General features: G+C 34.7%; 57 protein-coding genes and 1 riboswitch (1 of these 58 running past the window's edge). Of the genes, 31 read left to right on the forward strand and 26 right to left on the reverse strand.

The features are described 5' to 3' along the window. Positions 1-245 precede the first annotated feature (245 nt). The 6 genes from rnc (at position 246) to ffh (ending at position 8,389) form a co-directional block, all read left to right on the forward strand. Entirely contained in the window at positions 246-944 is a 699-nt protein-coding gene (rnc, locus tag BM212_RS00005) for a ribonuclease III (RefSeq protein WP_091895126.1), read from the forward strand. Positions 945-1,007: 63 nt separating this feature from the next. Continuing rightward, the gene (gene smc / locus BM212_RS00010) at positions 1,008-4,568 is read left to right on the forward strand and encodes a chromosome segregation protein SMC (protein ID WP_091895129.1); all 3,561 of its coding nucleotides are present in this window, start codon (positions 1,008-1,010) and stop codon (positions 4,566-4,568) included. A gap of 104 nt (positions 4,569-4,672) precedes the next feature. After that, positions 4,673-5,485, forward strand: coding sequence for a Cof-type HAD-IIB family hydrolase (locus tag BM212_RS00015; protein ID WP_245750906.1), 813 nt, complete (start codon positions 4,673-4,675; stop codon positions 5,483-5,485). 64 nt (positions 5,486-5,549) lie between these two features. Continuing rightward, on the forward strand, positions 5,550-6,596 hold the full coding sequence (gene ftsY / locus BM212_RS00020) for a signal recognition particle-docking protein FtsY (RefSeq protein ID WP_072694913.1): 1,047 nt from the start codon (positions 5,550-5,552) through the stop codon (positions 6,594-6,596). A gap of 12 nt (positions 6,597-6,608) precedes the next feature. Continuing rightward, positions 6,609-6,959 carry a putative DNA-binding protein gene (locus tag BM212_RS00025; RefSeq protein ID WP_072694912.1) on the forward strand — a complete coding sequence of 117 codons (351 nt, stop codon included), beginning with the start codon at positions 6,609-6,611 and terminating at the stop codon, positions 6,957-6,959. A gap of 5 nt (positions 6,960-6,964) precedes the next feature. Then, positions 6,965-8,389, forward strand: coding sequence for a signal recognition particle protein (ffh, locus tag BM212_RS00030; protein ID WP_072694911.1), 1,425 nt, complete (start codon positions 6,965-6,967; stop codon positions 8,387-8,389). A gap of 70 nt (positions 8,390-8,459) precedes the next feature. Here ffh and BM212_RS00035 read toward each other — a convergent pair whose 3' ends face one another. Then, positions 8,460-8,795 carry a helix-turn-helix domain-containing protein gene (locus BM212_RS00035; RefSeq protein WP_072694910.1) on the reverse strand — a complete coding sequence of 112 codons (336 nt, stop codon included), beginning with the start codon at positions 8,793-8,795 and terminating at the stop codon, positions 8,460-8,462. A 183-nt stretch (positions 8,796-8,978) separates the two neighbouring features. Here BM212_RS00035 and rpsP point away from each other — a divergent pair, with 183 nt between their 5' ends. The 7 genes from rpsP (at position 8,979) to BM212_RS00070 (ending at position 12,507) form a co-directional block, all read left to right on the forward strand. Next, the gene (gene rpsP, locus BM212_RS00040; RefSeq protein ID WP_072694909.1) at positions 8,979-9,251 is read left to right on the forward strand and encodes a 30S ribosomal protein S16; all 273 of its coding nucleotides are present in this window, start codon (positions 8,979-8,981) and stop codon (positions 9,249-9,251) included. A 66-nt stretch (positions 9,252-9,317) separates the two neighbouring features. Beyond that, complete coding sequence (locus tag BM212_RS00045; RefSeq protein WP_072694908.1) at positions 9,318-9,563, forward strand: KH domain-containing protein; 246 nt, start codon at positions 9,318-9,320, stop codon at positions 9,561-9,563. Positions 9,564-9,874: 311 nt separating this feature from the next. Next, positions 9,875-10,390 (forward strand): ribosome maturation factor RimM, encoded by a 516-nt coding sequence (rimM, locus tag BM212_RS00050; RefSeq protein WP_072694907.1) that lies wholly within the window; start codon positions 9,875-9,877, stop codon positions 10,388-10,390. Then, positions 10,387-11,121 (forward strand): tRNA (guanosine(37)-N1)-methyltransferase TrmD, encoded by a 735-nt coding sequence (trmD, locus tag BM212_RS00055; protein ID WP_072694906.1) that lies wholly within the window; start codon positions 10,387-10,389, stop codon positions 11,119-11,121. Before rimM ends, trmD begins: the two co-directional genes overlap by 4 nt. Before the next feature lie 140 nt (positions 11,122-11,261). Then, entirely contained in the window at positions 11,262-11,612 is a 351-nt protein-coding gene (gene rplS / locus BM212_RS00060) for a 50S ribosomal protein L19 (protein ID WP_072694905.1), read from the forward strand. Between the two features lie 109 nt (positions 11,613-11,721). Then, the gene (locus tag BM212_RS00065; RefSeq protein ID WP_072694904.1) at positions 11,722-12,177 is read left to right on the forward strand and encodes an alpha/beta fold hydrolase; all 456 of its coding nucleotides are present in this window, start codon (positions 11,722-11,724) and stop codon (positions 12,175-12,177) included. A gap of 51 nt (positions 12,178-12,228) precedes the next feature. Beyond that, on the forward strand, positions 12,229-12,507 hold the full coding sequence (locus BM212_RS00070) for an alpha/beta fold hydrolase (RefSeq protein ID WP_072694903.1): 279 nt from the start codon (positions 12,229-12,231) through the stop codon (positions 12,505-12,507). Between the two features lie 104 nt (positions 12,508-12,611). Here BM212_RS00070 and BM212_RS00075 read toward each other — a convergent pair whose 3' ends face one another. Then, on the reverse strand, positions 12,612-12,962 hold the full coding sequence (locus BM212_RS00075; RefSeq protein ID WP_091895132.1) for a YjgN family protein: 351 nt from the start codon (positions 12,960-12,962) through the stop codon (positions 12,612-12,614). 205 nt (positions 12,963-13,167) lie between these two features. Between BM212_RS00075 and BM212_RS00080 the strand changes: the two genes are divergently transcribed. The 4 genes from BM212_RS00080 to BM212_RS00095 all read left to right on the forward strand — a co-directional run bounded on the left by BM212_RS00080 (position 13,168) and on the right by BM212_RS00095 (position 15,870). Further along, positions 13,168-13,653, forward strand: coding sequence for a hypothetical protein (locus BM212_RS00080; protein ID WP_091895134.1), 486 nt, complete (start codon positions 13,168-13,170; stop codon positions 13,651-13,653). 8 nt (positions 13,654-13,661) lie between these two features. Further along, positions 13,662-14,081, forward strand: coding sequence for an OsmC family protein (locus BM212_RS00085; protein WP_245750907.1), 420 nt, complete (start codon positions 13,662-13,664; stop codon positions 14,079-14,081). A 104-nt stretch (positions 14,082-14,185) separates the two neighbouring features. Further along, positions 14,186-14,899 carry a SatD family protein gene (locus tag BM212_RS00090; protein WP_072694899.1) on the forward strand — a complete coding sequence of 238 codons (714 nt, stop codon included), beginning with the start codon at positions 14,186-14,188 and terminating at the stop codon, positions 14,897-14,899. Then, entirely contained in the window at positions 14,896-15,870 is a 975-nt protein-coding gene (locus BM212_RS00095) for a hypothetical protein (RefSeq protein ID WP_072694898.1), read from the forward strand. The genes BM212_RS00090 and BM212_RS00095 overlap by 4 nt, the downstream gene beginning before the upstream one ends. A gap of 139 nt (positions 15,871-16,009) precedes the next feature. Here the strand turns inward: BM212_RS00095 and BM212_RS00100 are convergent, their stop codons facing one another. Then, on the reverse strand, positions 16,010-16,918 hold the full coding sequence (locus tag BM212_RS00100; protein WP_091895136.1) for a helix-turn-helix domain-containing protein: 909 nt from the start codon (positions 16,916-16,918) through the stop codon (positions 16,010-16,012). Positions 16,919-17,066: 148 nt separating this feature from the next. On the opposite strand from BM212_RS00100, the gene BM212_RS00105 reads away from it, so the two are divergent. Then, a complete protein-coding gene (locus BM212_RS00105; RefSeq protein WP_091895138.1) occupies positions 17,067-17,357 on the forward strand; it encodes a hypothetical protein in 291 nt (96 codons plus the stop codon). A 425-nt stretch (positions 17,358-17,782) separates the two neighbouring features. On the opposite strand, the gene BM212_RS00110 is transcribed toward BM212_RS00105, so the two are convergent. After that, positions 17,783-17,875 (reverse strand): putative holin-like toxin, encoded by a 93-nt coding sequence (locus tag BM212_RS00110; RefSeq protein WP_091760211.1) that lies wholly within the window; start codon positions 17,873-17,875, stop codon positions 17,783-17,785. Between the two features lie 334 nt (positions 17,876-18,209). Between BM212_RS00110 and BM212_RS00115 the strand changes: the two genes are divergently transcribed. The 3 genes from BM212_RS00115 to BM212_RS00125 all read left to right on the forward strand — a co-directional run bounded on the left by BM212_RS00115 (position 18,210) and on the right by BM212_RS00125 (position 20,048). Beyond that, a complete protein-coding gene (locus BM212_RS00115; RefSeq protein WP_177206255.1) occupies positions 18,210-18,689 on the forward strand; it encodes an AI-2E family transporter in 480 nt (159 codons plus the stop codon). A gap of 628 nt (positions 18,690-19,317) precedes the next feature. Further along, positions 19,318-19,641, forward strand: coding sequence for an AbrB/MazE/SpoVT family DNA-binding domain-containing protein (locus tag BM212_RS00120; RefSeq protein WP_091895144.1), 324 nt, complete (start codon positions 19,318-19,320; stop codon positions 19,639-19,641). Further along, positions 19,641-20,048, forward strand: a complete 408-nt coding sequence (locus BM212_RS00125; protein WP_072694893.1) for a type II toxin-antitoxin system death-on-curing family toxin — start codon at positions 19,641-19,643, stop codon at positions 20,046-20,048. Before BM212_RS00120 ends, BM212_RS00125 begins: the two co-directional genes overlap by 1 nt. Positions 20,049-20,981: 933 nt before the next feature. Here the strand turns inward: BM212_RS00125 and BM212_RS00130 are convergent. Further along, positions 20,982-21,839, reverse strand: coding sequence for an aldo/keto reductase (locus tag BM212_RS00130; protein ID WP_091895150.1), 858 nt, complete (start codon positions 21,837-21,839; stop codon positions 20,982-20,984). A 213-nt stretch (positions 21,840-22,052) separates the two neighbouring features. After that, a riboswitch (Lysine riboswitch) is annotated at positions 22,053-22,263 on the forward strand. A gap of 105 nt (positions 22,264-22,368) precedes the next feature. Here BM212_RS00130 and BM212_RS00135 point away from each other — a divergent pair. From BM212_RS00135 to BM212_RS00165, 7 genes are all read left to right on the forward strand, one after another. Further along, positions 22,369-23,571 (forward strand): aspartate kinase, encoded by a 1,203-nt coding sequence (locus BM212_RS00135; protein WP_091895153.1) that lies wholly within the window; start codon positions 22,369-22,371, stop codon positions 23,569-23,571. Between the two features lie 36 nt (positions 23,572-23,607). Beyond that, entirely contained in the window at positions 23,608-24,597 is a 990-nt protein-coding gene (locus BM212_RS00140) for an aspartate-semialdehyde dehydrogenase (RefSeq protein ID WP_091895164.1), read from the forward strand. Then, on the forward strand, positions 24,598-25,482 hold the full coding sequence (gene dapA / locus BM212_RS00145; protein WP_091895165.1) for a 4-hydroxy-tetrahydrodipicolinate synthase: 885 nt from the start codon (positions 24,598-24,600) through the stop codon (positions 25,480-25,482). Continuing rightward, a complete protein-coding gene (gene dapB, locus BM212_RS00150) occupies positions 25,483-26,217 on the forward strand; it encodes a 4-hydroxy-tetrahydrodipicolinate reductase (protein ID WP_091895167.1) in 735 nt (244 codons plus the stop codon). A 4-nt stretch (positions 26,218-26,221) separates the two neighbouring features. Further along, a complete protein-coding gene (dapD, locus tag BM212_RS00155; protein WP_072694887.1) occupies positions 26,222-26,935 on the forward strand; it encodes a 2,3,4,5-tetrahydropyridine-2,6-dicarboxylate N-acetyltransferase in 714 nt (237 codons plus the stop codon). Positions 26,936-27,034: 99 nt separating this feature from the next. After that, the gene (locus tag BM212_RS00160) at positions 27,035-28,183 is read left to right on the forward strand and encodes a M20 metallopeptidase family protein (protein ID WP_072694886.1); all 1,149 of its coding nucleotides are present in this window, start codon (positions 27,035-27,037) and stop codon (positions 28,181-28,183) included. Position 28,184: 1 nt separating this feature from the next. After that, positions 28,185-29,243 carry an alanine racemase gene (locus BM212_RS00165; RefSeq protein ID WP_091895176.1) on the forward strand — a complete coding sequence of 353 codons (1,059 nt, stop codon included), beginning with the start codon at positions 28,185-28,187 and terminating at the stop codon, positions 29,241-29,243. 186 nt (positions 29,244-29,429) lie between these two features. Here the strand turns inward: BM212_RS00165 and BM212_RS00170 are convergent, their stop codons facing one another. The 3 genes from BM212_RS00170 to pflB form a co-directional block, all read right to left on the reverse strand. Further along, positions 29,430-30,359: a manganese-dependent inorganic pyrophosphatase gene (locus BM212_RS00170; RefSeq protein WP_087060197.1), complete on the reverse strand. Its 930-nt coding sequence runs from the start codon at positions 30,357-30,359 to the stop codon at positions 29,430-29,432. 113 nt (positions 30,360-30,472) lie between these two features. After that, a complete protein-coding gene (gene pflA / locus BM212_RS00175; protein ID WP_072694883.1) occupies positions 30,473-31,216 on the reverse strand; it encodes a pyruvate formate-lyase-activating protein in 744 nt (247 codons plus the stop codon). A gap of 47 nt (positions 31,217-31,263) precedes the next feature. Further along, a complete protein-coding gene (gene pflB / locus BM212_RS00180; RefSeq protein WP_091895177.1) occupies positions 31,264-33,522 on the reverse strand; it encodes a formate C-acetyltransferase in 2,259 nt (752 codons plus the stop codon). A gap of 317 nt (positions 33,523-33,839) precedes the next feature. Between pflB and adhE the strand changes: the two genes are divergently transcribed. After that, the gene (adhE, locus tag BM212_RS00185) at positions 33,840-36,455 is read left to right on the forward strand and encodes a bifunctional acetaldehyde-CoA/alcohol dehydrogenase (protein ID WP_091895178.1); all 2,616 of its coding nucleotides are present in this window, start codon (positions 33,840-33,842) and stop codon (positions 36,453-36,455) included. A 76-nt stretch (positions 36,456-36,531) separates the two neighbouring features. On the opposite strand, the gene parC is transcribed toward adhE, so the two are convergent. After that, positions 36,532-38,997, reverse strand: coding sequence for a DNA topoisomerase IV subunit A (parC, locus tag BM212_RS00190; protein ID WP_091895179.1), 2,466 nt, complete (start codon positions 38,995-38,997; stop codon positions 36,532-36,534). Between the two features lie 19 nt (positions 38,998-39,016). Then, positions 39,017-40,990 carry a DNA topoisomerase IV subunit B gene (parE, locus tag BM212_RS00195; RefSeq protein ID WP_072694879.1) on the reverse strand — a complete coding sequence of 658 codons (1,974 nt, stop codon included), beginning with the start codon at positions 40,988-40,990 and terminating at the stop codon, positions 39,017-39,019. Positions 40,991-41,341: 351 nt separating this feature from the next. Between parE and plsY the strand changes: the two genes are divergently transcribed. Next, positions 41,342-41,938: a glycerol-3-phosphate 1-O-acyltransferase PlsY gene (gene plsY / locus BM212_RS00200; protein WP_072694878.1), complete on the forward strand. Its 597-nt coding sequence runs from the start codon at positions 41,342-41,344 to the stop codon at positions 41,936-41,938. 70 nt (positions 41,939-42,008) lie between these two features. Here plsY and BM212_RS00205 read toward each other — a convergent pair whose 3' ends face one another. The 16 genes from BM212_RS00205 to BM212_RS00280 all read right to left on the reverse strand — a co-directional run bounded on the left by BM212_RS00205 (position 42,009) and on the right by BM212_RS00280 (position 57,044). Then, positions 42,009-42,836, reverse strand: coding sequence for a hypothetical protein (locus tag BM212_RS00205; protein WP_072694877.1), 828 nt, complete (start codon positions 42,834-42,836; stop codon positions 42,009-42,011). A gap of 54 nt (positions 42,837-42,890) precedes the next feature. After that, positions 42,891-44,312 (reverse strand): ATP-dependent protease ATPase subunit HslU, encoded by a 1,422-nt coding sequence (hslU, locus tag BM212_RS00210; protein WP_091895180.1) that lies wholly within the window; start codon positions 44,310-44,312, stop codon positions 42,891-42,893. Between the two features lie 10 nt (positions 44,313-44,322). Further along, complete coding sequence (gene hslV / locus BM212_RS00215) at positions 44,323-44,862, reverse strand: ATP-dependent protease subunit HslV (RefSeq protein ID WP_072694875.1); 540 nt, start codon at positions 44,860-44,862, stop codon at positions 44,323-44,325. A 46-nt stretch (positions 44,863-44,908) separates the two neighbouring features. Further along, the gene (xerC, locus tag BM212_RS00220; RefSeq protein WP_091895182.1) at positions 44,909-45,805 is read right to left on the reverse strand and encodes a tyrosine recombinase XerC; all 897 of its coding nucleotides are present in this window, start codon (positions 45,803-45,805) and stop codon (positions 44,909-44,911) included. Positions 45,806-45,981: 176 nt separating this feature from the next. Further along, complete coding sequence (gene topA / locus BM212_RS00225; RefSeq protein WP_072694873.1) at positions 45,982-48,051, reverse strand: type I DNA topoisomerase; 2,070 nt, start codon at positions 48,049-48,051, stop codon at positions 45,982-45,984. Between the two features lie 201 nt (positions 48,052-48,252). Beyond that, complete coding sequence (gene dprA, locus BM212_RS00230; RefSeq protein ID WP_232226875.1) at positions 48,253-49,152, reverse strand: DNA-processing protein DprA; 900 nt, start codon at positions 49,150-49,152, stop codon at positions 48,253-48,255. Between the two features lie 74 nt (positions 49,153-49,226). Continuing rightward, on the reverse strand, positions 49,227-50,018 hold the full coding sequence (locus BM212_RS00235) for a ribonuclease HII (RefSeq protein WP_425434153.1): 792 nt from the start codon (positions 50,016-50,018) through the stop codon (positions 49,227-49,229). Then, positions 49,993-50,862, reverse strand: a complete 870-nt coding sequence (ylqF, locus tag BM212_RS00240) for a ribosome biogenesis GTPase YlqF (protein ID WP_072694872.1) — start codon at positions 50,860-50,862, stop codon at positions 49,993-49,995. The genes BM212_RS00235 and ylqF overlap by 26 nt, the downstream gene beginning before the upstream one ends. Positions 50,863-50,971: 109 nt before the next feature. After that, positions 50,972-51,625, reverse strand: coding sequence for a signal peptidase I (gene lepB / locus BM212_RS00245; protein WP_091895199.1), 654 nt, complete (start codon positions 51,623-51,625; stop codon positions 50,972-50,974). An 88-nt stretch (positions 51,626-51,713) separates the two neighbouring features. Beyond that, positions 51,714-52,253 (reverse strand): signal peptidase I, encoded by a 540-nt coding sequence (lepB, locus tag BM212_RS00250; RefSeq protein ID WP_177206257.1) that lies wholly within the window; start codon positions 52,251-52,253, stop codon positions 51,714-51,716. A gap of 156 nt (positions 52,254-52,409) precedes the next feature. Then, positions 52,410-53,894, reverse strand: a complete 1,485-nt coding sequence (locus BM212_RS00255) for a S41 family peptidase (RefSeq protein ID WP_072694869.1) — start codon at positions 53,892-53,894, stop codon at positions 52,410-52,412. A 54-nt stretch (positions 53,895-53,948) separates the two neighbouring features. Then, complete coding sequence (gene deoD / locus BM212_RS00260; protein ID WP_072694868.1) at positions 53,949-54,659, reverse strand: purine-nucleoside phosphorylase; 711 nt, start codon at positions 54,657-54,659, stop codon at positions 53,949-53,951. Positions 54,660-54,680: 21 nt separating this feature from the next. Continuing rightward, positions 54,681-54,905, reverse strand: coding sequence for a YozE family protein (locus BM212_RS00265; RefSeq protein WP_072694867.1), 225 nt, complete (start codon positions 54,903-54,905; stop codon positions 54,681-54,683). Then, positions 54,902-55,426, reverse strand: a complete 525-nt coding sequence (gene msrA, locus BM212_RS00270; protein ID WP_072694866.1) for a peptide-methionine (S)-S-oxide reductase MsrA — start codon at positions 55,424-55,426, stop codon at positions 54,902-54,904. Before msrA ends, BM212_RS00265 begins: the two co-directional genes overlap by 4 nt. A gap of 76 nt (positions 55,427-55,502) precedes the next feature. Further along, the gene (locus BM212_RS00275) at positions 55,503-56,132 is read right to left on the reverse strand and encodes a YpmS family protein (protein ID WP_072694865.1); all 630 of its coding nucleotides are present in this window, start codon (positions 56,130-56,132) and stop codon (positions 55,503-55,505) included. Between the two features lie 36 nt (positions 56,133-56,168). Continuing rightward, a complete protein-coding gene (locus BM212_RS00280; RefSeq protein WP_072694864.1) occupies positions 56,169-57,044 on the reverse strand; it encodes a GDSL-type esterase/lipase family protein in 876 nt (291 codons plus the stop codon). A gap of 219 nt (positions 57,045-57,263) precedes the next feature. Between BM212_RS00280 and trhA the strand changes: the two genes are divergently transcribed. Continuing rightward, positions 57,264-57,671, forward strand: partial view of a PAQR family membrane homeostasis protein TrhA gene (gene trhA / locus BM212_RS00285; RefSeq protein ID WP_072694863.1) — the 5' portion only. It continues 249 nt past the right edge of the window; 408 of the gene's 657 nt are visible here — the first part of the coding sequence; the start codon lies at positions 57,264-57,266; the stop codon falls past the right edge of the window.

Consider the following 57,671-nt stretch of genomic DNA (forward strand, 5'->3'; position numbering starts at 1 on the left):
TTTGTTTTGGTCTTGGATAAGTCATCCAACCCCATTATAAAGGACTTTTTTATGTGTTGAAACAGTTAAATTATTTAATGCAACACTAGTGATATGATATAAAGATACTTTTAGCGAAGTATCTTTTTTATTTGTATTGTACAGAGTCTGCATTAGATTAGCTCAACGAATGGATTGTATATTTATTTTTAACTTTTTTTCAAGTATAATATAGTTATATAATTGATTGAAAGGAGTGTAAAAGTTTGACTGAACAACTTTTTGAGCATGTAAAGAATAATTTTGGAATCACATTTCATGATAATGAGTTATTGATTGAAGCCTTTACTCATTCATCCTATGCGAATGATCACCGAGACTTAACATTAAAAAATTTAGAACGTTTAGAATTTTTAGGCGACGCTGTGTTAGAATTAACAGTTTCTGAATATCTGTACAAAAAATTTCCCGAATTACCAGAAGGTCAATTAACTCGTATGCGTGCTTCTATCGTCAGAGCAGAAAGTCTGGCAAAATTAGCAAAGGAATGTGAATTAGCTCAGTTTCTTTGTCTGGGAAAAGGTGAAGAGCTAATGAACGGACGCAAGAGACCATCACTATTGTGTGATGTTTTTGAAGCCTTCGTTGGTGCCATATTTTTAGATCAGGGAATGGAAACTGTAATGGATTTTCTAAGACGAGTTTTATTTCCTAAAATTGATTCCGGTGCTTTCTCTCATGGGATGGATCATAAAACAGCTTTACAGGAGTTATTGCAGAAAAACGGTGTCGTAACAATAGCGTATCAGGTCATAAAAGAAATTGGACCTGATCATGATCGGCAATTCGTTGTAGAAGTGTTTGTAGAAGGAGATTCATTAGGTACTGGTAAAGGTCGTTCTAAAAAGGGAGCAGAACAAGAAGCTGCTAGAGTTGCCTTACAGACATTAGAAAAAAATAGTTAAATGAAACGAAAAAGAGTATTTTTCTTTTATCGCTTTATACGTTAGCAAGGAGAGAAAACGTCTGTGCAATTAAAGAGGCTAGAACTAAAAGGGTTTAAGTCGTTTGCCGACAAAACGACACTGGAATTTAACGATGGTGTTACAGCTGTGGTTGGACCAAACGGTAGTGGAAAAAGTAATATAATCGAAGCCATTCGCTGGGTAATGGGAGAACAATCTGCCAAGAATCTTCGCGGGGGGCGGATGCATGATATTATATTTTCTGGTACTGACTCAAGAAAATCAGTAAACATTGCAGAAGTCACCTTGATTTTAGATAATCAAGATGGCTTTCTTCCTGTCGACTTTGAAGAAGTAAGTGTAACTCGCCGAATCAATCGAAATGGTGAGAGTGATTATTTTATGAATAAACAGACTTGTCGTTTAAAAGATATTGTAGATTTATTCATGGATTCTGGATTAGGAAAGGAATCTTTCTCTATTATCTCTCAAGGTCAAGTCGAGGCAATCTTTAATAGTAAAGCAGAGGACCGTCGTTCCATTTTTGAAGAAGCTGCAGGTGTTTTTAAATACAAGATGCGAAAACAGAGTGCAGAAAGAAAACTGGAAGATACACAAGATAACCTTGACCGGGTACAGGATATTCTTTATGAATTAGATGCACAAGTAGAACCATTGAGGATTCAAAGTGATTTAGCAAAATCATATATTGAACAAAAAGAAGAATTAACCGGAATTGATATTGGATATACAGTAATGAAGATCCAACAGTTACAACAAACGGTAGAGAACAATCAGGAAAAGCTCTCTGTAGTTACTGGAGACCTTACTGAACTGACGCAGTCAATTGATGATGATAATCGAGATTTTCAAAAATATAAACTTGATCATCTCAAACTGGAACAACAGCGAGAAGAGTTGCAAAATAAGTTATTACAGATTGTCCAATCAATCGAACGTACGGAATCAGCCTTAACACTTTATGCAGAAAAAGAGAAACATAAAGAAGCATTTGTAACTGAAAAAAAAGCAGCAATTAAAAGATTAGACGAACAGAAGTCAGCCATCACAACACAGCTTGATAGCGTGACTGTCAAATCAAAGAGGCTATCTGAAAAAGAAACAGCTTTAAAAAACGAGATTAACGAAAAGCAGGCACAAAAGGAACGTTTAGAAGGCAATAGAGAAGAAGCTATAGAAAATCTACGTGCCGCTTATATTGATCTAATGCAAGAACAAACCACTTTAAAAAATGAACAAACTTATCTGGAGCGTCAACTACAACAACAAGCTGTTTCTAAAGAAAAAGTTTCAAGAAATTCAGTAAAAACAACTCAAGAACTGAATGAACTTGAAAAAGAAGTTGCTGCTAAATCAGAACTTCATTCTCAGCTTGAAAAAGAAGTAAATACTTTATTGAATTCTTTTCAGTCGACAAAAGAGCAATTGAATGCATTGACTAGTTCGATTGAAAATAAAGAATTGCGTCTAAATCAATCTCAAAGTAAATTGCAGCAAGCCATTGCAAAGAGAACAAGCTTGCTTGAAATGCAGGAGAATTATGCAGGCTATTTTGCTGGTGTAAAAGCGGTGATGAAACAAAAATCACAATTAACTGGGATTGTGGGTACTGTTGCTGATCTAATCGAAGTACCCAAATCATACGTTGAAGCAATCGATACAGTATTATCCTCAACCAGTCAATTCATCGTGGTAGAAGATGAATTGGCTGGTCGTGAGGCGATTCAATATCTAAAAGCGACACGAGCCGGCAGAGCGACTTTCCTGCCACTCACTACGATCCAGTCCCGCCTGATAAGACCAGAAATCAAAAACTCTGCCAAACAAATTCCAGGTTTTATCGGAATAGCAAGTGAGTTAATTCATTATAATGACCGAGTATCAAACATATTGGAAAATTTATTAGGAAATACCATCGTAGCAGAATCATTAGAAGCTGCGAATACAATAGCTCGAACAGTCAATTATCGTTACCGAGTCGTTAGTCTTCAAGGAGACATGATGAATGCCGGAGGGTCAATGACTGGCGGAGGCGGAAAACGGTCTTCTAATTCTCATCTTTTTTCTCAAAAAAAGGAATTAAAAGATTTAAATATTTTTATAGATGAAGCAGAAAAAACAGTCCAGCTACGCAAAAAAGAACTCTCCAATGACAAAGATACTCTGGCAACAGTAAACAATAAACTGGAAGAGATTCGATCAAACGGAGAAGAGAAACGAGTAGAAGAAAAACAACTTCAGAATGAACTCAATTCTGTCGAAGAAAAACGTACTCGTCTCAGCAGAGAGCAGCAAGCGTTATCCTATGAATCTAGCCAAGTAGAAAAAGAATTCTTTAACAGCCAAAAACGATTAGAAGAAATTAGTACTGAAAGAGAACTGATTGAAGATAAAATGGAGAAGCAGAAAAAGGAAATGAACGAATTATCTGCTGAAAAAGAAGATATAGAAGCTCAAAAGCTTCTAATCCAGAATGAGCTGGAAACACTGATAACAAATTTACAGTCTGTCAATGAACAGCAAGCAGCTGTAAAAGCAGAAGTCGCTCATTTTAAAAATCAGAAAAATCAAATTGATGAAAATATTGATTTATTGCACGCTGACCTTAAGGCTTATGAAGCTGGGGAAAATTTCGGATCCAAGGAAGAACTACAACAACAATTACTAAATTACAAGCAAAACAACAAACAGCTTCGAGAAAGAGAAGCTTCTATGAAATCTGAAATACAAAATACTGAAGCTATACAGACCCAAATCGAAGATCGCTTAGTTGCTAAACAAGCCGATAAACAAAGACTTAGTGATTTGAAATCCAAAATTGAAATTGAATCTTCCCGTGCAGATGTTTCATTAGATCATCTATTAACTTATTTATCAGAAGAGTATGGAATGAGTTTTGAAGAAGCCAGACTGGATCCAATTGAATTATCAGAAGAAGAAGCTCAGAAAAAAGTTAAATTATTAAAAAAAGGAATTGAAGAATTAGGCCCCGTAAATATTGGGGCGATTCAGGAATATGAAAAAGTATTTGATCGATTCACCTTTTTAAGTGAGCAACAACGGGACTTGCTTGAAGCCAAAGCAAAACTTTACGATACGATGGATCAGATGGATTCGGAAGTTGCTAAACGCTTCAAAGAAACTTTTGATCTGATAAAAGAACAGTTCACTCTCGTTTTTCCCCGTATGTTTGGGGGAGGAAAAGCTGAATTACGATTAACTGATCCAGAAAACCTTTTAACTTCTGGAGTTGAAATTGTTGCTCAACCTCCTGGAAAAAATTTACAGTCTTTAAGTCTCTTATCCGGTGGCGAAAGAGCATTGACGGCTATTTCTTTACTATTTGCCATTATAGAAGTGCGTCCTATTCCATTTTGTATATTAGATGAAGCAGAAGCAGCATTGGATGAAGCTAACGTTTCAAGATTTGGAAAGTATTTGCAGAACTTTTCAATGAATACCCAATTCATTGTTATCACTCACAGAAAAGGAACCATGGAAGAAGCTGATAGCTTATATGGAGTTACAATGCGGGAAAAAGGTGTTTCAAAATTAGTATCTGTAAGGTTGAAGGATGTTGAACAAATAGAAGGTGTCTCTTGACCCATAGAGATCATTCACTATTTCAAAATGCTCATTTATTTTTCTAATTAGGTAAAAATTTTTTCAATATAACAAATCAATTATTTTATTTAGGAGCGTGCAGAGTGGGAATTAAATTAATAGCATTAGATTTAGATGGAACCTTGTTGAATAAAGAAAAAGAAGTTTCAGAAGAAAATAGACAAGCAATCCAGCGGGCAAAAGATGCTGGTGTTAAGGTTGTTTTGTGTACTGGAAGACCCTTAAAAGCGATTCTTCATATTCTTGAAGCTTGTAACTTACTCGAAGATGGTGATTTGGGAATCACTTATAACGGTGGCCTGATTCAGTGGACGCGAACAGGAGAAAGCTTAAGTCAAATAACTATGAGTAAAGAAGAAGTTTTAGAAATCTATGAACTAAGTAAAACACTAGACGTTCCTTGTAATTTCATTGATTTGAATACTGTTTATGAACCAGGTTATCCAAATGGTAAAAATTCATTATATCCAACTATAATGAATTTGCTTCCTTTTAAGCCTATTAATACTGCTTCCCTTCCAGATTCTACCGCTATGAATAAGCTGATATTCTGCTGGCATGAGTTCGAATTGGATGAAGCAATCAGAAAAATACCTGCTGAGTATTATGATAGATATACAATAATGAAGTCACGTCCAAATTTGCTTGAAATCCTGCCTAAAGCTGTAGATAAAGGAAAAGGATTAGCATTGCTGGCAAAGGAATTGGCACTAGATGTGAGTGAAATCATGGCAATTGGGGATCAGGAAAATGATCTGGCAATGATCCAGTATGCGGGTATTGGAGTTGCTATGGAAAATGCTACTGATGAAGTGAAAAAACATGCAGATCTTATTACAAAGTCGAATGTCGACCATGGTGTTGCTTATGCTATTGATCAATATGTGTTAAACTGATTTAAATAGCATTTGACTGTTATTCTAAATAATCTACTACATTTAAATAGAAAGTTGGGAAAACATGGGATTATTCGATAAAATCAAATCCGCCTTTACGAATACAGATAAAGAAATTAAATTGCCAGAAGAAACTGAACAAAAACAACTTGAACAAGTAAAAAAAGAACAAGAAAAAGCGAATTCATATGAAAAAGGTTTGCAGAAGTCCCGTCGCTCATTCACACGTCGCTTAAATGAACTTTTTGCTAATTTCCGTTATGAAGATGAGGAATTCTTTGAAGAATTGGAAGATTTGCTGATCGAATCAGATGTTGGTTTCGAAGCAACGATGTATATTTCTGAAACATTAAGACAGGAATCTAAAGTGCAGAATGTTAAAAGTATGGCAGATGCAGAACGAGTTATCGTTCAAACAATGGTCGATTTATATGGGGAAACTAATCCGGATCATCATATATTTAATGATAACCCAAACGGTTTAACAGTCATTTTGTTCGTGGGCGTTAATGGTGTGGGGAAAACAACTACAATAGCTAAAATGGCTCATCAATATATTGACCAAGGAAAAAAAGTAGTTATGGCAGCCGGTGATACATTTAGAGCAGGTGCTATTGAACAATTACATGTTTGGGGAGACCGGGTAGGCGCACAAGTCGTGTCAACTAAACAAGGTGGAGACCCCGCTGCAGTTGTTTATGACGGAATCGTTCAAGCAAGAGAACATCAGGCTGATGTTTTACTTATTGACACCGCTGGTCGTCTTCAAAATAAAAAGAATTTAATGAATGAACTAGAGAAAATGAAACGCGTCATCAGCAGAGAAATTCCTGATGCTCCTCATGAAACTTTGTTGGTGCTGGATGCAACAACTGGTCAGAATGCATTAAATCAAGCAAAAATCTTTAAAGAGACAACAGACGTTACAGGAATCGTATTGACTAAAATGGATGGTACTGCCAAAGGTGGAATCGTGCTTGCAATTGGTAAAGAATTGAACATCCCTGTGAAATTCGTTGGACTTGGTGAGACTATGAATGATCTTCATCCTTTTGATACAGAAAAATTTGCTTATGGATTATTCAAAGAACTAATCCAGCAGACAGCCTAGAGGAGCATATAAATGGAACTAGAGAAAACACTTCAAATGAATACTCTTTTCAGTTTCTATGGACCACTTCTAACGAATAAACAACAAGAATATATGAGATTATATTATGGAGATGATTATTCACTAGGTGAAATCGCCGAGGCTTTTGGTATCAGCAGGCAAGCTGTCTATGATAATATAAGACGATCAGAAACAATTTTAAATGATTATGAAGAAAAACTGCATTTAGTTGAAGACTTTGATCGAAAACAAGATGCACTAAATGAGATTCGTTCATACGCAGAAAAAAATTATGCCAATGATAAGACATTATTGCATTTACTTCATAAAGTAAGCTATGAACCTAAACGAGAGGGGAAATAACCTGAATGGCCTTTGAAGGATTAACTGGACGTTTGCAAGATGCATTTTCTGGTCTTCGCAAAAAAGGAAAGATTACAGAAGCTGATGTTAAAGATGCAATGCGTGAAGTACGTTTGGCTTTACTTGAAGCCGATGTCAACTATAAAGTTGTTAGAGAATTTGTTAAAACTGTAAGAGAAAAAGCAATTGGGGAAGAAGTCCTTGAAAGTATTAATGGAGGACAACAAGTCGTTAAGATTGTTAATGATGAGTTGACTCATTTAATGGGAGGAACACAAGAAAAGATCATCTTCGCTGATCGTGGACCAACTGTTTATATGATGACTGGTCTACAAGGTGCTGGTAAAACAACAACTGCTGGTAAACTAGCGAATTATTTACGTAAACATGAAAACAAAAAACCTATGATGGTTGCTGCAGATATTTATCGTCCAGCTGCGATTGATCAATTACAGACCGTTGGAAACGACTTGAATATTCCTGTATTTAGTATGGGGGATCAAGTGAGTCCAGTAGAGATTGCAGAAAAAGGAATACAAGAAGCGAAAGATACGAACCGAGACGTTGTTATTATTGATACCGCTGGTCGTCTGCATATCGATGAGACCCTCATGGATGAATTGGAAAATGTAAAAACAGCGGTAAATCCACATGAAATTTTCTTGGTCGTAGATGCCATGACTGGTCAAGATGCCGTTAATGTAGCAAATACATTTAATGATCGTTTGGACATTACTAGTGTTATTTTAACAAAACTAGATGGTGACACTCGTGGTGGGGCAGCTCTTTCCATCCGTTCGGTAACACAAAAACCAATCAAATTCACTGGTACCGGAGAACGCCTTGATGCTTTAGAACCATTCCATCCAGACCGTATGGCAAATCGAATTCTTGGAATGGGCGATATTCTTACATTAGTAGAGCGTGCCCAACAGGAAGTAGATGAGAAAAAAGCAGAAGAAATGGCTGTAAAAATGCGTGAAAATACGTATGATTTCAACGATTTCATTGAACAGATGGACCAAATGCAGAACATGGGACCCATGGAAGACTTATTAAAAATGATTCCAGGTGTCAACCAGATACCTGGAATGGATCAATTCGAAATGGATCCTAAAGAAATGGCTCATATGAAAGCAATTGTTATGTCCATGACTCCTGAAGAAAGAACTAATCCGGACCTATTATCTCAAAAACGCAGACGCAGAATTGCAAAAGGTTCTGCTAGAAATATTGCAGAAGTAAACCGGATGATCAAGCAGTTCAAACAATCAAAAGAAATGATGAGTAAAATGTCCAATGGCAACATGAGTGGTATGGAGAGCTTATTCGGCGGTGGAGTAAAAGGAAAACTAGGGAAAATGGCATTTAATAAAGCCTCCAAAAACTTTAATAAAAAGAAAAAGAAAAAGATTAGACGTAAAAAATAATACTATCGAAATAATACCCTGACAAATTATTGAATAAGTTTGTCAGGGTATTATTTTTTTAATTTCTGTTCTAGAGCCAGGCCTGCTTATCTTCTACATATTCTATAATTTTTGATAATTCTACCTCTTCGGCTATTTCCTCATTATTCAATAAAACAGCTAATCTTTCTGAATCAAATCCTAATTCCTGGCTCATTTCTTCTAATGTTAAACTTCTTGCTGTCTGTATTTCCTCTATTCTTGCCATATAGACGATTGTTTCAATTTCTCTGTCTGTCATTTCATCTTCAATAGAATATTCGGATTTAAGAATTTCTTTGATAGAAAAAATATCTAAAAATTTACCTATCCCTTTAGCAAATAGTTGAATTTGTCTCATAATATAGTCCTGATCTTCTAAGCTCATTTTAGGAACTCCTTTTATTTTTACTATAGCATAAATCAACTTAAAATAATTTTTTGTTCTGTAAAGAAAAAACACTTTACAACATAGTTCCCTCATGTTATGATAAGCTTCGTGAGATTGAGAGAAGGCATTAGTTGAAGTATTCAAGTAGTGCTGGACACTAACAGGAGGTGCAAGTTAAACATGGCAGTAAAAATTCGTATGAAACGTATGGGTTCTAAAAGAAAACCTTTTTACCGTTTAGTTGTTGCGGATTCTCGTGCTCCACGTGATGGTCGTATTATTGAAGCGGTTGGAACATATAACCCAGTATCAACACCGGCTGAAGTTAAAGTGGACGAAGAACTCGTTTTAAAATGGCTAAGAGAAGGCGCTAAACCGTCTGATACAGTTAAAAATCTTCTTTCTAAAGAAGGAATTATTAAAAAATTCCACGACGAAAAAAGAAGAAAATAATGAACTTAAAGATCTTACTTGATTGCTTTCAGTCAAGTAAGTGATCCTACATAAAAGGATGGTATTATGACTGATAAAGAAATGAGAGAATTGATTCTTACAATTGTCAATCCGTTAGTCAGTCATCCCGATGAAGTCAAACTTGACTTGCAAGACACCGATGAATTCCATGAATATCTATTATCGGTTCATCCTGATGATGTCGGTCGTGTGATTGGAAAGAAAGGACGAATTGCTAAAGCCATTCGTGCTATTGTCTATAGTATCCAATTTGACGGACCAAAACGTGTACGTTTAACAATTGTAGATTAATAGAGTAGTCTAGATTTTACTGATTCAAGTAAAATAAAAACTATAGTTCAATCCATGTTAGATAATTTGATGGTTAATAGGGAATGGGGATGCCTCTGAGGAGAACATCTCCATTTTCTTATATTATAGAATAATAAAAGGCAATGACCATTAGCAGTAAAACATTTTGCAAGCGTGTCTTTAGAAGCAGCGTATAGGAAGAGTAGTTTTTTCGATATTGTAAATAGACTATCTCATGGGAAGCTAGGCAGATTCGGCAATACGCTAGATGGAGTACTATCTTATAGAATAAATATATTTTTAGGAGAAGGATAATGGAATATTTTGATGTAGGAAAAGTCGTCAATACACATGGTCTAAAAGGAGAAGTTCGAGTCATTTCAATTACAAACACACCGGAAGAGCGTTATTTTCCTGGAGCCGCGCTGATCTGGTTTGGTAAGGATAATGAACAGATTAAGTTAACTGTCCGTACACATAGAATCCATAAAAATTTTGACTTAGTTGCTTTTGATGGATATCCAACAATTAATGATGTAGAAAAATTCGTGGGTGGATTACTAAAAGTCAGTGAAGATGATCTACTTGAACTAAATGATGATGAATTCTATCTACATGAGATTATTGGTTGCACAGTTATAGACGAAGAAGGTACTGAATTGGGGAAAGTGAAAGAAGTTCTTTCACCTGGTGCCAATGATGTCTGGGTTGTTCAACGTGAAGGAAAACGTGACTTACTGCTTCCTTATATTGATCCTGTTATTTTGGATGTAGATATAAGGAACAAGGTGATTACTGCTCATATAATGGAAGGGTTAGACGAATGAAAATCGATATAATAACTTTATTTCCAGAAATGTTCGATAGTCCATTAAGTCATTCTATGATGAAACGAGCAATAGAAAAAGACTTATTAGAAGTTAATATGGTAAACTTTCGGCGTTTTGGCAGTGGCAAGCATCAGCATGTTGATGACACGCCATATGGTGGCGGAGCTGGCATGCTGCTCAAACCTGAGCCTATCTTTCAATCTATTGAAGAAATCAATCAGCGTTCTCCTATGACTAACAAACGCATTATTCTAATGGATCCAGCAGGTAAACCTTTTGATCAGTCTATGGCTGAAGAATTTTCACAAGAAGAACATTTGGTATTTATATGTGGGCATTACGAGGGTTATGATGAGCGAATCAGAAGCCTAGTGACTGATGAAGTATCACTAGGAGATTATGTGCTAACGGGTGGCGAACTGGCTTCTATGGTCATGATGGACGCTGCTGTACGTCTAATTCCAGGAGTACTCGGTAACGAAGTATCTGCTGAAACAGACTCTCACTCTAGCGGTTTACTAGAACATCCTCATTATACACGACCAGCTGAGTATAAAGGGATGGCTGTACCGGAAGTATTAATGAATGGAAACCATAAATTAATTGAAGAATGGCGTCATATGGAATCTTTAAAGCGTACATTTGAAAGAAGACCGGATATGCTTGAGAAGCGAAAATTAACAGATCAGGAAAAAGCTTGGATAAAGCAATGGCAGGAAAAAGATTAAATTTTAAAAAATCAAGTGAATTCCCTTTACAGTAAATGCTTAATATGATAAAGTTAATAGTCGAGTGGGCAACCACTTGTATTTGACAATATTCCGCTGGGACAAGCGCCTAAGAGTATTGTGCGAAAGGAGTAGTTAAAATGAATCCATTAATTCAAGACATCACCAAAGAACAACTACGTAGTGATCTTCCTGACTTTCGTCCTGGAGATACAGTTCGTGTTCACGCACGTATCGTTGAAGGAACTCGTGAGCGTATCCAGATCTTTGAAGGCGTAGTGATCAAACGTCGTGGACAAGGTATCAGCGAAATGTATACTGTTCGTAAAGTATCTAACGGAGTAGGCGTTGAGCGTACTTTCCCACTTCATTCACCACGTGTTGCAAATATCGAAGTTACACGTCAAGGTCGTGTACGTCGTGCTAAATTGTATTACCTACGTAACTTACGTGGTAAAGCTGCACGTATCCAAGAACGTTCTCGTCGTTAATTACAATGAGTATATTAAAAGAACTGTCGTCTCTGTGGAGATGACAGTTCTTTTTTATAGAATAAATGATATATTTAAGTAAATAAATCAACCAGAAGAAGGTAATCTAATGAATGAATTTATCTATTCTAAATATGCTGAAATCTCCGTAGATAAATCAGGAACTGGAGAAGAGGCTGTGCTCTTTATTCATGCGGGAATCGCAGATAGAAGAATGTGGTTGAATGAAACAAAATCATTAGCACATCAGTATTTTATTATTAATATTGATTTACCAGGATTTGGTAAAAGTAAAATTTTAGGTAACGAAATAGATTACACTAGTATTATGCAGTCTGTTATAGAGTTTTATCAGCTACAGAAAGTCACTATTGTTGCGGCGTCATTTGGAGCTAAAATTGCTATAGATTTTTATTTGATTTTTTCTGAATACGTTACAAGAATGGTTTTGATTTCGCCTGCTGTAAGCGGCTGGGAAGATTCAGCTGAAATAACTGAATATGAATATATGGAAGAAAACTTAAATGGTCTGCCTGAGCTTGTAGAATTAAATTACAACTTTTGAATCAATAGAGGTCGCGATGCTGAAAGTATAGGTGCTGGAATAAAAGCTCTGATGTATACGATGCTTTTTGACATTCTGTTTCGATCCAATCAGGATGTAAAAGAAGTTGAGTTGATTAGCAATAGTTTGAAGTGTATTGAGAACATTCGTCGACCTGTGTTAATTATCAATGGTGAAAAAGATGTTTCGGATTTTATAATGATAGGAAAAATATTGCTTTCAAAAATTCCAAATGCAAAATTAAAAGTAATTCCCGAAGCAGCCCATTTGCCAAATCTTGAAAATCCAGCTTTATTTACTCGATACCTTTTAGATTTTTTGAACCAATAAAAATGATTCTTTCGTCCTATTATAATTTTAGCTACTGCATCCAATGATTTACATAAAAATAAGAAGGGCTATCAAAATAGCTTCCTTCTTATTATCAATTTTTTCTAATTTACAAAGTGAGTGTTTTTAGTTTTCCAGTCTTCTAGTTTGATTGCTACCCAGAAGCCATAGATACCTAGTGTAATGATCATAAGTAATAACCATTTGATCCAGTTGCCGAACAGTCCAATTCCGGTTCCGTAAAAGTGCATTCTATGACCATCTACTACTGTATGGTTAATTTTCCACCCGAATATCCAGCATAGTACCCATGGATAAGCAATTCCAATGGTGAAAAATGTAACGATCGAGCCTAATATCTGAATCAATATGTAAGTAAGTAATCCTCCATCAAAATAAGATTGCCGTCCCCATTTTTCTTCAGTACCATACCCTGGTCTTCTTGCATAATCCATTTTCTTCCTCCTTATTAGTTTAAAAGTAGTATACCATGTCAGTTTTCATGAAACGAGGATTTTCTAAATATTTCTCCGAGGTGTTTTCTATTATTAAATTTGACCAAATTGTTCTCAAGCCTGTATTTACAATACAATCTACGTTATAATAATAAAAGTGAGAATTTAATGATAACTACAATCAAACTAACTGGAGGACTTATAAATGAGTATAATTACTGAGAACTTTAAAAAAATGGCTGAAGAAAATAAAATTCAATTTAAAACTAAAGAACTACCAGCTCCAATTCGTAATAAAGAAGGAAACACTGTTGAACAGAAACAACTCTTGTTTCAATCCGCTTTACGCGTAACTAAAACTAAACCCGTTGGTTGTGCAGTCATCATTCATGACGCAGAACTAGAACGAGTAAACTATCAAATCACTTATAGCAAAATTGGTTATGTTACGGATCGCAACAAACTACCTGATATTTTGACTGAGCTAAATGATTTAAACGCAATGAGATCAGGATATTATCGTTTTTTAGTTTCTGGAGATGGTGAACTATTTATGCGTTTCTTAGGTATTACTGGTGAAGATGTAGCTCCTGTCATGGATATATTTATTTTTGGTGGACGAATCTTGCGTGCTCTGCTACCAGAACTAGACAAAATCGACGGAATAGACTTAACGCCTAGAAAAGGATAAGGATCTAAATGAACAAACCACTTTTTGAAACACAAATAATCAATAAAGATGGAGTAAATGGCGTAGCTTATGTTAATACCTCTAAAGGATTACGGGTTGTTACTTCTAGTCCTTTAAATAATGATCCGGGCACCAATCCTGAAGAATTATTCGGATTAGCCATGACGACGTGCCTGAATGCAACGATCCAATCTCTTTTAAAAGCCCGAGGATTTGCAAACGAGAGTAAGGTTGAAAGTACGATTCAGCTAAAGCGTGAATCTAGTGGTGTAGGATTTTTCTTTGACGTTAAGCTATTTGCTTCTATCAAAGATTTTGATTTTAAAGAGGCAGAACAAATAATTGCTTCTGCAGAAAAGCGGTGTCCCGTTTCTAAATTGACTCAAGGAGCAGAAACTCTTGAAATTCATACTGTTCCTTATTCTTAACCTTCAACATTAAAAGTTTTTTCTTAAACCAAATAAGGTTGATAATTGATAATCAACCTTATTTGGTTTATAATTTATCTATAAATAATGAAGGGAGACATTGTATGGAATCAAAATTAAGTATAGCAGTCATTGCAGACATAATTGCATCAAAAAAGATTGAAAATCGAGCGCCCTTACAGGAAATATTAAATGAAATATTAAAAACTGTAAACACAAATTTCAATGATCAAATCGAATCATATCTAACAATAACACTTGGAGATGAATTCCAAGGAATTATTAAGGACTTCAAGACAACGTTTTTAATCATAGACTTAATTGATACCCAGTTAAAAACATTAACGAAATCAATTCTTAAAGAAGAAGTTACTTTGCGGTGGGGAATAGGGGTAGGGGAGTTAGTTACTCCTATTAAAGATAAAACAATCAGTATAGGTTCTGACGGCCCAGTATATTGGAATGCTAGAAATGCAATCGAAAAGGTACATTCACACAATGATCATGGAAATACTACGGAGAAACTGGTTTCTGAAACTCTTGAAGATGATTTTTTTAATAGCATTATACGAATACAAAATGTTATTAAAAATCAATGGACGACCACACAACAAGATACGGTAAGCATTTTATTGAAAGAATTTGGTTATGAAGAAGTCAATAATCAGAAACTAAAAATTCTTCTTAATCAAAAATTAAATAAAGATTACAGCGAGCAGACAATTAGTAAAAGAGTCATTTCGACCCACATCAAACAGTATGTTCAATCTAGAATACAATTAGCTGAAAGATTAGAAGATTGGAGGAAGCTCAAGTGATTGTTGAAAGTTTGATTGTACATGTACTGGGAGACTTTTATCTTCAAAAACAACCTAAAGATCTATACCATAATCGGACTAGGTTAGAAGTAGAAAATCAAATCAGAAATTATGGTTGGAGCAGTGTAGTTGTTTTTTTGATTTCAATATGGATGAACCCGAATCGAGATTTCATCCAACCCATTTTCCTTCTTCTGGCAATTCCTGTATTGAATTTTTTACATAAAAAGTTAATTGTTCTCTTAATAATAAAAGGAATTAACGCTATATCTAAATCTCAAGCCAATATAGCTGAATTTTTTACAAAAAACGGCAAATTGATGATTTTTATAATAAGCCAAATCATTCACACTGTTTCGATTCTATTAATCATTAATATGAGTATAAATCTAGAAGAAATACTGAAAATTACTTTAACAGGAGTACTAACAATTTTAACCCTAATATATTTATACAAATCTAGAAAAGAATATAATTTGAAACAGGCAGGACTATTTATAGCAGGTTCGCTTATCATTACAGCTTCTATCCTTTATATACTATATAACTTTACTATTTCATTAAGGTATGAAATTTTTTACCAACAAATCATTAGTTATACTCTCGTCATTTTAATCCTTATGCGGCCAGCCAATTTATTGATTAGAAAGCTAAGTTCTAATTATGATCCTAAAAGCGACTTGGATTACTTAGGTCGATTTACTAATAAATCTTCTCCAAAACCAGCAGCTGGATTTCGGGGAGCAGGGGCGATGATAGGAAATTTAGAACGTATTATGATTTTACTATCTTTTGTTTCTGGTAATTTAATTCCTATCGTAGCAATTCTATCGATAAAAGCTTTTGCGAGATACAAACTGATTGTAGAAGATGCTTCTTTTTCCGAGTATTTTGTCATTGGTACAATGCTTAGTGTGGTCATTACGTTTGTTTTATATTTAATGCTTCACGCACTTCTAGGGCTTAACTAAATATCAGTATATTAAAAATACTATGTAAAAAGACCAGTCAAAAATTATAATACCTCTAAAAGTTAGACGTGTTGGAGGTATTATAAAAAAATTACTGGTCTTTTACTATTAATAATAGATGGAAAAATAATTACTTAACTTATTCAGGCTTGATTTCAACATCCACATATCCATAAGGATTATAAAGAAGTTTAGGATTTTCTTTTGTTAATTTAACCAAATCTTCCCGATCCATTACACGAAATAACTCAATAGCTAGTTCATAACTTTCCTGACTTTCTTTTTCTTTATCCAATCCCTGCAGACACAAGCCTTGACGAACCAATGCAGCACCAAAAGATAGGGCATTACTATCATTCTTCGATTTAGTAATAAGTTGATCAATATACTTTAATGCAAGATCATACTCTTCATGCGCTATCAGTATACAAGAAAGGTGAGATAAGTAGGATAGTCTCAGCTCCTCAGCTTCTTTAAAACAGTAATATTTTTCAAGATCCTTTAAAGCTCTATCTGTCAGGGAGACAACTGTTTCTACCTCAAACAAATAGAGAATACCATTTAATAAATGAAGTTCTGAGAGATAGAATTTATCTAATTTTTTCAATCTCTCCCATGTACTTTCTGCATATTTACGAGCAGCTACAAGATTATGGTCTTTCATCAAACTATAATAAGCTTGAGCAATATTCAGCACATCTTTTGTCAAGTGATCATAGCGACTTTCAAGCAAATCATTAGCAGCATCTATCAATTTTTTTACATATGTTATCTCAGGAAATTGCTCCATTTTCTTATATAAATAAAAAACATTGTCTTTATCATTTAAACTATAATCATTTAATATAAATGAATACTCATCGTGGTGCATATCCATATAATCAAGAATAGCCAAATATTTCACTACGTTTGGATTGATTTCATCTCTCTCAAGTTTTGTATAATTAGACCTTGACATCGTACTGTCAGAAATTTCCTGCTGGGAATAGCCTTTGTTTTCTCTAATAGTTTTTAAGACCTTTCCTAAATGATAATATGCCTCGTTCATTGTAAAACCTCCTAATTCGATTGGGTAAAATAATAACAATTTTCAATAAATTGATAAATTATTGTTAATATATTTTATATAAGGTTGATATTCGATGATTAGTCGGTTAAAAGTATAACAGGATGAACTTAATGTGAGGTGGGATCATATGAGAGAAACTAAGCCAACAAACAACTATCCAAGCAATAAGTATAAGTATGTTATAGAGTGTAAAAGTATGCAGATAACTTTAACAGTGGACAACAACGATATTATCCATAATGCAGATGGAGATATCGACTGCCCTTTGGAAACAGTATTAAGAAAAAACCATTTCACTTTATACGAACTAAAAAAGTGGGGACTAGTAAGTATCCATTTTGTGGAAATAGCAAATGAAGAAGAAACTATTAGAAATCAAATTGAATGTGAAACTGTATTACAATCGATAAAATTTTAACATGAATCTATAGAAATAGATATTAGAATTCCAAATATTTTCTTTTAAAAAACCATCATCGACTTAGAGAACAGTCCTTGATGGTTTTATTTATTACGTCTATATTATCGTAATATAATTTAAGTAAGAGAAACATATTATTTTGAAGTATTTATATCTAAGGTCTGTTAGGGATAAGAGTATCTATACTAATTGAACTGGGATTAGAGTAAATATGAAGAGAAGAGAAGGGGAGCGTAGGTAGGGCACTCAAAAATTTGATTTTTTAAGATTGACAGTGTTATCTTTTATGATATACTTGAATTGAAAAAGAGCCTTGCGCTAACAAGACTCCTTACGTAAGCCGTTTAATTCAACGGTGACAAAATATATGAACGATCTAACCGTCCTTGAACTCGCCAAAGTTAGGACGGTTTTTTGTGCATTCATTTATCTTTTCTATTGATGCTAACAATGAGAGAGATTAAAGCAACTATAAACATGCCAAATCCCATCATCAGTTGCAAAGCATCACTCACACTCAAAACAGGCTTCTACTTTCTGAAAAATGGACTATGGGGGACATAGAACCACCTCCTAATTAAAGCCACCGTCGTAACTTCTTACAAAACCATTATAGCAAACGTGTGTTCGAAATCAAGCGAAAATCATCTTGATTAACTAATTATCTTTTGTTGTGATTAATATAAAAGCAATTGTTCTTTCCTATGTATATATGTATGTAGACAGATTCAAAAGATTAGCCACTGCTTAAACAGGGTAGTTCTTTCATTAGATTTCAAATTTCTGGTATGATTCTGGTATAGTGTGTGGGCAGTAAAACAAAAAATTATGGAGGAGAAGGTTGAAAATATGAATTTAGATAAATCATTCTGGTCAGAAGTGTTGAATTTAGGCATTCGCAATATCTGGCTCTATTCAAAAGTACAAGTTAAAATCATTGGTCTGATATATATTTTATTGACGCTGGGACTTTGGTTCATCGGCTATGGCGCCTGGTCTTTATTAATTGCTTTAGGCATCAGTATATTAGACATCGTTCCAGTTATCGGTGCCGGCATAGCATTTGTTCCTTGGATAATGTGGGAATGGATAGCAGGAACGGCCAGTCAAGGTTGGTGGCTGCTCTTACTTTATGTTGGGGTAGAGGCCTTCAAACAACTCATCGAGCCGTACTTCTTAGGAAAAGATATGGAATTGCCATTTTGGTTACCCTTTGTCATCACGATTGGCTGCGGCTTGATTTTTAATATTTTCGGAATAGTTGCAGCCGCATTGATTATTCCATTTTTAAGTGCTTATCGACAAGTCCGTAAGACTTATGATAAATAAAGGGATGATCGTATTTTTACATTAAGCAGAAAGATCCGCTTAGATGATAAAACAAACATGGCTATTGTATTTTTTACGCTCGTAGCATCTGCTCTAGGCTGGTTGTTTGCAGAAGATTTTTTTCAGGTCTTAGTACAGGCGGAGGCGTATTTTTGACATGGGCAGTAACTCGAGAAATCGATCCGGCACATCAGTCTTCAGCAATCATAGCTGCTTTTTTTCTTTGTTCCACCTGCTTTTTTATACGGAGTCCATCCATCTACTAATGCTGGCATGGATACTGACACTTTTGAGAGCGGTCAATGGTATTACAGGAAAAAAGCTGACACTAGTCGATATTTTAGGAGTTTTCGCATTAACGGTTTTTCTGTCCTTTTTAAATGAAAACAGTTTATATTTAATTGTATTAGGTTTAGCACTTACGAGTTTATTCGTATTGCAGATAAAAAAAGCGGCGGTTCTAATATGTGGAGTGATCACGTTCCTTCATCTTTCCCCAGAAAGGTGTGTGTTTTTTTGTCTAATTATATCATTTTTTAGCATATCTTAAATTTTTATTTACTCTTTGATGTGTACAAGTTTTACTGTATAATGTAGTTACATAACTACAAACAAGGAGTGGCTTAAAATGGCACATGTGAATATTAAACAAGGACAACAAGTAAGAGGGGGTTCATCAAAACTCCGTCTTGGAAGAAATGTAGGAAAAGCAGTAGCGAAAGTAGAAGAAAGAAAGTTACGGAAAGTCGGTAACAGCGTAGGTGTAACGATTCCTGTTGGCATCTTAAATGATATGGGCTTAAAAGAAGGCGATACGATTTCTTTTGAAACGAATAATGATGGTATTGTTTTAAAAAGAAAAGATCCGATAGTGACTGATGAATTTATGAGCCTTATTCAAAAAGTTGCTGACGAGAATGATGCTGCTCTAAAAGCTTTGGTTGAACGTTAATGAATTTTTTAACGGAGAATAACTTAATTACAATCAATGCATACCTTATCCAACGTTATTCGCCTGGAGAAGACGTTGGTGTGAAAGTGCCTGAAGCATTGGATATGACTGTAAACTCAGTTCACACATCTCTTTTTGGTGAAGAAATGTATCCAACATTATTTGATAAATCGGCGGTTTTATTCATTAATTTGATTAAGAAGCATTGCTTTTATAATGCCAATAAGCGCACAGCTTATCATGCTTTAGCTACTTTCTTACAAATGAATAATTACGAAATATTACTAGAAACAGATGACGCAGTAGAATTTTGTGTAATGGTGGCTACTTGGGATGATGAGTTTGATATATTAAAGAAAAAGGTTCGTAATACAATAAAAGATAATTCTAAAGCCTTAGACGTTTAGAAGAAAGCATGACAGACTCGTTGTGTTTTTTTCTTTTACCTTAAAAATCAATTGATAGTCTTTTATTTTTAAATTAGTTTACATAATATATATTATACAAAGTAGATTGTATGAAATAAACTCTCTTCCCAACCAGTATAATTTTAAATTCAAATGAATTTCAATTGAGATTAAACCTAATTATTTATTAGTTAGTATCTTGCCGACCGTAAATCGATTCCTCTAGTTCTTTTCTCATTAACGAGATTTTTTGAATCTAAATATCTTGCACCTGTTTTTTCATAAAACCTTTTTGCAGAATTTTCAGCTAATTTTTTCTAATAATTATCTACTGATTTTTTTACTCGGATGACTTTTACTAGACATATCATATGTAACTCACAAACATATTCTGTATAGATTTCCTTCAACCTATTTTCTCAACCTGAAATGAATCCTATGATTTGATATTGATCGTTAACTACTATAAAACTAATTGGGACTCTGTTCCGTAAAATATTCTTTGAAATTTTTCATATAAATCGTACCGCATACTATTTAGGGAATTTCAGAAATTATATTTTTTATATGTGTTCTCCAACTATCTAATTTTACCTTAGCAACTTCTGAAACAGCTCCTATAATTAATAATCGCTAAATGATTGATGCGTCCTTAGCATTGCGCTTACGAAAAAAACAATAGTAAATAACCATCTACTAACTTTGACAAGTAGTAAGTAGATGGTTATTTACTATTTAAAAAAAGTAACCGTCTTTTTAACGGCTCTAATGCTAAGAGAACTATTACAGCAGGACAGTTACTTTTACAATATAATTTCCGAGTTATAGGAGGAGTCTCTTCTCCCTCAACTCCCATAGTCAACATCTTCTATACAATATATTTCCACTGACAGTCTTTATAGTAATATGATTCTTACGTTATAAGAATAGGTATTATTGAACACGCAGTGGAATTCTTTTTTCTGGTGCCGGAAAAGCTTCATCAAGTAAGGCTAATTCTTCTTCTGATAACTGAATATCAAAAACATCTACGTTTTGACTGACATGATCTGCTGAGCCAGCTTTAGGGATAGCAATCGTATTATCTTGTTGCATAACAAAGGCTAATAATAATTGGATAATTGAAATTCTATGAGTATCCGCAATTTGTTTAACAGTGGGACTATGATAGACTTTATCTTTTAATTCTGGCTCTTGACCAATAATCGGACAATAAGCCATAATTGGGATATTATTCTCTCTAAGATAATCCCTCAATACAACTTCAATACCTCTTGAAGCCATATGATACAATACTTGGTTCGTTTGACAGTTTTCACCATTTCTTAAAGATAAAAGGTTCTGCATATCTTCAAGGTCAAAGTTAGAAACACCCCAGTTTCTGATTTTTCCTTGTCTCTTCAGATCTTCGAAACAGTCTACCGTTTCCTGAAGTGGCACACTACCTGGCCAATGTAAAAGGTACATATCCAAATACTCTACCCCTAGCCTCTTTAGAGTTCCATCACAAGCATCAAAGATATTCTGTTCTCCGGCGTTATGAGGATATACTTTAGAAATTAAAAATAAATTCTCTCTATTATATGGTTTAATTGCTTCACCAACTAGCTGTTCAGATTTTCCCTCTCCATACATCTCTGCTGTGTCAATTAAAGTAAGTCCTTTTTCAATTCCAGTTCGTATCGCATCCACTTCCTGGTTATGTTGACTTTGATCTTCGCCTAGTCTCCAAGTTCCCTGTCCAAGATTCAATACGCTTTGTCCACTCGGAAAATGTATTGCCTGCTTCATACTCATCTCTCCTTCTTATCATTAATAATTCTATTGTATCAATAAACATATACAAATCGAAAAATTTGCTTTTACACTTTAAAATGAATAAATATTGGATTCTATGTTAATAGAATTCAGTTTGAAATGTATATTTCACTTTTTTAGCGAATAATTGTTTACTTTCATTTATATTTTTGATATGGTTATAAGCAAATAACAAACTACAACTTAATGACTGGATGAGGCGCAAAGATCATTAGTACTTAATCATACGTAGAACCTGTAAGTTCGTGATAAGGAAAGGGAAATTTGCCGAAATGGTTTATCTATTGCAGAGGATAAACTGTTGGGCTGTATATGAATAATAGACAGACTGCCGTTTTATAAGTAGATGACCTAATAACTGAATAGGTAATCTACTTTACGGAGTGCTTCCGCTTGTATATATAGATTCTTCAGGACAAGTCGGTAACCTCGGCTTGTCCTCTTTTTTTAATTTTGAGGCAAAACATTACAGGCAATCTCATTACATTTAGAAAGGATAAATATGAAAAGAAGTGTATTGAAATTCGGCGGATCTAGTGTTGCAGACTTATCAAAAATCAAAGATATTGCAAATTATTTGAAAGAACGAACTGAAAATGATGAACAATTAGTCGTCGTAGTATCTGCTATGGGAAAGACAACAGATGAATTATTGGAAAACGTAAAACATATTACTTCTACTCCAAACGATCAAGATTTAGCCATGCTGCTGACTACTGGTGAACAGCAGACTATTTCTTACCTATCCTTGATCTTGAATGATATAGGTATAAAATCCAAGCCTTTAACTGGATATCAAGCAGGAATCGAAACCATTGGTCACCATCTGAAAAGTAAAATTTCTTCTATTAAGACAGATTTATTTAATCAGCTATTCTTAACAAATAAAGTAATTATTGTTGCAGGGTTTCAGGGATTCAATAAAGAAGGAGAATTAACGACTCTTGGCAGAGGCGGATCCGATACAACTGCTGTAGCACTTGCAGCGGCCTTAGGTTCTACTTGTGAAATCTATACAGATGTAACGGGCGTATACAGTACAGACCCGAGAATCTTTCCTGCCGCAAAGCGCTGGGACATGATCTCATATGAAGAAATGATGGAAATGTCCGCTTTAGGAGCTGGTGTACTAGAAACTCGGAGCGTTGAATTAGCTAACAATAACGGAATTCATCTATACCTTGGAAAAACATTATCAACTGAGAAAGGAACATGGATCGTGCCTAATGACCAAATGCTTGAAAGAAAAGCTGTTACTGGTGTAGCTTTAGATAAAGATATGTCTCATGTTACTCTGACAGACTCGTCAAACGGAGAAGCTCTTCTTAACGATATCTTTAAAAAACTTGAACAAGAAGAAATCAATATTGATATGATTTCTCAGATCAGAAATATCACTGGAATGCAGCTTTCTTTTACTGCAAAAGATTCTGACGAGAGACAATTGATCACTATATTTAACCTTCTCAAAGAAACATATCCTGACCTTACGGTAAGTATTGTCGAGGATTACGCAAAAATATCTGTTATTGGCGCTGGAATGAGAGATATGTCCGGCGTTGCCTCCCGTATATTTAGAACATTGATTGAATCAGAAATTCCTTATTATCAAGTTACAACCTCCGAAATAAGTGTTTCTTGTGTGATTGATGAAATAAATGGAGAAAAAGCTACTAGACTTCTATGTCAAAAGTTTGATTTATAAAAGTATTTTAAATTTTAATTCAGAAAGGAACTATTTATGTATTCTATCGCAGTTGTTGGAGCAACCGGGCTAGTAGGCAGTACAATGCTGGAGTTGCTGGAAAAAAGAAACATCCCCATAAAAAAACTGACACTTTTCTCATCAGCCAGATCAGCTGGAAAAGAAATTGTTTTTAAAGGGCAAACTTACATTGTAGAAGAATTAACAGAATCTAAAACCCAGGGTCCTTATGACTATGTGCTAATGTCAGCTGGTGGAGAAACTAGTTTACGATTCTCTCCTCTATTTGAACAACATGGATCAGTTGTTATCGATAACTCCAGCGCTTGGAGAATGGACCCTGAAATTTCACTGGTAGTACCGGAAGTGAATCCCCCTTCCCTCTCACGAAAAATTATAGCTAATCCAAACTGCTCCACTATCCAATCGGTTGGTCCCTTAAATATTTTAGCAGACGCTTTTGGCTTAAAGCGAGTAGCCTATACAACCTATCAATCAGTTTCGGGATCGGGCTGGAAAGGTATAGAAGATCTTAAGCGCGGTGAGCGTGGTGAGGAACCTGTCAATTATCCTCATCCAATCTATAATAATGTTCTACCACATATAGATGTCTTTCAAGAAGACGGATATACTAAAGAGGAAGTCAAAATGATCGAAGAAACTAGAAAAATCCTTCAGCTTCCTTCTCTACCCGTCACAGCAACTTGTGTGCGAGTACCCGTTACCAGTGCTCATTCAGTAGCCATAAACGTTACCTTAGAAAAAGAAACAACTTCAGAAGAAATCAAAGCGTTATTCAATAAGAATCCTAATGTTATACTTGAAGATGATCCAAAACAAAATATTTACCCTATGCCAGTTAATGCAGGTGGAAAAGAAGGTATTTTTGTAGGGCGGATCAGAAAAGATGATAGCTTTCCTAATACTTTCCATGTCTGGACAGTCAGTGACAATATTTTAAAAGGCGCTGCCTTGAATGCCGTTCAAATCCTTGAACAATTGATCAACGGAAAGGAGCAATACTAAATGAATCATCTATTTACCGGTATCGGAGCTGCAGTGACTACTCCCTTTTCCGAAGGAGAAGTTGACTACACAAGCTTCCGTGAACACTTAGAATTTCTGAAGGAAAATCATATTCAAAGTTTTATTGTCAATGGAACAACTGGAGAAGGCTCTACGCTGACTTCAGAAGAGAAAACTGAACTGCTCAAAGTATCACTTGAGGTTTCTGATGGACAAATTCCTGTAATAGCAGGAACTGGCTCAAACAATACTAAAACGAGTATTCAGGCTTCTAAAGAAGCTGAAGAACTTGGTGTAGATGGTTTACTAGTCATTACGCCTTATTATAATAAAACCAGTCAGCGAGGCTTACTCGCGCATTTCACTGCCATTGCAGATGCAGTCAATATTCCTGTGATTTTATATGATGTACCTGCGCGTACTGGTATGACGATTGATCCAGAAACATTGCGCGTGTTATCAGAACATCCAAATATAGTTGGGTTAAAAGATGCCACTGGTGATTTGACTAACTTAAGTCGTCTTCAGTCTGTTGTCAATGATTCGTTTGCTTTTTATGGCGGTAATGACGATCTTGCTCTTCCCTTTTTCTCTCAAGGTGGTCATGGATTAATTTCCGTAGCTGCAAATGTATTACCTAAAGAATACCAGGAGATGTTTGAATCTGTAAAAAAAGACCTGGATAGAGCAAATTTGCTTTATAAAGATCTTTTTCCTTTACTGGAAGCATTAAGTATCGATGTCAATCCTATTCCAGTTAAAGTATTAACTAGCTTTTTAGGATTCGGGGATTACGAAGTGAGACTTCCCTTAGTTACTCTAGAAGAAGTTAATCAAATTTCAATAATTGAAACTTACCGTCATTTAATAGAAAGAAGGAATTAGATGGACATTTTATTAGTCGGATTTGGAGCAATGAATAAACGTGTGGCAGCTATCGCTGAAGAAAATGGTCATAAGATTTCTGGAGTAATTACTCCAGAAAAAACAATTGATGCACCTTATCCAATATTTTCAAATTTTGACAACGCCTTACCTGCAGTAGATGTTGTAATCGATTTTTCACATCCTACACTAACGACTCAGCTTTTAAACTCTACTATCTCTGCACCGTTAGTGATTGCGACAACTGGAGACAAAGATACATTGGTTAATCTTATGCAGAAAAAAGCAAAAACGCAACCTGTTTTCTTTAGCGCCAATATGAGTTATGGAGTGCATATTTTAACGGAAATCATTAAATATGCTACCCCTCTTTTACAAGATTTTGATATTGAAATGATTGAAAAACATCATAATCAAAAAGTGGATGCTCCAAGTGGAACCTTAGTAAAATTATATGATGCAATTGTCCAAAATTCCAGGCAAGATGCTCAGCCAGTTTATGATCGTCATGAAAAATCTGAGAAACGAGATAGTAGAGAAATTGGAATATCATCTATTCGCGGAGGAACCATTGTAGGTGAACATGAAGTGCTATATACCGGACATGATGAAGTCATCTCTATCAAGCATACTGCCCAATCAAAAGATATTTTTGCAAGTGGTGCACTGACCGTTGCGGCTCAATTGCTCAATAAACCAAACGGATACTATACTTACAACAACTTAGGAGAATGAAAACATGAGAGAATTTTCAGCAGAAGAAATCATTCAATATATTAGCGATTCAACTAAAACAACACCTGTTAAAATCTATGTTAATACGGATTTAAAGAAAACTGATTTCCCTGATACTTTTAAAGTATTTGGGAGCAATAATAGTTATACCCTATTTACTGATTTAAATGACTGGAAAAAATTCTTTGTCGATCATAAAGAATCATTGATAGATCATGTATTGGAACAAGACCGCAGAAATTCTGCAATTCCTTTATTAGATGCTACTGAAATCAATGCCAGAATTGAGCCCGGTTCTTTTATTAGAGAACATGCAGTGATTGGAGACAATGCTGTCATAATGATGGGGGCTGTCATCAATATCGGAGCAATCGTTGGAGAAGGAACTATGGTTGACATGGGAGCTGTCTTGGGTGGTCGAGCAACTACCGGAAAAAATGTTCATGTTGGGGCTGGAGCTGTTTTATCAGGTGTAATTGAACCTGCTAGTGCAAAACCTGTCATTATTGAAGATGATGTTCTTATTGGCGCCAATGCAGTTGTTCTTGAAGGAGTAACAGTTCACAAAGGCGCAGTGGTTGCTGCAGGTGCTATTGTAACAGAAGATGTTCCAGCAAATACTGTAGTAGCTGGAGTTCCCGCTCGAGTAATCAAAAATACTAGTGAAGTAGCAGCTGGAAAAGTAGATATTATTTCTGCCCTTCGTAATTTAAATTAATCCATTCAGCTAAAGTGAATTTCATTTTTAATTTCACTTTAGCTTTATTCTTATAAACATCTACTCAATTTATTATACAAATCAAGGAGTCGAAAAACTATGAAAGACTATGTAAAAACTGTATCAGCCCACCGTCAAGCATTACATCTGATTCCTGAATTATCTTTTCATGAATATAAAACAACAGCTTATATAAGAAATACTTTAAAACAATTAAATATCGATTATTTAACACCTCTTGAAACAGCAACTATTGTATATCTAAAAGGAAATTCTGGTAAAACAATCGGTTTCCGCGCGGATATTGATGCCCTCCCAATTGAAGAGGAAACTTCATCTCCTTTTACCTCTACTCATTCCGGAGCAATGCATGCTTGTGGCCATGATGGTCATACCTCTATTCTACTCACTTTCGCTGAATTATGTAAAACACAACAGGACCAAGGGTTACTTAAACATAATGTTCTATTAATCTTTCAGCCATCTGAAGAATCGAATGCTGGAGCAAACGCTCTTATCAAAGCCTTTCCTTTTTCCGATTATAATTTAGAAGCCATTTTTGCTCTCCATTTAGGTCCAGATACAGATGAAGGTGTCATCTTGACAAAAGAAGGTCCATTAATGGCAAGTGCTACTGAATATCGAATCAATATTAAAGGAAGATCAGCTCATGTTGCTGAAAAAGAAACAGGAGCAAATGCTTTAGGATCATTGTCACATATTGCTAATCAAATTGCTCAGATTCAACAGTACCACCTAAATGGATTAAATCAGAATGTTATTCATATTGGTAAAATGACTGCCGGAGAAGCCATTAATACAGTAGCTAGTACCGGATATTTAGAAGGAACGATTAGAACCTATGATCCAAAAGATCTTGAAATCATTAAACAAAAAATTGATGCCGTCGTTAAAAGTAGTGATTTGATTTTTAAAACATCTACTACTCTAACTGTAGCTGAAGGATATCCTCCAGTCATTAATACCAGTTCTTTACTTGAACTAGTTGAAAAAAGTGTAGAGTCGGCAGGTTTAAGATTTAAAGTCAAAGAACATCCTTATCTATATGGAGAAGATTTTTCTTTTTATGACACAGTAGCTAAGACTAATTTTGCTTTTTTAGGTATTCGAAATGAAGAATTAGGATATACCAGCGGACTCCATACCTCTACTTTTAACTTTGACGAAAAAGTACTGATTAATGGCGTAACTTACTTTCAAGAAATACTAAATAATTTAGGAGAATAAGATGACTGCTATACTAAAGCTGAATCAACAAAGACTCTATGAACAAGCCAAAGCCTTACAAAGTCAAAATGATGTTATTGTAGTTGTGAAAAATGATGCCTATAATTTCGGAATGGAACGTGCGTTTACTGCATTTTTTCAAGCCGGAATCAAAAGTTATGCAACAACGAATCTATCTGAAGCTATCTGGTTACGTAAACAAGATAAGGAAATTATGATATTATTGTTAGATCCTTCTACTGAATTTAATCTGTTGAAAAATTATAATATTACATTAACTGTCCCCAACTTGACTTTCTATAATAAATACAAAGCACAACTAAAAGGAATAAAAGTACAGCTAGTCTATAAAAACTTGCTGAACCGTTTCGGATTTGATCATTCAGAAGAGATGCTTCAAGTATTTAAAGAAAATTACGTCGATATAACGGGTGTCTGGACACATTTTGCCTTTGCAGATGATCTTACAGAACCTAAATATGAAATTGAAAAGAATAGCTGGTTAACTGTATTGAATCAACTAAAAGACTATATTAAAAATCTGGAGTATGTTCATGCTCAAAACAGTGCTTCTTATACGAGAGAAGGACTGCTGGAAGGACATACTCATATAAGACCTGGCGCTACAGCGTACGGTGCACTTCCCTATTTTGATAAAATTCCTACATCACTACCAGCTCAGACAATTGAAGTAAGTGCTAGTGTAAAAGACATCGTTCGGCTCAAAAAAGGTCAAAGCGCTGGATACTCTGCTGCATTTGTTGCCGAAAAAGATACTTCTATAGCTATATGCGATATTGGTTATGGAAATGGTATAATGAAAAATCGTGCAAAACATGACGTTCTGATCAATGGAAAGCTCTATCCTATTGTTGTGTTAATGATGAGTCATTTAATGGTTGAAGTAGATGAACAGGTTAACATAGAAGATACTGTTATTCTTTATAATGATCAATTACGATTAGATGAATTTGCCTATAAAGGTGTAGGAGCCATTTCTGAACAAATGGCTAGTTTGAATCGTCATACCTTTAACTTGATAGAAATCCCCATAAATTAAAATTTCAAAGTATACAAATTTCACTTAGAGAATGTTTGTATACTTTTTAATTTCAATTTAACATTGTGATTTATATTACAAATAATGAATTTTTCAAAATTATTTGTGCACATATAATGAAATAATTACTATTATAATAGTAAAAAAGCAAAACTCATTTATTTGAGCTTTGCTTTTTTGATTATATTAATTTTCAAATTTAACAGTTAATTGGGGAACAACCTGTTTCTTGCGAGAGACAATTCCTTTTAAAAATATAACATTATCTTTTATAGAACTATTCAATGCCTCACTAACTTCTTTAAAATGATCTCCATATACAATAGCTGTAGAGTCATTTTCCAGAACATTCGTAATCAACAAAATAAATAAGTCATATCCTTGAATTCCACTTTGTACTTTCATTGCTTCTAATAATTCTTCTTTCCTTATTATAATTTCATTTACATCTACTACATTCACTTGCCCAATACGAACAGTTTTTTTGTTCATTGGAAAAGATTTTGCATCAGCATTGAGAAGATCTTCTGCAGATTTATCGCTAGTTTTCGTACCTGATTTTAAAAGTTCTATACCGTAATTTTCTAGGTCTACTCCTGCAATTTCAGCTAGTTCTTTTGCAGAAGCTATATCGATATCTGTGCAAGTTGGAGATTTCAATAATAGAGTATCTGAAATAATTGCAGATAGCATAATTCCAGCTATGTCCTTTGGAACAGTGACACCATGTTCTTTATATAATTTCAAGATGATAGTATTTGTACAACCAACAGGTTCAGCTCGATAATAAAGAGGATTAGCAGTCTGAAAATTCGCGATTCTATGGTGATCTACAACAGAAAGTACTTCAACTTTTTCGATATCTTCAACACTTTGTTGTGATTCATTATGATCAACTAGCATAACCTGCTTCACTTCATTTGAAACTGTAGTTACCACTCTAGGTTTATTAACGTTAAAGTAATTTAACGCAAAAGTTGTTTCTTCACCGATTTCTCCAAGTGCTACTGCCTCTGTATCTAAGCCTAACTGATTTTGTAGATAACTAAAACTAATAGCTGATGTTACTGCATCGGTATCTGGACTTTTATGTCCAAAAACTAGTATTTTATCCATTTAAAAATCTCCTTTTAATCATTTATGTCTATTATTAGAATATATGAATTTTTAAATAAATTCAATCATATAAAAAGAAGCAAAAGTTAGACTTCTGCTTCTTTCTTTAAAGACTAGTATTTATATGTCTGTAATATACGGTTTGCATTGGCAACCCGTTCAGCAGTTGGTGGATCGATATGCTCTAATTTATAGGGAATTCCCAACTCTTTGTATTTATAAACGCCTAATCGATGGTAAGGTAACACTTCAACTTTTACAACACTTTCTAGTTGCTCAATGAATTCATGTAGTTGTTCGAGATATTCATCATAATCAGAACGCTCTGGTACTAATACATGCCTTAGCCACATCGGTACGCCACGAGTTGATAAATACTGAGCCATAGCCAATATACTCTCATTAGAATGCATCGTATATTTTTTGTGTTCCTCATTATTAATATGCTTCACATCCATCAACACAAGATCAGTATAGTTCATTAATTCTTCAAATCGCCCAAAGAATGGCTGATCATATGTGAATGGTTGTCCACAAGTATCAAGAGATACATGGATACCTTCTTGTTTTGCTAATTTAAAAAATTCTATTAGAAAATCAATATGGAGCAGGGGTTCACCACCACTAACGGTAATGCCTCCCTCTTCTCCCCAGTATTCTCTATAATCAAGTGCTTTTTTCATCATTTCTTCTGCTGTATACGGAGTTCCTCCACCCATATTCCAAGTATCAGGATTATGACAGAACTCGCATCGCATACGACATCCTTGCATAAAGATCACAAATCGAATACCCGGACCGTCTACTGATCCAAAGCTTTCCGTAGAATGAACGTACCCTATCGCTGGTTCTGTCATAATAATTCCTCCAATAATAATTGTTCTGCTTTTGTTATTGCTTTTCCTTACATACTTTCGTGGAATGTTCTACCTAAGACATCCATTTGTTGTTCTTTTGTTAATTTTACAAAGTTAACGGCATATCCAGATACTCGAATGGTTAATTGAGGATACTCTTCTGGATGTTCCATTGCATCTTCAAGTGTTTTGCGATTTAAAACATTCACATTAAGGTGATGTCCGTTCTTCTTAACATATCCATCAAGCATAGTTGCAAGATTTTTTCTTTGAGTTGTGTCTTCTTTTCCTAGTGCTTTAGGAACGATAGAAAAGGTGTTTGAAATTCCATCTAAAGATTCTTTATAAGGTAGTTTGGCTACTGAATTCAAACTAGCCAACGCCCCATGCGTATCTCTTCCGTGAAGTGGGTTAGCACCTGGAGCAAATGGCGCACCTTCTCTTCTTCCATCTGGTGTATTTCCTGTTTTCTTACCATATACAACGTTTGAAGTAATAGTAAGGATTGAAGTAGTATGTTTAGCATCTCGATAAGTTGGATGTTTTTTAACTTTAGTCATAAATGTTTTTAATAAATTAATCGCTATTTCATCTACTCTGTCATCGTTATTACCATATTTTGGATAATCTCCATCAATTTCATAGTCAGTTACTAATCCATTTTCATCTCTAATTGTTTTTACTTGTGCATACTTGATTGCTGAAAGTGAATCTACTGCCACTGAGAAGCCAGCAATACCTGTAGCCATTGTTCTTGCTACTTCAGTATCATGTAGAGCCATTTCAATTCTTTCATAGCTATATTTATCATGCATATAGTGAATGATGTTTAATGTATTGATATACATACCTGCTAACCATTCAAGCATATCATCATATTTCTCTAAAACTACATCGTAATCAAGGACTTCAGATGTAATTGGTTGGTATTTTGGTCCAACTTGAGTTTTAGTACGTTCGTCCACCCCGCCGTTGATAGCGTATAAAAGGGCTTTAGCAAGATTAGCGCGAGCTCCAAAGAACTGCATTTGTTTACCAATCGGCATAGCAGACACACAACATGCTATTCCGTAGTCATCGCCCCATTCTTCTCGCATGATATCATCATTTTCGTATTGGACAGCACTACTTTCAATAGATACTTTAGCACAGTACTCTTTGAAAGAAGCTGGTAATTTTGTAGACCATAAGACTGTCAAGTTTGGTTCTGGAGCAGGTCCTAAGTTTGTTAATGTGTGTAGGAAACGGTAACTGTTTTTCGTTACCATATGGCGTCCATCTATACCGACACCACCAATAGATTCAGTAACCCATGTGGGATCTCCTGAGAATAATTCATTATATTCCGGTGTACGAGCAAATTTCACAAGTCTTAATTTCATAACGAAATGGTCGACTAGTTCTTGTATTTCTTGTTCAGTCATAGTACCATCTTTTAAATCTCTTTCAATATAGATATCTAAAAATGTTGAAGTTCTTCCTAAAGACATAGCAGCTCCATTTTGTTCTTTGATTGCTGCTAGATAACCTAGATACAACCATTGGAATGCTTCTTTAGCATTTTTAGCTGGTCTAGAAAGATCAAATCCATAAATATTTCCTAATTCTTTCAGTTCTACCAATGCTCTGATCTGATCACTTAATTCTTCACGTTGACGAATGATTTTTTCACTCATCATGCCATTACCACAATTTAATTTATCTGTTTCTTTATCAGCAATTAGGCGGTCAACACCATACAGAGCTACTCTTCTGTAGTCACCAATTATACGTCCACGACCATAGGCATCAGGAAGACCGGTAATAACACCCGTACGTCTAGCATTTCTAATTTCTGGAGTATATGCATCAAAAACACCTTGATTATGTGTTTTTCTCCAATCTCTAAATACATGTGATAACATTGGATCTACTTCAAATCCATAAGATTCAGCAGCCTGTTCCATCATTCGGATACCGCCAAAAGGTTGCAGTGAACGTTTGAAAGGTTTTTCTGTCTGGAATCCGACGATTTGTTCTTTTTCTTTAGTTAAATATCCAGGTCCATGAGAAGTGATAGTAGAAACGACTTCAGTATCCATATCCAGCATTCCGCCGGCATCAAATTCTTTTTTGTTGAGATCCATTACTTGATCCCACAATTCGTTAGTACGTTCAGTAGCATCTTCTAAGAAAGAGTCATCTCCATCATAGGGAGTATAGTTTTTTTGAATAAAATCTCTAACATTAATTGAGGTTTTCCAGTCTGACCCATTAAAACCCTTCCATAACTCTTCTAACAAGTTAGTTTTATGTTGTTTTTCCATATTATTTACTCCTTTATAAATTATATTATCTTCACGTTCAGTATATCACAATTATGCATATGTAACAAGTGAAAATTTGAACTATAAGACTCTATTAAACAAAACGAACATATAAAAAACTACTAATTGTGAATTGTGTCACAAAATTGTCACAAATATTTTTTTGGTAACCGTTTACACTATGTTATAGTCAATTTGTGATATATATATGTTTTATTTATACTTCTTTTAATCCTAGGAACTGAGGTATGATGAAACATTTTATTTTTAGCACTACATGCTCATAACTTCACAATAATTAATCGGAGGGATTTATAATGGTTCAATTAGCATCAGTCAAAAAAACAGAAGAAGTTAAAGTTGAAAACTCAATCGAAAATATGATTGATAATTTAGTCAACAATGCACAAATTGCTTTAAAAGAATTAGGTTCATTAGATCAAAAACAAATAGACGAAATTGTTAAACAAATGGCTTTAGGCGGATTAGATCAGCATATGCCATTAGCTAAAATGGCTGTTGAAGAAACAAAACGTGGAGTATATGAAGACAAAATTATCAAAAATCTTTTTGCTACCGAATATATCTATCATAGTATCAAGAGTGATCGTACAATTGGAGTAATTGCGGAAAACAAACATGAAGGAACTGTCTCAATAGCAGAACCTATTGGGGTTATCGCAGGCGTTACTCCTGTTACCAACCCAACTTCAACAACCATGTTCAAATCAATGATTTCAATTAAAACAGGAAATCCAATTATCTTTGCTTTCCACCCTTCTGCTCAAAAATCTAGTGTGGCAGCAGCTAAAACAGTTTACGACGCAGCAGTAAAAGCTGGCGCTCCAAAAAATTGTATCCAATGGATTGAAGCACCTTCTGTGGAAGCAACTCAAGCTTTAATGAAACACAGCGGAGTAGCAACCATTTTAGCAACCGGAGGTCCAGGCATGGTAAAATCAGCATATAGTTCAGGTAAACCAGCTCTTGGTGTAGGTGCAGGGAACGTTCCTTGCTATATTGAAAAAACTGCAAATGTTAAACGTTCAGTTAATGACTTGATTTTATCTAAGACTTTTGACAATGGGATGATCTGCGCATCAGAACAAGCCGTCATAATTGATAAAGAAATTTATACTGAAGTAAAAGACTTACTAACTAAATATGATTGTCACTTCTTATCTACAGCTGAAAGAGAAAAAGTTGAAAACTTTATGGTTTCTCCTGAAGGCAATTTAAATGCTGATATTGTTGGTAAGCCAGCTTACGAAATTGCTAAACTTGCAGGTGTTTCCGTTCCAAAAGAAACGAAAATTTTGATCGCTGAACTTGAAGGCGTAGGTAAAGATTATCCACTTTCAAGAGAAAAACTAAGTCCAGTTCTTGCAGCCTATAAAGTTAATAGTAGCGAAGAAGGAATCAAGCGTGCTGAAGAAATGCTTGCTTATGGCGGACTAGGACATTCTGCTGTCATCCACTCAACAGATGAAACTGTAATTGATGCATTTGATCGTCGCATGAAAGCTGGACGTTTAATTGTGAATGCACCTTCTTCACAAGGGGCAATTGGGGACATTTATAATGCTTACCTCCCTTCATTAACACTGGGCTGCGGTTCTTATGGTGGAAACTCAGTATCTTCAAACGTAGGAACAATGCATTTGATTAACGTAAAAACTCGTGCAAATCGTAAAAATAATATGCAATGGTTTAAATTACCACCTAAAATTTACTTTGAAAAAAATTCAGTTCAATATTTAGCAAAAATGCCTGATATTAAAAAAGCTTTCATTGTTACAGATCCTATGATGGTTAAATTAGGTTATGTAGATAAAGTTCTTTATTATCTAAGAAACCGTCCTGATTACGTTCACTGCGAAGTATTTTCAGATGTAGAACCAGACCCTTCTAAAGAAACTGTTCTTAGAGGTGCAAAAGCAATGAATGACTTCCAGCCAGACGTTATTATTGCTTTAGGTGGTGGTTCTCCAATGGATGCTGCCAAAGGTATGTGGTTATTCCATGAACATCCTGATGTAGATTTTAACGGTCTAAAACAAAAATTCATGGACATCAGAAAACGTGTTTATAAATACCCAACTCTCGGACAAAAAGCTAAATTTGTAGCGATCCCTACTACATCAGGTACTGGATCAGAAGTAACCTCATTCGCAGTTATTACTGATAATGAAAATAACATCAAATATCCATTAGCAGATTATGAATTGACTCCAGACGTAGCGATTATTGATCCTCAATTTGTAATGAGTGTACCAAAAACTGTTACCGCTGATACGGGAATGGATGTTTTGACTCATGCAATCGAAGCCTATGTCTCCAACATGGCAAATGATTATACTGATGGCCTTGCTATTAAAGCAATTCAACTAATATTCGAGTTTCTTCCTAAAGCTTACCGTAATGGTGACGATGAACTAGCAAGAGAAAAAGTGCATAATGCCTCTACTATGGCGGGTATGGCCTTTGCAAATGCATTCTTAGGAATTAATCATAGTTTAGCTCACAAGCTAGGTGCTCAATTCCATATAGCTCACGGTAGAGCTAATGCTATATTATTACCACATGTTATTCGCTACAATGCTAAAAAACCGACAAAATTTGTTTCATTCCCTAAATATGAACACTTTATTGCTGATTTACGTTATGCTGATATTGCAAGAACTTTGGGTCTTCCTGCCAGCACAACTGAAGAAGGCGTTCAAAGTTTAGTAAACGCTATTTACAAACTTGCTAAAGAATTGAATATTCCAATGAGTATCAGAGAAAATGGTGTTGATAAAAATACTTTCGAAGCAGAAGTTGATGCATTAGCTGAAAGAGCTTTTGAAGATCAATGTACAACTGCAAATCCTAAATTGCCATTAGTTACAGAACTTGCTGAAGTTTACAGACAAGCTTTCATCGGAAAATAAATAAATTAAGAATTAAATAATGAAAAAGGATGCCCGCCTTAATTAAAAAGCGGACATCCTTTTTTTATTCAACTTTTCAATGCTCAGATTCATTGATCACGACTTGATCGTAACGAAAATCTACTGGTATTCCGTCAGTAGTTTCATCCAATAAGAAAGAACCATTATTGTAACGGTCACTTACCTTATAGTCTTTGGGAATAACTGTAAATTCTTTTTGTTTATCCGTAATTATCGTAATATTTTCTTTGTTATTTTTTGCATCGATCAATAAGTTTATTCTATGTGGATTTTTTTTCAATTGTTTGAGTACATGTAAACCTCGTTTTGCTCTAGAAATTGTATCAAACTCAATTAAGTTCATTTTTTTGACTGAGCCTCGCTGTGTAACGAGTAGCGCATTATATTGTTTTTGATCCTGTTCAAATACTATACCAGAAACAACATAATCATCTTCTTTTAGATCCATTGATTTTACACCAACAGCATTCGCTCCGACAACTGAAACTTCATCTAATGGATATTTTAAGCCAAATCCTTTATTGCTGACTAAGAAAACATCTCTAACATTTTCGTTCTCAAGGAAGTATACCGCAACCAGTCGATCATCATCAGTCTTCAACTTTATTCCATTTGCAGCTCTTGAACGATAAGTTCTTTTAGGTTCGTACTCAGTCGCCAATGTTTGTTTGATAAATCCCTGTTTAGTTATTAAAACAAATCGGTTTTTCGAACTAAACTCATTCATTTTAAATACAGCTAAAACTTTTTCATCTTGTCTTAAAGCAATTGATTGAGAAATATGATGTCCCAGATCTTTCCATCTTATATCTGGAAGTTCATGAACCGGGCGATTAATTACATTTCCTTTAGTAGTGAATATAACAATCTGCTGCAATGTAGTCATCTCTTCTGAGAAAACAGGGTAATCACCTTCACGCAGACCAATCTCTTCAGGTTTTGAGGCACCGTAAGAGCGTAAGCTCGTACGTTTCAGATAACCTTCTTTTGTTACAGAAACAACTACATCCTCTTCAGCAATCAAAACTTCCGTATCAACTGTAAGTTCTTCGATTTTATCTTGAACAATAGTCAGACGATCTGTAGCGTAAGCTTTTCTAGTTTCTTTCAACTCTTTTTTCATCACATTATTAAGTTTTGTCGAACTATCAAGTATCTCTTGATATTGTTTAATTCGCTCTTGCAGTTCAGCTTCTTCTTTTTGTAATTGTGTAATATCAGTATTTGTTAATCGATAAAGCTGTAAACTAACAATGGCTTCTGCTTGTGCTTCGGTAAATTCATATTTTGTAATTAAATTATTTTTAGCATCAGATTTATTTTGACTGTTTCTGATTACTCTAATTACATCATCTAATATTGAAATTGCCTTAATCAGACCTGCAACGATATGTTCTCTTTTATGGTCTTTTCGCAATAAAAATTCTGTACGTTTCAAGATTACTTGCTTTTTATGACCAATATAAGCCTGAATAATTTGCTTCAATCCAACTTGTTGTGGTCTTTTATCATCAATTGCTACCATATTTAAATTATAAGACACTTGTAAATCTGTATTCTTCAGGAAATAAGTAAGTATTCCCTCCGCATTTGTCTCTTTCTTCAATTCTATAACAATTCGTAAACCTGTGCGGTCAGACTCATCTCTGACTTCTGCGATTCCTTCAATTTTACGGTTGATTCGTATTTCATCCATTTTTCTTACGAGATTGGCTTTATTTACTTCATATGGAATTTCTGTTATAACAATTTGCTGCTTTCCACCGCGTAATTCTTCAATTTCTGTCTTAGAACGTACGACGATTTTTCCTTTTCCTGTTTCGTATGCAGCTGTCAGACCTGCTACTCCTTGTATAATCCCACCGGTTGGAAAATCAGGTCCTTTAACAAACTGCATCAATTCTTTAGTTGTTGCTTTAGGATGAGAGATCAAATGAATTGATGCATCAATAACTTCTCCAATGTTATGGGGAGGAATATCTGTAGCATAACCAGCAGATATACCAGTTGCTCCATTAACTAATAAGTTAGGGTAACGAGCTGGCAAAACAGTAGGTTCATGTGTTGTGTCATCAAAATTCAATACAAATTCAACAGTTTCTTTATCAATATCTGCAAGTAGCTCTGCTGCTATTTTTGAAAGACGAGCTTCAGTATAACGCATAGCTGCTGGAGGGTCTCCATCCATACTACCGTTGTTACCATGCATGTCGATCAATGGTTCTCTCATTTTCCAAGACTGACTTAAACGAACCATAGCATCATAAACACTGCTATCTCCATGAGGATGAAAGTTACCAATTACGTTACCGACTGTTTTGGCAGATTTTCTAAAACCTTTATCTTGAGTATTTCCTTCTGAAAACATTGCATATAAAATACGTCGCTGTACAGGTTTAAGTCCATCTCTAATATCCGGCAACGCTCTTTCCTGGATGATATATTTACTATATCGTCCAAATCGATCACCCATTACTTCTTCTAATGTCAATTCTTGGACTTCTATTCTTTTTTCTGACATTCAGTTGTTCAAACCTTTCCTACTTTTGAGAAGTTTCGTTCTCTTCCAGCATTGTATTAGTTTCAAGGATACTACCATCTTCTTCTAGAGAAAATTCTACATTTTCCTCAATCCATTTTCTACGAGGATCTACTTTATTTCCCATTAAGACAGAAACTCTTCTTTCTGCTTGCGCCAAGTCATCTAAAGTAACTCGTATAAGTGTTCTAGTAGCAGGATCCATAGTTGTTTCCCAAAGCTGATCTGCGTTCATTTCACCTAAACCTTTATATCGTTGGATAAGATAAGTTTTTCCGAAATCTTTTAAAGTCCCATTTAGCTCTTCATCTGTCCATGCATAAGCAGTTTTTTCATTTTTTCCTTTACCTTGAGTAACTTTATATAAAGGAGGCAGCGCTAAATAGATTTTCCCATTTTCAATTAATGGTTTCATATAACGGTAGAAAAAAGTCAATAATAGAACTTGAATATGGGCACCATCGGTATCCGCATCTGTCATGATAATAATTTTATCATAATTGCAATCCTTAATATCAAATTCCGGACCTACTCCAGCTCCAATTGTATAAATCATTGTGCTGATTTCTTCATTTTTTAGTATATCTTGCATATTTGCTTTCTCAGTATTGATTACTTTCCCTCTCAGGGGCAGTATAGCTTGAAATTTACGGTCTCTGCCTTGTTTCGCTGACCCCCCAGCAGAATCACCCTCGACTAAGTAAAGTTCATTTTTAGCCGCGTTTCGACCTTGAGCAGGTGTCAGCTTACCAGACAGTAGTGTTTCTCGTTTTCGTTTTTTACCGTTTCTGGATTCTTCTTTTGCTTTTCGTGCAGCTTCCCTTGCTTCTCTAGCTTTAATAGCTTTGCGAACAATTTGCTGGCTCATTTCACCATTCTCAGATAGATAAAAGTTTAATTGTTCTGAAACTACATTATCACAAGCGGCTCTTGCTTCAGTTGTTCCTAGTTTGCTTTTTGTCTGACCTTCAAACTGTAATAAGTTTTCTGGAATACGAACCGATATAATGATCGCAATTCCTTCTCTTACATCTGTTCCTTCTAGATTTTTGTCTTTCTCTTTTAAAAGTCCTGTTCTTCTAGCATATTCATTGAATGTTTTCGTGATAGCTGCTTTTGTTCCGATTTCATGTGTTCCACCATCTCTGGTCCGAACATTATTGACGAAACTCAAAACACTTTCAGAATAGCCATCATTATACTGAAAAGCACATTCTACTTCTATGTTATTATTTTCTCCTTCAAAATAGGCAATTGGAGTTAAAGTATCTTTTTCTTCATTGATGTAATGAACAAATTCTTTGATACCTTCTTCATACATAAATTCTTCTTGTATATCATCTCTCTCGTCAGATAGTGTTATCTTTAGGCCTTTTAACAAAAAGGCTGATTCTCGCAGTCTTTCGGATAATAGAGAGTATGAATAATCTACAGTAGAGAAAATCTTCGTATCGGGCTTAAATTGGATAGTTGTCCCATCTTTTCGTTTAGAGACTTTCTTACTTTCTAATTTTCCAACTGGTCTTCCGCCATTTTCAAAGCGTTGTTTATAGAGTACATTATCTCTTACTACTTCTACTGTTAACCATTCCGACAATGCATTAACAACTGAAGCACCTACTCCATGTAAACCACCAGAAGTTTTATATCCACCTTCTTGACCGAATTTACCTCCAGCGTGAAGAACGGTAAATATCACTTGGATGGTTGGAATTCCTGAAGCATGCATTCCTACAGGCATTCCTCTACCATCATCGGTAACTGATATACTATTATCTTTATTTATTTTGACATTGATTTCTGATCCGAATCCAGCTAGTACTTCATCTACTGAATTATCAACAATTTCATAGACTAAATGATGCAGACCTCTTGAATCCGTTGATCCAATATACATTCCTGGTCTTTTTCTAACTGCATCTAACCCTTCTAATACCTGGATCGATGTATCATCATATTGAGGTTTTTTTGCCAATTCCAGCCACTCCTTATACTTTATTCTTCAAATATAATTTGAAGAAGCCAAACTTTATATTCATGTTAGAATCTTATTGAATTTGCTCATTGAATTTAAGCAAGCATAGTTATCTTACCATAAAGTAACTATTTATGTGAAGAACGTATGTGCCGAATACGGATATATTCGTCATTTATCTGCTATATTTGCAGAAACATGATCCTTATTAATATTGTCCCAATTCTTTTACTTTATATTTTTTTTCAAGAATAATCAATATCTGGTTTAATCATTAATAATTATTTTTCTTTGTATCTATACGTGGTATTATATTAAGAGATAGAAATTGTTTGGTAAGGAGTGAAGTCTTTGTTAGAAGCGATCATGTTTCTCTTGGCATATTTATTAGGATCTATACCTTCGGGGGTTTGGATCGGTAAACTATTTTATAAAACAGATGTACGTGAACATGGTAGCGGTAATTCAGGAACCACAAATACATTCAGGGTACTCGGTAAGAAGGCTGGAATCATTGTTTTAGTCTTAGATATATTAAAAGGTACTTTAGCTGCTTTATTACCTATATGGCTAGGCTCAAACATCCACCCTATGGTAGTAGGTCTTTTTGCAGTCATTGGTCATGTTTATCCTATTTTTGCTAAATTTAAAGGGGGGAAAGCAGTTGCCACCAGTGCAGGGATTGCTTTGGGAGCTCAACCAATATTTTTGCTTTGTCTAGCAGTAATCTGGGGAGTAGTATTATACACTTCAAGTATGGTAAGTTTAGCCAGTATTATTGCAGTCATCATTGGAGCAATCGCTTCTCTTTTTTTAGGAGATCCTTTATTTGCACTAATTGTTTGGATTGCAATGATCATAGTTATTGTCAGGCATAAATCAAATATTGGTCGGATCAAAAATGGAACTGAAAATAAAGTGCCATTCGGATTGAAAAAGGATAAATAATTTTACCTTATTTTTATATCATACAGAAAGCCTTTCTCTATCATTATACATCGATAGTGAAAGGCTTTTTTTATTGCTCCATATTCCCAAAAAGCGCTTTAGTAAACAATGGATTTAGAACTTTTATATAAGTTCCTCTCATTCCCATAGAACGCTGTTCAATAACGGAAGCTGATACCAGCTTTCGTAATCCATTAACAACAATTGATCTAGTTACACCAATTTTATCTGCAATCTCAGAAGTAGTGAGTATCATTTCCATAGTTCCTTCACCCATGTGATTAAATACGCCTCTTAAAGCTTTGACTTCTGTGATTGATAACGTAGACATTGCTAAGTTTGCTCCAGCTATCTGTTTTTCGATCTCTACTTCGATTTTACCGTATTCTAAAGCAATTTCTATAGCAATCATCGAAGCTGCATGTTCAATGACAAGATGATCTACTTCAGTGATTTCTCCTTGGACCCGTCCCACTAACAGAGTGCCTAATCTATCATCTGAAAGCTTGATTGGTACAATAGTTGTTAAAGCCTCCGGATAATTAGCTCTTTTTTCAACAGGAAAAATTGTTAGATTATCATCGATTTTAACATCTTTAACTGTCGTCTGGACATTTGCCAGCCTGTGAATATAATTATAAGGAAATGACTTATTTTCAATCAGGTTCCTTACTCGTTGAGTGTTAACACGATGTCGCTCATAATATCCCAAAAGTGTTCCCTCAGCATTAATAACGTAAATATTTGCATCTAATAATTTACCTAAGGCGAAAGAAATACTTTTCAATGGAAAGTCGATCTCTTTTGAGTCATTTGAAAGAATATACTTTGCCCATTCTTTTATGTTAGCCTGTTTATTTAATTCTTTTATTTTGTCTAAAAAGGCTTGATTACTCATTTAATATAGTGTTCCTTTCCTTACTAAGATAGGTCAATTGACTAGAATTACAGTTTAAAGAATGTAGCGGCTAAGATCTTTATTTACAACAATATGTCCTATTTTGTCATCTACATATTTTTGAGTGATTTTAACTTCTCCCATTTGCATATCTGGTGCTTCAAAAAGTAATTCTTCAAGGAGACGTTCAAGAATCGTATGCAACCTTCTCGCGCCTATATTATCAGTGGATTCATTTACCTCAAAAGCAATCTCAGCAATTCTTTCAATAGCTTCCATTGTAAAAATAACATTGATATTTTCAGTCCCCAGCAAAGCTTGGTATTGTTTTACCAGTGCATTTTGTGGCTCAGTTAAAATTTTAACAAAATCTTCTTTTGATAGATCATTTAATTCAACACGAATAGGGAAGCGTCCTTGTAGTTCTGGAATCAAATCACTCGGTTTAGAAACATGAAATGCTCCTGAACCGATAAACAAGACATGGTCTGTGTTTACTGTGCCATATTTTGTTTTTACACTTGATCCCTCTACAATTGGCAAAATGTCTCTTTGTACCCCTTCTCTGGATACTTGACCACTGTTGTTTTGCCCTTTTGAAGTGATTTTATCAATTTCATCAATAAAGATAATACCCGCATTCTCAGTTAGTTGAACAGCTTCAGCGTGAATGTCTTCTTGATTAATCAATTTATCTGCTTCTTCTTCCGTAAAAATCTTAATAGCTTCTTTGACTGTTACTTTGCGTTTGATTTTTTTTGAAGGTTTTAATTGACCGAACGTTTCTGAAAGGTCAATTCCCATTTGCTCTAATGGAGCATTCATCGGGCTTACAGATTGTTTTTTTTCTTCAACTTTAATTTCTACTTCTCTTGAATCTAAAATACCTTTTCGAATTTGATTTATTAGCTCTTCTCGTTTAGTAGATATTTCTGCTGTAACTGTTTCTTCTTCTTCAGCAGGTTCAGCATATAATTGGTTAGGATCAATTCCTATTCCTTTAAACATACCTGCTAATGGGTTTTGATCTTGTTGTTTTTTTTCTTTTTTTATACCAGGAGCTAATACTTTTGCAATTCTTTCGATCGCTTTATTCTCTGCTCTACCACGGACATTCTTGCGCTGCTCTTCACGAACAATTTGTACAGCTGCTTCTGTCAGATCTCTGACCATTGATTCCACATCACGACCAATATAGCCGACTTCTGTAAATTTAGTTGCTTCAACCTTTATAAAAGGTGCATCAACAATATCTGCTAAACGTCTGGCAATTTCTGTTTTACCGATACCTGTAGCACCGATCATTAAAATATTCTTAGGGGTGATTTCTTTTTGCATATCGCTATCCAGTTTCAAGCGACGATATCGATTTCTCAAGGCTACAGCAACAGATTTTTTTGCTTCTGTCTGACCTACTATATATTTATCAAGTTTTTCTACAATTTCTCTAGGTTTTAAATCAGTTTTTGTACTCATCATAGTCTCCTTACAATTCTTCTGAAATGATATTGTGATTTGTGTAAACGCAGATGTCTGCTGCTATCGATAAACTATTTTCTGCAATTTCTTTTGCAGATAATGGCCCAGCATATAGCTTTAAAGCTCTAGCAGCAGATAACGCAAAGTTCCCGCCTGATCCTATTCCAAGAATTCCATCATCTGGTTGAATAACTTCTCCATTTCCTGAAATCAGCAGCATTTCTTCCTTATTCATTACAATCAATAAGGCTTCAAGATTTTTCATCATTTTATCAGTACGCCATTCTTGAGCTAATTCCACTGCAGCACGCATTAGATTCCCGTTGTATTGGTTCAGATATCCTTCAAATTTTTCTTCTAATGTAAAAGCATCTGCAACACTTCCGGCAAAACCTACCAAAACTTCACCATTGTAGATTTTTCGAACTTTGCGTGCCGTTCCTTTCATTACAACTTGCTCTCCCATTGTAACTTGTCCGTCTCCTGCCATTGCCGACATTCCATTATGCTGTATTGCTAATATTGTTGTCGCATGAAATTCAGTCATAGTGTACCTCCATAATTAATATTGATTTGTATTACTTAATCTTTATTTAAGCTCTAGGATGATATTTCTTATAATCAGATTGAAGATGTTCTTTAGTGACATGAGCATAGATTTGAGTCGATGATAAACTCTTATGCCCAAGCAGCTCTTGAACTGTTCTCATATCTGCTCCATTATCCAACAAATGTGTAGCAAATGTATGCCTTAACATATGTGGAGATATATTGGATGTCAGTGTACTTTTTTTAATAATCTGGTTCAATGTATATTGTATTCCGGCTTGTGTAATCTGATCGCCATGGTGATTAATAAATATATAGGGATGATCTTTTGCATATTTAGTCATGAGCTCAACACGAGATTTTTCCATATATTCTTGTAATGCTACTGAAGCATAATGACCAAAAGGAACATATCGTTCTTTATTACCCTTCCCCATTACCAACATGACGCTCATCTCAAAATCAACGTCCTCTACCTTTAATCCGACACACTCACTGACACGTATGCCAGTTCCATACAGAACCTCTAAGAGAGCCATATTCCGATAATCTAGCAAACCAGTTCCTAAAGCAGCTTCAAATAATTGTTTGATTTCTTGATCATAAAAAAAGGTAGGAAGCCGTAATCCTTTCCTTTTCATATTTAAATAAGAAAAAGGATTATCATCAGCTAATTCATTATTCAATAAAAATTGATAAAAAGCTCTAAGACTTGATATTTTTCTAGAAATTGATGTTCTAGAATAGTTTTTATCATTTAAATAACCTAAATATATTCTAGCATCAGGTAAAGTTACAGATAAGAAATCGTCGTTCCCTGTCTCTTTTAAAAACACTGAGAAAGCTTGTATATCTTCTAAATAAGCTTTTTTTGTTAAATCTGAATAATGTCTTTCATGTATTAAATAATTCATGAATAGATGAACTAAATTTTGTTCCATTTCTATCCCTCCAACGTTCATGCTACTATAGTTTACCATAATACTATTAAGAATCGTATAAAGGAATACAAACGAAAAAGACGCTCTCACAGTAAAACTGAATTTTTATTAAAATAATAAAAATTCAGTTGCCTTATACTGCTTAATACTGCTTACAAGACGTCTCTATTAATATTTTACTTTTGAATATCCTCTGCATAATCACAGTTTGAACATTTTACTTGGCTTTGTTTTTTTGTGATTTTTTCCACTAAGAAATGATCACATTTAGGACAGTTTCTACCGATTGGTTTATCCCATGAAGTGAATTCACACTCAGGATAACGATCACAACCATAAAATATACGATTTTTTTTAGATTTTCGTTCTACAACTTCACCTTTTTTACATAAAGGACAAGTAATTTCTAACTTTTTAACGATTGGTTTAGTATTACGACAATCTGGAAAATTAGAACAGGCATAGAATTTTCCATATCTTCCTATTTTGATAACCATTGGATGTCCGCACTTTTCGCAATCGAAGCCTGCTGGTTCATCTTCTATTTCAACTTCTTCAATTTCTTTTTCTGCTTTTTCGACTTCATCTTTGAACGGATTATAGAATTGATCTATAATCTTAACCCATTCTATTTTTCCTTCTTCAACAGAGTCCAGATCTTTTTCCATTTTAGCAGTAAAGTTCACATCTACGATATTAGGAAAGAATTCTTTGATCATCTCATTAACAATTCCACCTAATTCCGTTGGTTCAAAACGTTTATTTTTTAAAGCGACATAATATCTTCTCTGAATAGTCTCTAAAGTAGGAGCATAGGTAGATGGACGTCCTACTCCGTTTTCCTCTAAAGTCTTGATTAGACTCGCTTCACTATATCTAGCTGGTGGTTGAGTAAAGTGCTGTTCCGGATCAATTTTATCTAATGTAACTTCATCTTGTTCTTCCATTTCAGGTAAAATATTGTCTTTCTCTTTTGACTGATCTTTGTAGACAATTTGATATCCATCAAATTTAATACTAGATCCATTGGCACGGAACATAACGCCGTTTTGCTCAAGATCCACTCTCATCGTATCATAAATCGCCGGTTTCATTAGGCTCGCTATAAATCTCGACCAGATAAGATTATAAAGTTTATATTGATCTTTGGTCAAATATTGCTTGATATCGTCAGGCCTTCTCATCGCACTCGTGGCTCTTATTGCCTCATGAGCATCTTGAGCACCTTCTGCATTCTTCACTTTACGAGCTTTAGAAGCTGAATACTCTTCACCGTAATCCTCAAGAATAAGCTGTGTCGCTTCAGCTTTAGCAGTTTCAGATAAACGAGTAGAGTCGGTACGCATGTAGGTAATTAGACCTACAGCACCCCCACGTCCTAAAGATATACCTTCATATAACTGCTGAGCAACCATCATTGTCTTACGAGTTCTAAAATTTAGTTTCCCAGCAGCTTCCTGCTGCAAACTACTAGTTGTAAATGGATTTTGAGGATTTCTTTTACGTTCTTTCCTAGTTACTTTTTTAACTGTCCATTTTTCATCTTTATCAATTCTATCTAATATTTTATCAGTTTCTTCCTTATTAGATATAGAGGTTTTTTTACCATCTACACCATAAAAATTAGCTTTAAATTTTTTGCGAGTTTTAACAAAATTTCCTTCGATAGTCCAATACTCTTCCGGTTTGAAATTTTTTATTTCTTCTTCCCGGTCACAAATAATTTTTAGCGCAACTGATTGAACTCGCCCAGCACTTAAGCCTCGTTTGACTTTCTTCCATAATAATGGACTTATCTGATAACCAACAATTCGATCAAGAACACGTCTGGCTTGCTGAGAATCAATTAGATTTTCATCAAGGTCACGTGGATTTTTCAGAGCATTTTTCACTGCGTCTTTAGTAATCTCGTTAAACACTACACGATTTTTCTCATCATCTCGCAAACCTAACAGATAGCTTAAGTGCCATGCAATAGCTTCCCCTTCGCGATCCGGATCGGCTGCAAGAAAAACTTTTTCGGCTTTTTTTGCATATTTTTTCAGGTCTTTTATTACAGGTCCTTTACCACGAATTGTTATATATTCAGGTTCGTAATTATTTTCAAAATCAATTCCCATCCTACTTTTTGGTAAATCTCTAATATGACCTAAGCTAGCAACTACTTTATAATTTCTACCTAAATATTTCTCAATTGTTTTTGCTTTGGCAGGTGATTCTACAATAACCAGATATTTATAAGCCAAATCAACGGCCCCTTTCAATTTGTATAAGCTCTGATGTATAACTTATTCGTCTGTACATCATGTAATCGTACATTATAACTGCTTTTTTTCAAGTTTAAACTTTTAAAATCAGCATTTATTATTCTTTACGAAAGAATCGTTACTCATCATATGCCATACAATAGGGTTTGTCAACTTGCAAGATTGAATTTTCTACAAATATCAGATATCAGACTTTAGATACCACCTATTTTTATAGACTATATCTTCAATAATATCATTAGAAGATGTTACCATTTTAGCTCCAGCTTTTATCAAATCATTTGTCCCTTCAGAAAGGGTACTAAAAATCGATCCTGGTACAGCATAGACTTCTCGGTTCTGTTCCAGCGCTTGATGGGCAGTAATTAAACTTCCACTTCTCTTTTTCGCTTCTACAACTATAACTCCATCGCTTATTCCTGAAATAATTCTATTTCTTAATGGAAAATGATGTCTTAACGGTTTAGAACCTATTGGAAATTCTGTCAACAATAGTTGCTTGTTTTCAATTTCTTTTTGGAGAAGACGATTACTATAAGGATAATAATAATCTAGACCAGTACCAATGACAGCAATGGTCTTTCCGTTCTCTTCCATTGCACTAATATGTGAATAAGCATCAATTCCTTTAGCTAAACCGCTGCATATTATGATTCCTTTTTCAATAAGAGGGGGAACAAATCTTCTAACAATAGCTTTGCCATATTCAGTACATTCTCTAGCTCCTACGACTCCGATTATACTTTTCTCAATCCATTCTATATTCCCCTTATAAAACAGTACTAATGGAGGAAGATAGATTTCTTTAAGTTTTATAGGATATTGCTCATCTAATATAGTTATCCAACCTACTCCCAGCTTTGACAAGTCCACTTTTTTCTGCCGAGAATAAAATGAATTTTTAAATTCTAAAAAAGAAGCTTTCTTTTCAAAAGAAAGCTTCTTTAATGGTTTTAAATCTAATTCACAATGTCCATTCTCCAGTAATAAATCTTGTAGAAAACTCCATTTTTCTTCTATAGACATCTTTGTGTAATGAGCAAGTATAAAGCAGTGCTCTTCAAATTGATCAATTAGCATAATATAGTCTCCTTATGATTTAGTAATATATTCTCTCTTCCTTATATATTACTTACATTAAAGAGATAAGTTCACTAAAGTGACTGTCTTTCTTTTACGGGAGCAAAAGAAAGTCGATGGATAGGCGTGATGCCATTTTCATCTAACCCTAAAAGGTGTTGCTTAGTACCATATCCAGCATTTTGATCAAACCCATATCCTGGATATTTTAAATGATATTGTTCCATTAGTCTATCGCGTTCCACTTTAGCTATGATGCTTGCAGCAGCAATCGAAATACTTTTTGCATCTCCTTTAATAATACTTTCCTGTGGTAATTGCAGCGGAAGCTTCATTGCATCAATCAAAAGATAGTCGGGTTCAGAGCTTAGTTCCCCAACAGCTTTAATCATAGCAAGTTTGCTAGCTTGATAAATATTAATATCATCTATTACTTGAGCTTCAACGATTCCAATCCCAATCCCAATCGCCTTTTCATGAATTTCAGCATAAAGTGCTGTTCTTTTAGCCAATGAAAGCTTTTTAGAATCATTTAATCCTATAATCGGATTGTTCGGATCAAGAATAACCGCAGCTGCAAGTACTGGACCAGCAAGTGGACCTCTACCAACTTCATCTATTCCTGCAATCAATTGAGCCCCACGTGAATATGCTGACTTCTCATATACAGACATACGTTCATAATCCTTCAATAATTTTTCTTCTCTGCTCCTTGCCTTCTCCCACCCTAGTATTGCATTTCTGACTCCTTTACGATCATCTTTTCTAATTTCTTGAAGTCTTGGGTCTTCTATTACAGTTATTTGATCGAGCAGTGCTTTAATCTCCTTAACTGTCAACTTATTCATTAAAATCACTTTCTTCATTAATATCCTCTGGAGTTTCAAATGTAAATCTACCTAATTTTCCATCTCTTAACTCATGGATTAGCACTTGAGCGCCTCTTTCGTAGTCATCTTTAAACCCTCGTAAACGAGTAATCTCCATTAACAATTCCGGAAGGGGCATATCAGTTTCTAATGCTTGTTCAAACTTATAGCGCTCAGCTAAAACTCCTGGATAGTTTTGAACAAGATAGGACATTCCAAATAATGCAATATCATCTAAATGCAGTAAGGTATCTTTTATTGCTCCGGTAACCGCTAATCGTTTGCCAACTTCCTGATCTTCAAATTTTGGCCAGAGAATCCCAGGAGTATCTAATAGTTCTAATTCTTTACCATATTTGATCCATTGCTGCGACTTAGTAACCCCAGGTCTATTACCGGTTTGAGCAATATTTTTACGAGCAAATCGATTAATCAACGTAGATTTCCCTACATTTGGAATGCCTACACAAACTGCTCGAATAGCTCGTGGTTTCAACCCTTTAGCTTCTCTTTTTTCAAAGAAATCTTTTAAGGCTACCCTAGCTAATTTGATAACCTCTTTTATTCCTTGTCCTTGCTTAGCGTTGATTGATATTGCATATATACCTTGAGACTCATAAAATTTAAGCCACTCATTCACACGCTTCATATCTGCTAGATCGCTTTTCATTAAAATGGTAATACGAGGCTTATTACCAATCATTTCTACTAAATCAGGATTTCTACTTGAATATGGAATACGTGCATCTACTAATTCAAATACCACGTCTACTAATTTTAATTTTTCTTGGAATTGACGTTTTGCTTTCGCCATATGTCCTGGATACCATTGTATTGTCATTGATTATTCTCCTAACACTTTATCTGCTCTCAGTGTACCATAAAGACATAACCGCACGAAAAAAGTTGGTAAAAGAGGCTATCTCTCTACCAACTTTTTTATTCATCAGCTATTGTTGCTCATCAATACTTCCAAAATGGTTGAACGGGAAGAATCTATAAGTTGTTTTTCCTGTAATTGTATCTCCTGAAACAAAACCGAAATAACGGCTATCTCTGGAATTACCTCTGTTATCTCCCATTACAAAATACTGATTTTCTGGTACTGTTTCTACACCTTGTAGTGATTCTAGAGAAAATTCATTGATTGTACCACCAATAACGTCTTTTGAGTCACTGCTATCTATTTCTATTCCATCAAGGTATGGTTCATCGACTTCTTCATCATTGATATAGAGCGTTTCATCACTATATCTAATCTCATCCCCCGGCAATCCGATAATCCGTTTAATATATTGCTTTTCAGGATCATCTGGTGCCGGAAAAACAATAATATCGAAGCGTTCATAATCACTGAACTTATTAAGTAACAATTTGTCTCCATCTTCTAAAGTAGGAGCCATAGATTCACCTTCAACACTCACTGGAGCGTATAAAAACATTTGTACAAGATAAAAGACACCTGTCAGAATTACAATGTATAACACCGTACTAACAAGTTCTTGAAGAAAAGTACGTTTTTTTTCAGGTTTTTTCTTGTTATTCTTTCCATACTTACTTTTTCTTGGTTCAAATCCACTTTCTTCATATTGTTGATCACTCATCAATCAACCTTCTCTCTAACTTAATTCGTTAAAAAAACAATTAAATGTTATCTTTGTTATTAAATAAACCCATAACTTTATCTCTCAATTAATAAAACTTTATTTTTTCAGAAGGATAATACATCATAATGATTTCGCCAAGCACTTCTTCACTAGATATACTACCATAAAATCGGCTATCATAACTATAGCGACGATTATCTCCCATTACAAAGTAATGACCATCAGGGACTTCATTTGCATTATCATTTATCATGGTAAAATTTGATGTCCATAAACCTGGTTCATCTGAGATTTCCGAGCGATTCAAAAAGGGCTCTTTAACTACTTTATTATTGATATACAGCTTATCTTGTTCATATCTCACAGAATCTCCTGGGAGACCAATCACTCTTTTAACCACTGTTTTATTCATTGGGTCTGTAAAAACAACGATATCAAACCGATCAATACTAGAAACTGTAGACATGACCACTCGATCATTAGGATTTAAAGTAGGATACATTGAAATTCCTGTCACATCTGTAGGAATAAAAATATATAATCTTAAAAACACTAGGATCAATGCTATACCAAATAAGACTCTCCCAATGCGTAATCGTCTTGATCTTTCAAGACATTTTTGCATATACATCCTCTTCCTCATATATTATCTGGTAACCGAATAATTAATTATAGCTTACAGTTTCAGGTATTATCAAGTTATTTTTAATCATTTCTTATATATTGTAAGTAGCTTCCAAAACAAAACGATTTATGCATTCACATAAATCGTTTTGAGACATTACTTGGATTGTAAATATTTAATTGCTTCATTATATTGTGTGTCATTCTCTTCGATCAAAGCTCTTAATGCTTCTACTAAAGCGCTCGACGTTGCACCAGTAACAATTCCATCAGCGTCAAGTTCTTTCGTATTTTGAAATGCTTTGACTGCCTCTACTGTTTGATCGTTAAATTGACTGCTTGCTTCATCTACCTCATAACCTAATGCTTTAAGGATGGCATTAAGATTTTTCACTTCATCAGATGTATCCCCAGACTGATAAGTTTCCTCACTATTGATCAATAATAAAGTCTGATAATCAGGCATTGCGACTTCTATATCTGGTGATATTCCTTTTTCGTTAATCCATTCACCATTTGCAGTAAGCCATTTACCAGTTGTATATTTCACTTCCCCATCTCCTGTTAAAGGCGCAACATTCTGAATTGTTCCTTTACCAAAAGTTGTCTGACCAATCAAAGGAATACCAGCAGATTCGCTCATTGCTCCAGCTAAAATCTCAGAAGCACTAGCACTACCTCCATCAATTAAGAGCACTGCTTCACCATCGAATTTGAAAGAACCGTACTGTTCAGAATCAGCTGTATAAACAACGGGATCTTCTCCACGAATTTCAGATTGCATCAATGGCTTACCATCTTCAACAAAAATATTTGACATCTGTAAGGCAATATCTAGTAGTCCTCCGGGATTCCCTCTTACATCAAACACAAATTTTTCGGCACCTTTATCGTCTAAATCTTTAATTGCAGTAACTAGCTCTTCATAAGTTGGACGATTAAAGTTCGTAATTTGAATATAACCTATAGAAGAATCTGATTCGTCTAACTCGTATACTACGGATTCAACAGGAATAGCATCTCGAGTGATCGTAACAGTAAATTCTTCTTCAGAACGTTGAAGTAATAATTCTACTTCTGAATCTTTAGGTCCGCGAATTAAGGCAACTGCTTCCTGTAAAGAGAGGTCTGCTACAGATTCACCGTCAATTTCTGCTATTTTATCATTTGCTTGTAATCCAGCTTTTTCAGCTGGAGAACCACTAATTGGAGAAACAATTCTAACAAATTCTCCTTCTTTCATAACTTCAGCACCGATTCCCTCAAATTCACCTTGGGTATCCTCTTGTAATGAAGTTGATTGACTTGCATCTAGATATGCAGTGTACGGATCTCCTATCGCTCCAGCCATTCCTTCTAACGCACCTTCAATAAGAGTGTCTGGATCAACTTCTTCAAAATAGTTTGCAAGTAAAATTGAATATAATTCATCTACTTGATTTAATTCAGTACTTTGAGAATTAGTACTAGCCTCATCATCTTGCACTGATTCTTGTGTCATATTTTCAGGAGTAGTCTCTATTAATCGAGAAAACGACAATGTTCCAATTACTCCAACAATTAACACAATAATTAAAGAAGTGATATATACAAAAAGGCTAACCTTTTTAGTGTGTTTTTGTTTATTTGGTTCTTGTTCCATATCTTTCCTCTTTTCTTAATACGCACCGACCAAACCGTTCTATTATATAAATAATCAATTAATTTGCAGTGCTGTTTCAAGTGCAATAATCATCATATCATCAAATGTCTTTTCACGTTCTTCAGAAGTAGTTTCTTCTCCAGTAAGCAGATGATCACTAATCGTAAGAAGCGAAAGAGCTTTTTTATTGTATTTTGCTGCAAGAAGATAAAGACCTGCAGCTTCCATTTCTACAGCCAGAACACCATAATCCGCTAGTTTCATCTTATCTAATTCTTTATTGTAAAAACGATCCGCACTCAACACATTACCAACTTTAATCTTCATACCTTTTTTTGAACCTATTTCGTAAGCTGTCTTGAGCAAATCAAAGTCAGCAATAGGAGAAAAATCTACTTGATTGTCGAATGTATTCTTTATAACGCTAGAATCAGTTGTTGCTGCTTGAGCTAATACAACATCTCGTATTTCGACTTCTTTCTTCATACCTCCGGCAGATCCTACACGCATAAGTGTTTCAACACCGTATTCTTGGATCAGCTCTTCTACATAAATCATAATAGAAGGAATCCCCATACCAGTGCCTTGAACGGATATTTTTTTTCCTTTATAAGTGCCTGTGTATCCAAACGCATTTCGAACCGTGTTATATTGTACAACGTCCTCTAAAAACGTCTCCGCTATATATTTTGCTCTAAGTGGGTCCCCTGGCAATAGAACAGTTTCTGCGATATCTCCATTTTTTGCATTAATATGTGTACTCATATTTATATCTCCTTTATTTTTTCAGTGTGAATCATTATCAATATATTGATTCCAAGCCTCGTCATAGACATCCATATTTGGTAAATAGTGACCATTCAATTCAAGATAAGCACTGATTTCATTATAATCTTCACTTTGCTTTGGAAAACTACCGTCATCTTCTACAGCATTCGCAAAGAGCGTAATCTCATCTTTTTTGTTTGGATCTCTACGGGTCATTAAGTAGTGGTAAAACGATCTTTTCATGCACTAGGCCTCGATTCTTTATTAGCTTCTTGCCATTCTGATCGTTCTTTTTTTTCTTGTTTATAGCGTCTAGGATTCTTTTTATAGAATTCCTGATGTTCTTCTTCTGCTTTATAAAAAGTTTCAGCTTTTTGGATTTTTGTAACAATTGGTTCCTTGTATCTGCCGCTTTGCTCTAACTGATATTTAGAATCTTTCGCTATTTTCTTTTGTTTGTCTGTATAATAGAAAATAACTGGACGATAGCTGTCTCCTCTATCCATAAATTGTCCCATTGCATCAGTAGGATCTGTTTGATTCCAATAGATTCCAACTAATTCTTCATAGCTGATTTTTGCGGAATCAAATACAATCTCTACCGCTTCAGTGTGACCAGTAGTTTGAGATTTCACTTCTTCATACGTAGGATTCTCAACATGTCCTCCAGTATAGCCTGAAGTAACAGAAATAATGCCATCTTGTTCTTCAAAAGGCTCCACCATGCACCAGAAGCAACCCCCAGCAAATATTGCTTTTTCCATTTTCCAATCATTCCTTCTTCACTATATTTCTGCCCGATTTATTAAATTATTTCTGTATCTTATCTGAAATAGTGTATCATCTTACTGCATCAAGTGGCAAATGAATATTTAGTCTAATATCATTTTCTTGTAGGTTGATACGTTCAAGTGAAAATTGTGTACCATTATCTAACGAAAATTCATTTAAATTAACAACGATAAACTGATCTTCACTATCTATTGCTATCCATTCCGGAAAATCTACTTGTCTAGATATTTGAGCCATTGCAAAGCTTATAGGTAAGTTCAAAGAGCCTATATTTAAAGATTCACCTCGAAGCTGTAGATTTCCATTTTCCAGTACATAAGGTGTCATAAATAGTGAAAATTCAATTGGAAATCCGAACACTTCTATTTCACCACTTAGTTCAGCAGAGTCCTCTAAATCAAACCTAAACCCTTCAAATTCTCCATCCAGTTCCTGATTTAAATATTCATTTGTCAATCTAGTTACATCTTCTTTAGTCGTACTGACTTCAAAAATAAGATCCTCTTCAGATGTTGCAAAAGGTTCTGTGTTTTCTTCTCCCACTTTTACTGGTTGGAGCTGTACAAACAGCCATATTAATAGCCCAATTAATAATCCTATCAATATAAGAAAGGCCCATTTCCATAGATTAATTTGTTTCGTTTCTTTTTCTGTTTTTTTTGATCGCTGTTCAGCCAAAATACTTTCCCCTTTATTCTTTTTTCAGCTTATTGACTACTGAATAATCAGATTTTTCAAATCTGTTTCAATTAAATCATATAAAGCATCTGCCATAATCTGGTAACCTCTGTCATTAGGATGAAACAAATCTTCTTTATATAAATAAGGATGATTTTCATCTTCAATCTCATTTACATCGTCTACAGTATCCGAGTTGCTTCTTGTTTCATCAGGAAATTCAGCAGGATTAAATAATGAATCTATTTCAACAAAATTTACATTTTCTGTTTCTTCTGCTATCTGTTTAGTTCTAGAATTCCATGTATCAAAAACTTTTTGAAGTTGAGAGAATTCATTGAAATAATAATGGTAAGGATTATACAATCCATAAATGTAAATAATTGCTTGATTATTCAGCTCACGAATAGTTGAAAAAATAATTTTTACGTTTTCCTCATATGATTGAATCGTAGACTCAAAATCTTCCAATGAACCATTCAAACCTACTTTATCCAGATTATTGACGATATCATTCCCACCAATTGTCAATGTTATGATATCTGCTTGGGCTAATCCCGACTGAACTGTTTCATCTTCCTCAAGTAAGGTCAATAACTGTTCAGTTGTATCTCCAGAATGTCCATAATTCTGAGTTTCAACTGAACTCACCATCGAATCACTTCTCAATTGCTCAGCAACTAATGGTACATATCCCCCTCTTTTCGTACTATCTCCAACACCTTCAGTCAGAGAATCACCAATAGCTACTATATTAAGTGAAACTCTTGAAAATTCTTGATTACTCAGATTTTCGCTAGAGTTATTTCCCGAATTCGAACTGTTTGAAATAAAAGTCAGCAAACCATAACCGGCAGTTGCTGATAATATAATAACTAAAATACTGGAAATAAAAAGTTTTAAATGTTTCATGAATAACCTTCCTTAATTTTAATAAATGCTGATTAATTACCTAGTACTTTCTCTCAATATTTAATAAGATTTCATTTTTGAGATTCGCATTATTAACTATAAATGTGATATACTATTCCTATCAAAAATCATTGGTTTCTACTTGAAAGTACTCAAAAGATAGTATACCAAATTATCATTATGACGTACAGAAATGAAGTCAGTTACAGGAGGTTTATTATGTCAGATAACACACCGGAAAAATTGATGTCGCGAGGATATCTTATCTGGAATGAAGTTTTAAACGCAATCACACATGGTTTAGGCTTTTTACTAAGTATAGTTGGACTAGTATTCTTGGTTAAAAAAGGACTTGAAATGGGCGGAATTGTAGAAGTTACTTCCTATGTTGTATATGGAACTACACTAATTTTACTTTATCTATGCTCCACTTTATATCATAGTCTTACTTTCACAAAAGCTAAACAAGTAATGAGAATCTTGGATCACAGTAGTATTTTTCTCTTAATTGCTGGTACCTATACTCCGTATACTTTGATTACGATTTCTGGTCGGTTAGGCGTATTATTAGCCGTTATGATATGGTCAATCGCCTTACTAGGTGTCATATATAAAACTGTCTGGTTC

Origin of the sequence: Marinilactibacillus piezotolerans, from assembly GCF_900114235.1 — a bacterium.
Classification (GTDB): domain Bacteria; phylum Bacillota; class Bacilli; order Lactobacillales; family Carnobacteriaceae_A; genus Marinilactibacillus; species Marinilactibacillus piezotolerans.

Bases quoted from the DNA above. Each gene is read 5' to 3' on its own strand.
- lepB (WP_177206257.1), bottom strand. From the start codon at position 52,253: ATGCAAAAATGTCTTGAAAGATCAAGACGATTACGCATTGGGAGAGTC.
- xerC (WP_091895182.1), bottom strand. From the start codon at position 45,805: ATGGAACAAAATTTAGTTCATCTATTCATGAATTATTTAATACATGAA.
- BM212_RS00130 (WP_091895150.1), bottom strand. From the start codon at position 21,839: ATGAAGCAGGCAATACATTTTCCGAGTGGACAAAGCGTATTGAATCTT.
- BM212_RS00265 (WP_072694867.1), bottom strand. From the start codon at position 54,905: ATGAAAAGATCGTTTTACCACTACTTAATGACCCGTAGAGATCCAAAC.
- BM212_RS00140 (WP_091895164.1), top strand. From the start codon at position 23,608: ATGTATTCTATCGCAGTTGTTGGAGCAACCGGGCTAGTAGGCAGTACA.
- BM212_RS00170 (WP_087060197.1), bottom strand. From the start codon at position 30,359: ATGGATAAAATACTAGTTTTTGGACATAAAAGTCCAGATACCGATGCA.
- BM212_RS00125 (WP_072694893.1), top strand. From the start codon at position 19,641: ATGAATTTTTTAACGGAGAATAACTTAATTACAATCAATGCATACCTT.
- dapD (WP_072694887.1), top strand. From the start codon at position 26,222: ATGAGAGAATTTTCAGCAGAAGAAATCATTCAATATATTAGCGATTCA.
- BM212_RS00165 (WP_091895176.1), top strand. From the start codon at position 28,185: ATGACTGCTATACTAAAGCTGAATCAACAAAGACTCTATGAACAAGCC.
- dapB (WP_091895167.1), top strand. From the start codon at position 25,483: ATGGACATTTTATTAGTCGGATTTGGAGCAATGAATAAACGTGTGGCA.
- adhE (WP_091895178.1), top strand. From the start codon at position 33,840: ATGGTTCAATTAGCATCAGTCAAAAAAACAGAAGAAGTTAAAGTTGAA.
- BM212_RS00025 (WP_072694912.1), top strand. From the start codon at position 6,609: ATGGAACTAGAGAAAACACTTCAAATGAATACTCTTTTCAGTTTCTAT.
- trmD (WP_072694906.1), top strand. From the start codon at position 10,387: ATGAAAATCGATATAATAACTTTATTTCCAGAAATGTTCGATAGTCCA.
- dprA (WP_232226875.1), bottom strand. From the start codon at position 49,152: ATGCTAATTGATCAATTTGAAGAGCACTGCTTTATACTTGCTCATTAC.
- ffh (WP_072694911.1), top strand. From the start codon at position 6,965: ATGGCCTTTGAAGGATTAACTGGACGTTTGCAAGATGCATTTTCTGGT.
- parC (WP_091895179.1), bottom strand. From the start codon at position 38,997: ATGTCAGAAAAAAGAATAGAAGTCCAAGAATTGACATTAGAAGAAGTA.
- BM212_RS00035 (WP_072694910.1), bottom strand. From the start codon at position 8,795: ATGAGCTTAGAAGATCAGGACTATATTATGAGACAAATTCAACTATTT.
- ftsY (WP_072694913.1), top strand. From the start codon at position 5,550: ATGGGATTATTCGATAAAATCAAATCCGCCTTTACGAATACAGATAAA.
- BM212_RS00160 (WP_072694886.1), top strand. From the start codon at position 27,035: ATGAAAGACTATGTAAAAACTGTATCAGCCCACCGTCAAGCATTACAT.
- hslU (WP_091895180.1), bottom strand. From the start codon at position 44,312: ATGAGTACAAAAACTGATTTAAAACCTAGAGAAATTGTAGAAAAACTT.
- lepB (WP_091895199.1), bottom strand. From the start codon at position 51,625: ATGAGTGATCAACAATATGAAGAAAGTGGATTTGAACCAAGAAAAAGT.
- BM212_RS00090 (WP_072694899.1), top strand. From the start codon at position 14,186: ATGGAATCAAAATTAAGTATAGCAGTCATTGCAGACATAATTGCATCA.
- BM212_RS00070 (WP_072694903.1), top strand. From the start codon at position 12,229: ATGTATACGATGCTTTTTGACATTCTGTTTCGATCCAATCAGGATGTA.
- dapA (WP_091895165.1), top strand. From the start codon at position 24,598: ATGAATCATCTATTTACCGGTATCGGAGCTGCAGTGACTACTCCCTTT.
- BM212_RS00235 (WP_425434153.1), bottom strand. From the start codon at position 50,018: ATGAAGAAAGTGATTTTAATGAATAAGTTGACAGTTAAGGAGATTAAA.
- pflA (WP_072694883.1), bottom strand. From the start codon at position 31,216: ATGACAGAACCAGCGATAGGGTACGTTCATTCTACGGAAAGCTTTGGA.
- BM212_RS00105 (WP_091895138.1), top strand. From the start codon at position 17,067: ATGAGAGAAACTAAGCCAACAAACAACTATCCAAGCAATAAGTATAAG.
- BM212_RS00255 (WP_072694869.1), bottom strand. From the start codon at position 53,894: ATGGAACAAGAACCAAATAAACAAAAACACACTAAAAAGGTTAGCCTT.
- BM212_RS00280 (WP_072694864.1), bottom strand. From the start codon at position 57,044: ATGAAACATTTAAAACTTTTTATTTCCAGTATTTTAGTTATTATATTA.
- BM212_RS00075 (WP_091895132.1), bottom strand. From the start codon at position 12,962: ATGGATTATGCAAGAAGACCAGGGTATGGTACTGAAGAAAAATGGGGA.
- deoD (WP_072694868.1), bottom strand. From the start codon at position 54,659: ATGAGTACACATATTAATGCAAAAAATGGAGATATCGCAGAAACTGTT.
- BM212_RS00120 (WP_091895144.1), top strand. From the start codon at position 19,318: ATGGCACATGTGAATATTAAACAAGGACAACAAGTAAGAGGGGGTTCA.
- BM212_RS00045 (WP_072694908.1), top strand. From the start codon at position 9,318: ATGACTGATAAAGAAATGAGAGAATTGATTCTTACAATTGTCAATCCG.
- BM212_RS00135 (WP_091895153.1), top strand. From the start codon at position 22,369: ATGAAAAGAAGTGTATTGAAATTCGGCGGATCTAGTGTTGCAGACTTA.
- BM212_RS00085 (WP_245750907.1), top strand. From the start codon at position 13,662: ATGAACAAACCACTTTTTGAAACACAAATAATCAATAAAGATGGAGTA.
- BM212_RS00205 (WP_072694877.1), bottom strand. From the start codon at position 42,836: ATGAGTAATCAAGCCTTTTTAGACAAAATAAAAGAATTAAATAAACAG.
- pflB (WP_091895177.1), bottom strand. From the start codon at position 33,522: ATGGAAAAACAACATAAAACTAACTTGTTAGAAGAGTTATGGAAGGGT.
- rpsP (WP_072694909.1), top strand. From the start codon at position 8,979: ATGGCAGTAAAAATTCGTATGAAACGTATGGGTTCTAAAAGAAAACCT.
- msrA (WP_072694866.1), bottom strand. From the start codon at position 55,426: ATGGAAAAAGCAATATTTGCTGGGGGTTGCTTCTGGTGCATGGTGGAG.
- BM212_RS00100 (WP_091895136.1), bottom strand. From the start codon at position 16,918: ATGAACGAGGCATATTATCATTTAGGAAAGGTCTTAAAAACTATTAGA.
- hslV (WP_072694875.1), bottom strand. From the start codon at position 44,862: ATGACTGAATTTCATGCGACAACAATATTAGCAATACAGCATAATGGA.
- ylqF (WP_072694872.1), bottom strand. From the start codon at position 50,862: ATGACAATACAATGGTATCCAGGACATATGGCGAAAGCAAAACGTCAA.
- BM212_RS00115 (WP_177206255.1), top strand. From the start codon at position 18,210: ATGAATTTAGATAAATCATTCTGGTCAGAAGTGTTGAATTTAGGCATT.
- BM212_RS00065 (WP_072694904.1), top strand. From the start codon at position 11,722: ATGAATGAATTTATCTATTCTAAATATGCTGAAATCTCCGTAGATAAA.
- BM212_RS00080 (WP_091895134.1), top strand. From the start codon at position 13,168: ATGAGTATAATTACTGAGAACTTTAAAAAAATGGCTGAAGAAAATAAA.
- rplS (WP_072694905.1), top strand. From the start codon at position 11,262: ATGAATCCATTAATTCAAGACATCACCAAAGAACAACTACGTAGTGAT.